Origin of the sequence: Bifidobacterium catenulatum DSM 16992 = JCM 1194 = LMG 11043 (genome assembly GCF_001025195.1) — a bacterium.
Lineage (GTDB): Bacteria > Actinomycetota > Actinomycetes > Actinomycetales > Bifidobacteriaceae > Bifidobacterium > Bifidobacterium catenulatum.
In genome coordinates, this window is sequence record NZ_AP012325.1 from 288,358 (window position 1) to 346,028 (window position 57,671).

Consider the following 57,671-nt stretch of genomic DNA (forward strand, 5'->3'; position numbering starts at 1 on the left):
GCCGCCGCCGTGGCGGCGCGAAGGCCGAGGAGCAGGAAGAGATGCTCGTACGCCGTTCCCGCAAGCAGCAGTACATTGACGAGATCACCGATGTCGAGGGTTCGACTCGACTTGAGGCCAAGAAGCAGCGCCGCCGTGACAATCGCCGCGAACGCAGCCGTCAAAGCCAGCTCATGGAACAGGATTTCCTGGCTCGCCGCGAGCATGTGGATCGCCTGATGGTTGTGCGCGAGCGCGAACGCCACACGCAGATTTCCGTGATCGAAGACAATGTGCTTGTCGAGCATTACGTGTCCGACATTCAGGAAGTCGCCACCGTGGGCAACATCTATCTTGGTCGCGTGCAGAACGTGCTGCCGAGCATGGAGGCCGCGTTCGTAGACATCGGTCAGGCGCGCAACGGCGTGCTGTATGCGGGTGAGGTGAACTGGGATTCCGCACGTTTGGAAGGCCAGCCTCGCCGCATCGAACTCGCGTTCAAGTCGGGAGACCCGGTGCTCGTGCAGGTCACTAAGGATCCGATCGGGCACAAGGGCGCACGACTGACCTCGCAGGTCACTCTTGCGGGCCGTTTCCTGGTGCTCGTGCCATCCGGTGGCATGACGGGCGTGAGTCGTAAGCTCAGCGAGCGCGAACGTTCCCGCCTCAAGAACATCGTGTCGAAGGTTGCTCCGAAAGACATGGGCGTGATCATTCGTACCGCTGCGGAAGGCGCTTCCGAAGAGGCGATTACCAAGGACCTTGAAAGCTTGGTGCGCCAGTGGGAACGTATCACCGCCAAGCGTGACGAATTCCTGCACGGCAAGCGTCCGAAGCTGCTGCAAGGCGAGCCGGACGTGGCGATCCGCGTGGTGCGAGACATTTTCAACGACGACTTCTCCAAGATGATCGTTGAAGGTGACCGCGTGTACGGCCGTATCGAGGAATACCTCGACACTATGGCTCCCGACTTGAAAGACAAGCTTGAAAAGTGGGATCCGGCCGAACATGAAGGCAAAGACGTGTTCGACAAGTGGCAGATCGACTCCCAGCTGCGCAAGGGCATGGAGCGTCAGGTCTACCTGCCGTCGGGCGGCTCGATCGTGATCGACCGCACCGAAGCCATGACCACCATCGACGTGAACACCGGCCGTTTCATCGGCCGCGGCAAGAGCCTTGAGGAGACGGTGACCCGCTGCAACCTCGAAGCTTCCGAAGAGATTGCACGTCAGCTGCGCCTGCGTGACATCGGCGGCATGGTGATGATTGACTTTGTCGACATGGTCATGCCAGCCAACCGTGATCTGGTGCTGCGCAGACTGGTGGAATGCCTGGCCCGCGATCGTACCAAGCATCAGGTGGCTGAAGTCACCTCGCTTGGCCTGGTGCAGATGACGCGAAAGCGCATCGGACAGGGCTTGGTGGAGGCCTTCTCCGAGGAATGCCCGACCTGTAAGGGCCGTGGATTCATTCTTCACGACGAGCCGACCGTGTCCGCGGATTATGACGATCCGTACGCCTTGAAGGGCGGCGACCCGTTCGTCAAAACCAACAAGCATGGTCACGGCACGGACGTGCAGGTGCCGAAAGGCTCCTCGCCGGACGTGAAGGCCAAACTCGCGCAGATCGCGGCGGCTGCCGTGGCCGCCAATAATGCGGAACTGGGTGAGGAAGCATAGAAGAATAAATGATTATTCCGGTCTGTCAACCTGACACGCCGGAAACAGACTTGCGGTTGTACGCGGGTATGTGTAGATTAGATTGCTGGTGTCTGGCCGCGAGGCTCGAACGTGCCGGGCAGTAAGCTTTCCAAATTAATAAAGGAACGGATATGTACGCGATTGTGAAGGCCGGCGGCCATCAGGAAAAGGTTGAGGTCGGTGACGTCATCTACGTCAACCGTCTCGAGGCTAAGAAGGGCGAAACCGTGGAATTCCCGGTTGCTCTCGTTGTGGACGGCTCCAAGGTTGTCCTCGGTGCCAAGGATCTCGCCAACGTCAGCGTCAAGGCTGAGGTTGTCAACGATGAGGCCAAGGGTCCGAAGATCAGCATCATGAAGTATAAGAACAAGACCGGCGTTGCTCGTCGCAAGGGCCATCGCCAGCAGCTGACCGCTGTCAAGATCACGGCTATCGCCTGATTGACGCAGGGTTAGAGTCAAGGACCGAAAGGAACAGACATGGCACATAAGAAGGGCGCGTCCAGCTCGCGCAACGGTCGCGATTCAAACGCGCAATACCTCGGTGTGAAGAAGTTTGGCGGCGAAGCCGTCGTGGCCGGCAACATCATCGTTCGTCAGCGTGGCACCAAGTTCCACCCGGGTGAGAATGTCGGCATGGGCAAGGACCACACCCTGTTCGCCCTCAAGGACGGCAGCGTGAAGTTCGGCGTTCGTCGTGACCGCAAGGTCGTCGACGTGATCGCCGCCTGAAATACGCGCAATCAACGCTTATAAGATAAAGCCGCGCCCGTTGTGGACGCGGCTTTTCTTTATTTTGATGATCGCTGAGGATTGTTTTCCTCCAGTCCGTCCCAAACGTCACGTAACGTTGCATGCAGAACATGCATGCAGACTTGCGAACGGACAATAAATCGGACCGTTTCGAACAAACGATTAAGGTAGATACATGAGTGATTTCGTCGATCGCGTGACCGTCCATGTGAAGGGCGGAGACGGCGGCAACGGTTCCGCCGGCATCCGTAGGGAAAAATACAAGCCGTTGGCAGGCCCGAATGGCGGAAACGGCGGTGACGGTGGTTCCGTGATCTTCTTGGCCGACCAGAACGCCAATAGCCTGCTCGACTACCGTTTCATGCCCCACCGCGAGGCGGGAAGCGGCACCATGGGCTTGGGCGACACTAAAGACGGTTCCAAAGGTGCCGATCTGATCCTGCCTGTTCCCGTGGGTACCGTGATTTTCGAAGCCAAAGGACCGCAAGGCAAGCCCAAGCATCCGGGCGAACAGCTCGCCGATCTTCGTCATGCCGGAGACAAGTTCGTTGTGGCCGCAGGCGGCAATGGTGGTCTTGGCAACGCCGCACTAGCCAACCGCACCCGTCGAGCCCCGGGCTTCGCGCTCTTGGGTGAACCGGGTGAGGAGCGCGACGTCATCCTCGAACTCAAATCCATCGCCGACGTGGCATTGGTGGGCTTCCCGTCCGCAGGCAAATCCAGTCTGATCGCAGCCATGAGCTCCGCCAAGCCGAAAATCGCCGACTACCCGTTTACCACGCTCGTGCCGAATCTCGGTGTGGTCATGGCAGGAGACATGCGTTACACCATCGCCGACGTGCCAGGCTTGATTCCGGGAGCCTCGCAAGGCAAAGGCCTCGGCCTTGAATTCCTGCGCCATATCGAACGCACCGAAATCATCGCCCACGTAATTGACTGTGCCACGCTGGAACCCGACCGTGATCCGATGAGCGACTACAAGGCGCTCGAACACGAGCTGGCCGAATATGCAGATAAGCTGGAACTGCCATTGGGTGCGATTCCAATCCCCGAACGCCCCCGCATCATCATCCTCAACAAGGTCGATATGCCGGAAGCCAAGGAATTGGCCGAATTCGTCAAACCGGAATTTGAAAAACTCGGTCTCAACGTGTATGTCATCTCCACCGCATCCCATGAAGGTTTGAAAGAACTCAACTGGGCGTTGGCAGCCATGGTCGCCGACATGCGCAAGGAAGTCGCCAAACGCGAACAGGCCGAAGAAGAAGCGCGTGTGGTCATCAAGCCGCTTGAAGAGCCTCGCAATCGCCGCCGTCGTAACGACGAAGGCGGCACCGCGCTTGACTTCACCGTGGAACGCAAGGAAGCCGGCAACGGCGACGTCTGGTATGAAGTGCTTGGCACCAAGCCGGAACGTTGGGTCATGCAAACCAACTTCGACAACGACGAAGCGGTCGGCTACCTGGCAGACCGCCTCGCTAAGCTTGGCGTTGAAGACGAACTGCGCAACAAGGGCGCCAAGCCGGGTGATGAAGTGCGCATCGGCAAGGGTGCGCGAGCCGTGGAATTCGATTGGGATCCAACCATTGCGGCAGGTGCGGAAATGCTCGACGGCACCCAGCTTGGCGCACGAGGCGTCGACCTGCGACTGCAGGAACAGGACGGTCGTTCGCAGCGCCGCACCAACGCGGAACGCCGTCGCCAATACCACGAAATGATGGACGCACGCCAAGCCGTGCGCGAAGCCATGATGGCCGAGCGTAAGGCCGGACACTGGGCTGATCCTTCTGTGGACGACGACCGGCATGACGAAACCAGCCTTTTCGGACGCGGTGAAACCACCGAATCCGAAAACGTGGAACAATAGAAGCAGCAATACGCCCGCTGATGTGCCGATTGGCATGTCGGCGGGTTTTCTTTTCGGCCATTCGAACGCCTGGAGGAACCATGAACACGCCATCGCAAACCCAAGTGCGCCGAGCCATCGCCGAAGCGCAAACCATCGTGGTGAAAGTGGGATCCAGCTCGCTGACCAAGCCAAGCGGCCACCTCGATCCGGAACGGCTCAACGCGCTCGTGGCGGCCATCGCACGCGTACGACTCATGGGCGGGCGTGTGGTGCTCGTCTCCTCCGGTGCCATCGCAGCCGGATTCGGTTCCCTTGGCTTCGACGCGCGACCAACCGACGTGGCTGACCAGCAGGCATGCGCGGCCGTAGGCCAAGGCCTGCTCATGGCACAATACGAAAACGCTTTTGCACACTACGGACTGCGCGTCGGGCAGATCCTCATCACCGTATCCGACACCATCGCACCACAGCAATACCGCAACGTGAGACGCACTCTCGAAAGACTGCTCGACCTGGGCGCGGTGCCAATCATCAACGAAAACGACTCGCTCGCATCCAACGAAATCCGATTCGGAGACAACGACCGCCTCTCCGCATTGATTGCCAACATCGTTGTCGCCGACGCCCTCGTACTCCTCACCGACGTGGATGCGCTCTACACGGCACCCCCAAGCGAACCCGGGTCGAAACGTATCAGCTACGTGCCGAACGTGGAAGACGCGCTCGCCAACGTGCAGGTCGGCGGCACAGGATCAAATGTGGGTACCGGTGGTATGGTCACCAAAATGGAAGCAGCCCGCGTGGCGGCAGTTTCCGGCATTCCCGCAGTGCTCACCTGCGCGTCGAACGCAGGCCCGGCCATGATGGGAGACCCGGTCGGCACCGCATTCGCACCAATCAACGACCGTGGCTCTTCGCGCCGCCTATGGATTGGCTTCGCGGCCCACCCGCAAGGTACTCTGGTGGCCGACGCGGGCGCGTCCAACGCGGTACGTGGGGGAGCGGCCAGTCTGCTCGCAGCCGGCGTGCTCGAGGTGAAGGGCGATTTCGCCGCCGGAGACGCGGTGTGGATCGACAACGAAGCGGGAGAGCATCTCGCAAAAGGCCTTGTAGGATTCGACTCCGAAGAGATCCCGCAAATGCTCGGCCGTAATACCGCCCAGCTCAAGCGTTTCCTCGGCGAAGAATACGCACACCCCCTAGTCCATCGCGACAACCTCGTTTTGGTGTAGAAATATTTATCTTCCAGTCCCTGCCGGACACCAGCCAAAGGAAAGAAAAAGGAAACGGCAAAAGCGACCAAAATATGCCAGAAGGTTGTTGTTTTTCGGGCGGGAGGGTTAGCATGGCAAGCATGACTATGGCTGATTGGCAGACTCTTTCCGAACGTATTAACCGCGTGGCTCCGAGCGCTACTCTGGCCGTTGATTCCAAAGCGAAAGCGATGAAAGCTGAAGGAATCGACGTCATTGGATTTGGCGCGGGCGAGCCGAACTTCCCGACTCCGGCTCCGATCGTCGCAGCTGCGGCCGAAGCGGTGCAGGATCCGAAGAACTATCGTTACACTCCAACGGCAGGTTTGCCGGAACTGCGCAAGGCAATCGCAGAAAAAACGTTGCGCGATTCCGGTTACGAAGTCGATCCGAACCAGGTTATCGTAACCAACGGCGGCAAGCAGGCCGTGTACTCGGCATTCCAAATCCTGCTTGATGAAGGCGACGAAGTCATCATTCCGACGCCGTATTGGACGAGCTATCCGGAAGCGGTGAAACTGGCCGGAGGCGTGCCTGTCGAAGTGTTCGCCGGTGCCGACCGCAATTTCGAACCAAGTCTTGAAGATCTCGAAAAAGCGCGTACCGAACGTACGAAAGCCATCATCGTGAACACGCCGAACAATCCGACGGGTGCCGTGTGGAAGCCGGAAACCGTCAAGGCGATTGGTGAATGGGCTGTGGAACATCATGTGTGGGTGATTTCCGACGAAATCTACGAGCATCTCAACTACGATGGCGCAAAAACCACGTATGTCGGCGCTGCAGTGCCCGAAGTGCGTGGCCAGCTGCTGGTACTCAACGGCGTGGCCAAAACGTATGCCATGCCCGGCTGGCGTGTCGGTTGGATGATCGCTCCTATCGACGTGGCCAAGGCCGCGTCCAAGCTGCAGGGGCATATGACGTCCAACGTGAACAATATCTCCCAACGTGCCGCAATCGCGGCCGTGTCCGGCTCGCTCGATGCCGTGTACGAGATGCGCGAGGCTTTCGACAGGCGCCGTCAGACCATCGTTGCCGCGTTGAACGATATTGAGGGTGTGAACTGCCCGACGCCGACCGGTGCATTCTATGCGTTCGCCGATGTGAGCGCCCTGCTGAACAAGCCGCTCGGCGCAAGCAAGGCTTCCTATGCGAGCACGTCCGAGCTGGCTGCGGCATTGCTTGACGAAGGCCATGTGGCGGCCGTTCCAGGTGAAGCGTTCGGTGCTCCTGGCTATCTGCGATTCTCGTATGCACTTGCCGACGACGATTTGGTCGAGGGCATGAAACGCATGAAGCAGTGGGTCGAAGCCTGATACTGGCCTGACTGAAACTTTTCGTACGATTCGCACCACGGTGACATGCCGGGTGCGAATCTTTTTTTCGTTGGAAAATAGCGGTTTTGAGAGGTTTTTTAAAAAACTGGTTGGACTAAGTCGCAAATACCCGCTATTATTTCGACTTGGCGGTTTTGCCGCTTACTTCTTGCGTGGTTTTTCGCATAAAATCCTCGCCAGCAAGTAGAAACGGCAGAGTACACCTAGGGAAGTGGCGCAATTGGTAGCGCAACGGTCTCCAAAACCGTAGGTTGTGGGTTCGAGTCCCGCCTTCCCTGCCAAGCTTCTTGCAACAAGCTCAGCGGAGGATTATTATGGCGAAGGCAAAAAATAGCGAAAAGGCCGTTAAGCCGAACATCTTCATGCGAATTGGCTTGTTCATCAAACAGATTATCGACGAACTCCGCAAGGTCGTGACCCCGACCAGCAAAGAGCTGTTCTTCTGGGCGCTCGCCGTGTTCATTTTCGTGCTGTTCCTGATGGCACTGGTCACCGGCATGGACTACGGTCTGGGCAAGCTGACCCTGTGGATCTTCGGCTGATCAACAACTTGAAGGTGAAACTGCATGACTGACGAAGTGTTTTCTGACAACCTCGACGAGGCTCCTGAAGCTGATCTCGAGGCCGCGGCCGCCGTTGAGGCGCTGCCGGCCGAAGGCGAAAGCGTTCAGGAAACCGCCGATGAGACTGTTGAGGCAGAGCCGACTGCCGAAGTCGTTTCCGACGAGTCCGAAGAGGGCAAGGAAGATGACGAGCAGGATGCCGGCGCCAAGGCCGTCGAAGACTTCTCCAACAGCCTGCGCACCCTCGAGGGTAAATGGTATGTGCTGCACACCTACTCCGGCTATGAGAAGCGTGTGAAGACCAACGTTGAATCCCGTGTGGCGAGCTTCGGCATGGAAGACAAGATCTTCCAGATTGAAGTGCCGATGGAAGAGGTCGAAAAGCACACTGAAAAGGGCAAGAAGGTCATCACCCGCGTGCGTGTACCCGGCTACGTGCTGATTCGCATGCTTCCGGATGAGAACGCCCGTCGTATCGTTCGTGAAACCGAAGGCGTCACCGGCTTTGTTGGTCCGACCAAGGATCCGGCACCGCTGAGCCGCAAGGAAGTCGTTTCCATGATGGCTCCGATGATTGCCTCCGAAGCGCTCAAGAAGGCTGGCGACAAGCCGGCCGCCAACAAGAAGCGCGTCCTCGAAGTCTCCTACGCCGTTGGCGATCAGGTCACCGTCACCGACGGTCCGTTCACCACCATGGCAGCTGTCGTCTCCGACGTTGAGCCCACCACACAGAAACTCACCGTGCTCGTGTCCATCTTCGGTCGCGACACACCAGTGGAGTTGGGCTTCAATCAGGTAGAAAAGCTAGCCTGAAATTTAAAATAGTAAGGATTTTGAAAGACCCCGCGCATTGCGGGGTCTTTTTTTGTCTGGGGGAGTGGGCACAATGAGAAAGCTTGTGTCTGGAGGGTTTGGCGTGCCTGAACGAGGGTGCGGAATCCGCTAGCACAGCACAGCAATATACGTTGCGGAAGGAACCGGACGCGGGAGACCTACTCCGGTGCCGCTACCACCGCTTCTACAGAAAGAAGAACCATACAATGGCTCCTAAGAAGAAAGTCTCGGCGCTTCTCAAGCTCCAGATTCAGGCTGGCAAGGCCAACCCGGCCCCGCCGCTGGGCCCGGCACTGGGTTCCCATGGCGTGAACATCATGGACTTCTGCAAGCAGTACAACGCTGCCACGCAGGACAAGATGGGCCAGGTCATCCCTGTTGAGATCACCGTTTTCGAAGATCGTTCCTTCACCTTCATTCTGAAGACCCCGCCGGCGGCAGCTCTGCTGAAGAAGGCCGCGGGCATCCAGAAGGGTACCGAAAACCCGCTGACCCACAAGGTCGGCTCCGTCACCAAGGCTCAGGTCCGTGAGATCGCCGAAATCAAGATGGCTGATCTGTCCGCACGCGACGTCGAAGCCGGCATGAAGATCATCGAGGGCACCGCCCGCTCGATGGGTATCACGGTTACCGACTGAGAGGAGAGGGACAAATGGTAAAGCGTTCCAAGAAGTACCGCGAAGCTTCTGAGAAGATCGATCGTAACAATCTTTACACCGCTAACGAAGCCATCGCTCTCGTCAAGAGCATGCCGGAGTACAAGTTCGATCAGACCGTTGAGGCCGTGCTGCGCCTGAACGTGGATCCGCGCAAGGCCGACCAGCTGGTCCGCGGTTCCGTCAACCTGCCGAACGGCACCGGTAAGACCGCCAAGGTTCTCGTGTTCGCTCGTGGCCCGAAGGCCACCGAGGCTCTCGAGGCTGGCGCCGACATCGTCGGTGACGACGATCTCGTGCAGAAGGTCGCCGACGGCTTCCTTGACTTCGATTCCGTGGTGGCTACCCCGGACATGATGGGCAAGGTCGGCCGCCTCGGCCGTGTGCTCGGTCCGCGTGGCCTCATGCCGAACCCGAAGACCGGCACCGTGACCATGGACGTCGCCAAGGCCATCAAGGACATCAAGGGTGGCAAGGTCGACTTCCGCGTTGACAAGAACGGCAACCTGAGCTTCCTCATCGGCAAGCTCTCCTTCACCGAGCAGGCTCTCGACGAGAACTTCAAGGCTGTTGCCGACGAAATCAAGCGTCTGAAGCCGTCCACCGTGAAGGGCCGCTACGTCACCAAGGCGACCATCACCTCCACGATGAACCCGGGCGTCCCGGTTGATCCGGCGGTCATCGCCTGAGCAGTATAGCTTGCAAATAGCTTCTATATGGCTTGCAAAAGACCCGCATCCCGCCCCAACGCGAGATGCGGGTCTTTTCGTATATATCTTGCGATTATCTATCTCATTTAATAAATAATGATCCTGCAATTGTCTGAATATCAAAGAATCTCAATGAAACCAGATATCAGATAGATATTAAAAACAGAAAAGTGGTTTCAACGATCGCGCATACGGCCAATTGCAAGCGCGGTCGTCAACACGTATGCGTCGCGCGGATCGGTCGCATCCCAACCGGTCGTTTCCGCGGCACGCTTCAAACGATAACGCACCGTATTCGGATGCACGTTCAAATCCTTCGCGGTGTTCTCCAACGAACTGCCGTTCCTCAAAAACGTGGAAACCGTCACAAATGTCGGATCGTCGGGATTATCGCCATGAAGCACCCGATACACGTTCTGATACAGCTCCTCACGAGCGTAGTCATCGCCCAAAAGCGCCCTCTCAGGCAGTAATTCGTCGGCACGCAACGGGCGGGACGGCGAGGCCAAAGCGGGAGCGGCCTGCAGTGAGAACAAGGTTTCACGCAACACATGCGAGGCGCCGACGACACCGGAACGTACCGGGCTCAAATACACCGGCTCATCCTCGCTGAACGCGGGCATGACAGATGTGCACGTCACCTCGGCTGTGGCGGCTCCCATCTGGCAGACCAACACCAGCAGAAAACTGCCGTATGTGCCGACGATCGCGTGCTCTCCACCCAAATCATGCACCGCATTGCGCGCGACAAGCGAAGCCGAGGCAGGACTCACCTTCGGTGTGCCGCCAATCGCGAAGCAATCGAAATTTCCGCGCCATCCGAGCACGTTCATCAACGAGGCGACGCGATCATCCGTAAGATTTGTCATCAGGCATTCGAAAGCGAGCCGTTCGATGGTCGAATCGTCGGTGTGCCCTGCCAGAAGGTCGAGAATGTCTGTCTGATCGGAGTTCATAAGCGTCAAGTGTAGCCGTCTATCCAACGAATCGCTGAACGGGCGGCGGCAACAAGGGGAGGCTCATTCGGGGAGTGCCGCTATTATGCCGCTTATGAGCGAAGTCAAGAAAACCGGAAAGCGTGGCGGAAAGGTCGGCACGTTCCTCAGCTGGACGCTGGCCGTGCTGGCATGCCTGTGGGTGGCATGGTGTTGTGCCATCGGACCGTTGTATTGGTTCGGTGGCGGACTTTCCGACTTCGGCTGGCTGAACGTGCTGTATTTGGCGGTCGCTTTCGCAATATGTTTTTCGATTGTCGTCGCGCTGGTCAGATTCGGACATGGCCGTCGCGTGCTTCCGCGATATTTCGTACGTCGGTATGAAAGACTATGCGACGAGATCGCGGGAACGCCAACCACTGTGCTCGGCATTATGTTGCGACACCTGCATGACGCTGCGCACAGTCGTCCGGGGCGTGCCCTTCATGCGATGATCGTATGGCTTGGGCGCAAACTGACTCGTTGCACCGATTGCTGGTGGAAACTCATGCTGGTGTTCGTGATCGGCTGGCTGTGGGTGCCGACCACGCTATTGGCTGCATTCGGCGCCGACATACGTTCGCAAATCCGCGAATTCAGCTGGGCGTTGAACCAGTGGATGGGCCTGAAGCAACCGTATATCGGTTTCTTCTCGTTCGTGCCCATGGATATCTACCCGACCGCGCATTACATGTGGCCGGATAATCCCACGTACCTGACCGACCAGCATAACGTTGTGCTTACCGTGTTCTACGGCGCGGTGGCGGCGGTTTCCCGCTATTTCACCGACTCCAACGATGCGGGCATTGTGGTGCTTGCCGCATTGCAATGGCTGTTCGCCGCATTCTGCTGTTCGGCGACCGCCAACCGATTCTTCAACCTGCCGTGGCGCAGGCTCGGCGTCGGCACATTCGACTTCTCGCATCCGGAACGCCACGATTGCTGGAATATGCGCGATTACACGCATCCCGAAGCGGGCGTCGTGGCACGTCCTTCCAGACTGCGGGCTGGTGCGAAAACCCGATTCGTGATACTTCTGTTCTTCATGGTGTGCCCCCTTGCAGTGTTCGCCACGATTTCCCTGACGAAATCGCCGCTGTTCGCTTTCGCATTCGTATGGTGGTTCGGCGTGTGGTACGAACTGCATATGACGCACATCAAAGCGTTGCCCACCATCAACAGCAAGCCGACTCGTTTGCGCAAACGCTCGATCATGGCGCTCATCATCTCAAGCTGCGTGATGCTCATCAGCGCGAAATACGCATGGTACATCATTCTCTTCACCCTGATCCTGGCGCTCATCAACGATCGAAAACGTTGGAAAACCTATCTTGTGGCACTGCTGCTGCCGACCATCCTCATTCATGGCGGCATCGTATTCCTCACCAACACGGGTGCCATCATCGGTGGCGACCCAATCGAAAGCCGGGGCATCCAACTGCAACAGATCGCGCGCGTCGCCAAATACAATCCAAAAGGCATTCCGGCAGACGCGGCGGAAAAGCTCGAACCCATCTTCAACCTCGACCAAATGGCCGAAGCATACTCCTGGCAGGACGCCGACCCGGTGAAATCCTCCGGCATCCAATCAAAAAAAGTCAGCTACAAGTGGCGTACCGTCACCGAAGACGACATGAAGAACTTCAACGAGGCATGGCTTGAAATCGTCGTCGCGAATCCCGTGATCGCACTCGACGCGTTTTTCGCGGAGTGTTTCGGCTATTTCAACGTGACTGACCTGCCGTACGTGTCGATGGACTACTACGTGAACAACGATTACGTGCAGAGCGGCAATGTGTGGATACACCTGTACAACCACGATTGGCGCGATGCGGTGGCTGGTTTCGCCAAAGGATGGGGCAATATTCCCGTGGTCGGCTGGGTGACGCACGGCAATCTGTACGTAACGCTGATGCTGCTGGTCGGCGCTGCCGAAGTGGTGCTGCGACGGTGGCGTTCGCTGTCGTGGCATTTGCCCTTGTTGCTGCTCATGGGCGTGATGATCACCGCTCCGGCCAACAATTTCGAACGGCATATGCTGCCGGTCGCGTTCGTGTTCGGTTTCGTATGCCTGCAATTCTGGCGCGAGTCGCGTAATGCGCGGCTGGCGGCCAATGCGAACGTGGTCAGCGAGCATGAGGCCAGCCAAGTGCGGCAGGACGAATAGCGGCTGCGTGGTTGTTGTGCTGGCCGTTACGTTGCATCGAACATACCGTAGTAGATAGGTAATGATGGCGATTTTGGATTCGGCAATGATTATGCCGCGTACTTGTGTTGCGGCGGATCAGGTGCTGCTGCTCGACACCGTGGGATCCACGAATACGTATGCCGCGAATTTGGTGCGCGAGGGAGTGCTGTTCGGTGCGAATGGTGCGGATGGCGTGAACAGCGCGGATGGCGTGAATGCAGGGAAGTCTGCGTGGAGCGGGCATGAAATCGTGGTCATTGCGGCGAATGAGCAGACAGCAGGCCGCGGGCGTCTCGACCATACGTGGACGAGCGTTCCGGGGGAGTCGTTCATCGTGTCGCTGGTGGTAAGCGTGCCCGTTTCGATTATGCGCGATTTATCCGTCAGCGGTTGGCTGCAAATGATCGCCGGTTACGAGATGCGTGAGGCGATTGTTGGCGCGGTACGCGATTGCGGCGGCGATTTTGACGGGAAGATTGGAACCATTGCGCTGAAATGGCCGAACGATATTTTCGTGGAGGGACGGAAACTCGGCGGCATTCTCGCCGAAATGGTGCCGATTACGGGTTGTGGGGATCGCGTCGCCATTGTGATCGGCGTCGGTTTGAATCTTGCCGTCGCGCAGGAACGATTGCCGATAGACATGGCCACGTCATTGCAGTTGATTGCGCATGATCTGCCGGATGCTGCCGTTATGCGCGATGCAATCGCCGCACGTTGGGTGCAAGGATTGCGCTCGCGGTTGGCTGATTTCGAGGAAGATCCCCATCGTGAGGCCGTGCGTGCCAGAGAGGTCATGATTCCGATCTGTTGGACGCTTGGCAAATCTTGCGAAGCGCATTTCGTGGATGGAACCATCCTGCGGGGCAAGGCTAACGCTTTAAACGACGACGCCTCCCTGACTATTGAGGATCAGGAAGGCGTGTTGCATCGGGTGAGCACGGCCGATGTGGGCGTGCTCGGCAAGTGAGGAAAACGTTCGTAACGCGTTCCACTCACTTCAGCTTGGCAAGACCTGCGACCACAGCGGAAGCGACAACGGCCTTGACCGCGTCGCCGGCAATGAATCCCATGGAAGCCACCGCGACGATCGGCAGCGCAACGCCGGTAATGGCGGACTGCACGATGAAGCCAAGCAGATAGTCAAGCACAATGCAGCCGGCGACGCAGGCGAACAGATAACGTGCGGCGGTCAGCGCACCGTGCTTCAGCGAATCGGTGCGGGCTTCGCCCTTGAGCAGCGAGGTGACGACGGCTGCCGGCAGGAAGCCGATCAGGAAGCCGGCGCTCGGGCCGACCAATGCCATGGTGGAAGCGCCGCCTGCGAACACCGGCAGACCGACCGCGCCTGCCGCCAGATACATGAGCATTGCGGCGCCGGCCTGCTTCCACGGCAGCATCAGCGCGGCCAGCATCACCACAAACGTCTGCAAGGTGATCGGCACGGGCGTGCCTGGAATCGGCACGGCGCCGGCCGCGGAAGCTGCCCACATGAGTACGGCGAACAGCGTGGGCTTGAGTACGGAGCCGAGAGTGCCGCTGGTAGCGGTTTTCAGTGTGGTTTTGAGCGTCAGCATTGCGTTACGCACGATAATTCTCCTTGAATCTGCTTGCATTACTGTTGATGAATCGACGATTGTTGACGGCCGAAATGACGGCAATCGCAAAAGTGACGAAAATGCATGGTTTGTCAACTTATGCCCCCAATCGTAGGTTGGCTAAGTTTCGGTAACGTTTGTGGAGCCTTACAAAAAGATCGCGTGTCTTTTGTGGGAAACGAGTTCCCGATTTTTCGTTCGTTCGGCCAAACTTGACGTTATGCCTAAAAATGTCAACAAACTTCTGGTGGCGAATCGCGGCGAAATCGCTCTTCGCGTAGTGCGCACCGCGCGTGAGATGGGGATTCCCACGGTTGCGGTGTATGCGGAACAGGATCGTCATGCGCAATATGTGCAGATGGCTGACGACGCATATCTGCTTTCCGGAGATACATACAAAGACACATATCTCAACGAGGATCTGCTGATCGACATTCTGCAGCGCAGCGGTGCCGACGCAGTGCATCCGGGCTATGGATTCCTTTCCGAAGTCGCTTCATTCGCACAGAAAGTGATCGACGCGGGCGCGGCCTGGGTTGGTCCCAATCCGGAAGCCCTCGTGGATTTAGGGGATAAGATCACCGCACGTCGTGTGGCGACGTTTGCGAAAGTTCCGCCGGTTCCCGGTATTTCCCAGTCGATTTCCGACATGCGATTGCTGCTTGATTTCGCACACACGCACGGTTATCCGCTGATGCTCAAGCGTACCGATGGCGGCGGCGGCCGCGGCATCACGCTGGTGCATAATGATGATGAGCTGCGCGGCTTCTACATGAATCATGACGCGCTGCAGGGCGGCGATCTGAACGAATATTTCGTTGAACGATTCATCGACAAAGGGCGTCACGTCGAAACGCAGTGCGGCCGCGATTCGCACGGTAACTTCACCGTGTATTCCACGCGCGACTGCTCCGTGCAGCGCCGCAATCAGAAGCTTGTTGAAGAGGCTCCCGCACCGTTCCTTCCCTCTGATGTGACCGACCAGCTGGAAACCTACTCCCGCCGACTGTTCGAAGCGGTCGATTACGAAGGCCTTGGCACCTGCGAATTCATGGTGACCGAGCAAGGCAAAGTGTACTTCCTGGAAGTCAATCCGCGCCTGCAGGTGGAGCATACCGTCAGCGAGGAGGTTTGCGGACTCGACCTGGTGCGCGAGCAGCTGACCATCGCCAACGGTGAGGAATTGACCGTGAACCATCCGCTTCGTGGGCACAGTTTCGAACTGCGTCTGACCTGCGAGGATCCGGCAAAGAACCTTGCGCCAAGCTCCGGCACGCTGACTTCGCTGCGTTGGCCGTCCGGACCGGGTATCCGCGTGGATTCCGGCGTCGTCGAAGGCGACACCATCTCGCCGAAATTCGATTCGATGATGGGCAAACTCGTGGTCACCGCATCCGACCGCGCCGCGGCCGTGGCACGTGTGCGCCGAGCATTGAGCGAACTGAAAGTGGAAGGCGTGCCAACTCCGGCAAGCCTGTTCGAACAGATCTTCAATGACGACGAATTCACCGCCGAACACGGTGCCGCATACGATGTCAGCACCAAATGGCTGGAACGCAAGTATCTCAACAAAGAAGCCGTATCGTCCCAAGGAGGGCAGCCGGCATCCGTGTCTGGCACGACGGGCTCTCTTGACGTCGACAAGAAGGAATCCAGCGAAACCTTCGTCATCGAAGTCAACAATCGCAGAGTGTCGTTGACCGTGCCGAACGACATCGTCGCCAACCTGACGGGCGGTGCCAAAGCACGTGACGCGAAACGCGCCATCCAGCCTCTGCGCGGGCAGGGACTGCATCATGCGCAGAAAAAACAGCAAAGCAACGACGGCCAATCCGGCGTGATCGCAAGTCCGATGCAGGCCGTCGTGACACGCATTAACGTGGCCGAAGGCCAGCAGGTGGCCAAGGGCGACCTGCTCGTCGTACTCGAATCCATGAAGATGGAAAACTATGTGTATGCGCCGGTCAAGGGCGCCGTCACCAAGATTTTCGTGGGGCCCGCGGCGGGCGTGGAAGCCGGCGAAACATTGATGACCATCGATGTGACCGGAGCGAGCGGTAACGGAAAGCAAGCTGACGGAACCGCTGTTGGCGACACTACGGAAGGGGGTAAGTGATGACCGATATCATCGCAAGCCCGGCCGTTAAAGAAGCCGTGAAAATCGTGATGGAACAGCAGGAACGACTCGGCAAAAACGCAGCCGAAGCCGTCTCTGCGGCCGCAACCGCCTCCGCAACCGACGTGCCGGGCGCGTCCCAGCCAATCCGCGCATCCGTACTGCGAGCGGCACAACTCGCGCACGAAGCGGAAGATCATGCACGCAATCGCCAGCACGTTAAAGGCAAGCTGACGGCACGCGAACGTCTCGACCTGCTGCTCGATACCGGTTCTTTTGAGGAAATCGGACGATTCTGCGGCGGCGACATCAACGGTGGTCGTGCGGGAGCGGCGGTCATCACAGGTTTCGGCGAAGTGTTCGGGCGCAAAGTCGCCGTCTATGCGCAGGATTTCTCCGTGCGTGGCGGCACTTTGGGAGTCGCGGAAGGCCGCAAGATCTGCCGGTTGATGGACAAGGCGCTCGATCTGAAAGTGCCGATCATCGCGCTCATCGATTCGGGTGGCGCCCGCATTCAGGAAGGCGTGGCCGCGCTGACGCAATACGGGCATCTGTTCCGCAAAACCTGCGATGCCAGCGGTTTCGTGCCGCAGCTTTCGCTGATTCTCGGCCCTTGCGCGGGCGGAGCCGTGTACTGCCCGGCACTGACCGACCTGATCATCATGACCCGCGAGAACTCCAACATGTTCGTCACCGGCCCTGACGTGGTCAAAGCGGCCACCGGCGAAGTGATTAGCATGGACGATCTCGGTGGCGGCTATGTGCACAACGCCACCTCCGGCGTAGCGCACTATTTGGGCGAAGACGAAGCTGACGCGATCGACTACGCGCGAACCGTGCTCGCCTACCTGCCGTCCAACTCCGACCTGCAGCCTCCCACCTACGCGTACGCCGCAACCCGCTCCGATCGTGACGTAGCCAAACGACTCGCCACCATCGTGCCCGACAACGACCGCCAGCCATACGACGTGCTCGACGTGATCCGCTGCATCGTGGACTACGGCGAATTCGTACAAGTGCACGAGCTGTTTGCAAGCTCCGCAGTGGTGGGATTCGCCTGCGTGAACGGGCATCCGGTCGGCATTGTGGCAAACCAGCCGAACGTCAACGCGGGCATCCTCGACGTGGATTCCTCCGAAAAAGTGGCACGATTCGTGCGTCTGTGCGACGCGTTCAACCTGCCGGTCGTCACCTTGGTGGACACCCCCGGGTACAAGCCTGGCGCCGAACAGGAACATGCGGGCATCATCCGCCGCGGTGCGAAAGTGATCTACGCCTACGCCAACGCGCAAGTGCCGCTGGTCACCGTAATCCTGCGAAAAGCCTTCGGCGGTGCCTACATCGTGATGGGATCCAAAGCCATTGGGGCCGACCTCAACTACGCTTGGCCATCCAGCCAAATCGCAGTGCTCGGCGCAGCCGGAGCGGTGAACATCATCCACCGCAAAGACCTGCAGAAAGCCAAAGACGCAGGCAAAGACGTCGAAGCGCTCCGGGCTAAATACGTGGCCGACTACGAACGCACCACCGTCAACGCGAATCTTTCGCTGGAAATGGGTGAAATCGACGCCATGATCGACCCCGAGCAAACGCGCGAAACCATCATCGAATCGCTCAAACTGCTCTCCAGCAAGAAGCGTGTGCGCAAAACCACCAAACACCATGGCAACCAGCCGTTGTGACGGGTGCAAAGTGCGCGGATGAATCGTAAGCAAACGTAAACGCAAGAATCAATCGCAAGAACACATCGCAAGATTTTTGAAACAAGTAAGGAACATCATGAACACCTTTTTTCTTGATCGACTGAACGGTGAGCCGCACGCGCTCGCCTTCGCCGGACAATCCACCCCATGGCCGGTGGCGCTCACCGACCAAAACGCCAATCCGGTGCTCAACGAAGCGCTGCACGCCCATGCCGACGCAGCTCAGGCACTGCTGTACCCGGTGTCAGCCGACCTGCTCGCCACCACCGGCCGCCCGGTCGACCTGTTTGGATTCGAGCCGAATCCGGCACGACTCGGCGCTGCCGCAGCGGCTTCCGCAAGCGTTCCGGGCATTGCTCTCGCCCAGTTGGGTGCGCTGCTCGACGCTGCTTCTCTCGGCTACAATCCCGCCGTTGCCAAGCCGGTTGCCGTGCTCGGTCACTCCCAAGGCGTGCTCGCCGTGCACATGGTGCAGTCGATTGTCGAAGCGGGTTCCATTGAGGCGGCTTCCGCGCAAATTGATGAAATTCTTGCGATTGCCACGCTGATCGGTGTTGCCGGCACCCGTCAGGCGCGTCAGCTTGGTCTTGCCGCACGTCACGGCGAAGCCACGCCGATGCTGTCGGTCAAAGACATCACCCGTGCCCAGGTGGATGCGCTGATCAAGCGTGTTTCCGGTGCCCGCGGCCCGATTGCCGTGGCCGTCACCAATTCCGCCACGCATTATGTGCTCTCCGGCTACCCGGAGGATCTGGCCGCGTTCGGCGTGGAAGTGGCCAAGGAGCACAAGCACCAGGCCAAGCTGCGCGAAGAGAAGGTGCGTGGCGGTCGTGTGTTCGAACCGGTGCTCGAATACCTTGACGTGACCCTGCCGTTCCACAGCCCGCTCATGGCCGATGCTGTTTCACAGGCTGTTTCATGGGCGGAATCCTGCGGAATCGACGCCGACCACGCTCGCGAGCTTGCAGCCGAAGTGCTGCTCAACCATGTGGATTGGGCCGCCCGCGTGCGTGCGCTCATGAAATCCACCGATCCGAGTGCCCTGTGGGTGTTGGACTTTGGTCCGGGAACCACCGTTGGCAAACTGTTCTCCACTGTTGCCCAAGGCACTGGTGTCGGTGTGGTGGAAGCCTCTACCGTGGCTGATCGTGGCGAGCTCTCCACGCTGGAAACCTTGCCGGAGCGCACCCAGAACTGGACCCGCTTCGCACCAAGCATCATCCACACCTCCGCTGGAGACAAGGTGCGCACCGCATTCACCGAACTGACCGGCAAGGCTCCGGTACTGCTCGCCGGCATGACCCCGACCACCGTGGAGCCGGAAATCGTGGCCGCGGCCGCCAACGCCGGCTACTGGGCGGAACTTGCAGGCGGTGGCCAGGTGACCGCCAGCGTGTTCGACCGTCATGTTGCCAAGCTAGAAGAAGAGCTTGAAGAAGGCCGTACCGTTGAATTCAACGCGATGTTCATGGACCGCTACCTGTGGAACCTGCAGTTCGGATCCCAGCGTATCGTGCCGAAGAAGCGTGCCAGCGGCACTCCGATCGACGGCGTGGTCGTGTCCGCGGGCATTCCGGAACTTGACGAGGCCGTGGAACTCATCCACAATCTCAACGCCGACGGATTCCCATATGTGAGCTTTAAGCCGGGTACCGTCGACCAGATTCGTCAGGTGGTGCGTATCGCCAAGGCCGTCGCTCCGGTCAAGGTGCTGATCGAAGTTGAAGGCGGTTCCGCAGGCGGTCACCATTCGTGGGAATCGTTGGATGATCTGCTGCTCAGCACCTATGCCGAAGTGCGCGAACAGTCGAACCTTGTGCTCGTGGTCGGCGGCGGCATCGGTACGCCGGAACGTGGCGCCGACTACATCACCGGCGAATGGTCCGCCGAATACGGTCGCCCGCTCATGCCGGTGGATGGCGTGCTCGTCGGCACCGCCGTGATGACCGCCAAGGAAGCGCACACCAGCCCTGAAGTCAAGCAGATGCTCGTCAACACCCCAGGCATTCCCGCCAAGGGAGCAGACGCCGATCCGTTCGCTCCGCTGGGCGAGCAGTGGGTGCCGAGCGGCCAGGCCAAGGGTGGAGTCACTTCCGGCCTGAGCCACCTGCATGCTGACATTTACGAGCTGGAAAACTCTTCCGCACGTTGTGGACGCCTGCTGGTGCGCGTGATGAAGCATCCGGAAGAGCTGGAAAGCCGTCGTGAGGAAATCATCGAAGCGTTGAACGCCACCGCGAAGCCGTATTTCGGTGACCTGAAGGCCATGACCTATCTCGCATGGGCGCAGCGTTTCGCCGATCTCGCTTTCCCGTGGGTCGACGAAACCTATGCCGATCGCTTCCTGCACTTGCTGCAGCGTATTGAAGCTCGCGTCACCACGCAGGAAAGCGGCGAATTCGCATCGCTGTTCGCATCCCGTGCCGATGTGGAATCCGATCCGCACGCGGCCATCGCCAAGCTTGCCGAAGTCTATCCGCAAGCCGACGAACTGACCGTCACCCCGATGGATGAAGCTTGGTTCCCGGTGCTCGTGCGTGAATATCCGAAGCCAATGCCGTTCGTGCCCGTCATCGATAACGACCTGCTGCGTTGGTGGGGTCAGGACCAGCTGTGGCAGTCCGAAGACTCCCGTTACTCCGCCGATTCCGTGCGTATTATTCCTGGTCCGATCTCCGTCGCGGGCATCACCACCGTTGACGAACCGGTCGCCGACATTCTTGGCCGTTTCGAAGCGACCATGGTCAAGCGCGTTTCCGCAGAATCGCCGATCGCAGCTAAAACCGCGTTCGCCCAGCTCGGCGCGGCATCTTCCGCAGAAGAATTCATTCGCAAATCCCCGAACATTTCGTGGGTGGGCCATCTCATGGCAAACCCGGCATACGGCACTAGCAACGGTGACGCCAACTATGAGATTCGCAAGATTTCCAGCGAAGGAAGCGTCGAAAAGTACGATCTCGACATCCATCTCGATACCTACTGGGACAACGATCCGGACGGTGGCAAGTCCAAGCATGCCGTACGAGACATCGTCATCCCGCTGAACGTAGACGGCAACGAATCCGGGCTCTTCCCGGTGGTCGACCGTGACCGCCTACCGGAACACGTGTACCGTATGCTTGCAGACACTGCCGGCATTGGTAACACCGCCATTACTGGAGACAAGCTCACCGCCATGCCTGTTATTGAACAGGTGGCTGACAAAGCTTCCTATCCGTTCGGCCAGGCGCATGCCAGCTACACGCTGTCCGCCAACCTCGGCTTCGACCATGAAGCGGCCACCGGCGGCGCGCTGCCAAGCAACCTGGTGCCGTCCCGCATCGCACCGGACGCGCTCGTCGGACCGGCATGGCCCGCCATCTACGCGGCCCTCGGATCCGTGTACGTCAACGGCTTCCCGGTGATCGAAGGCCTGCTCAACGCAGTGCATCTCGACCATCTCATCGAACTGGAAGTCAGCGAAGACGAACTGCTCAAGCATATCGGCGAACAAATCGCGCTGACCAGCTGGGCCGAAGACTACTTCGAATCGGCATCCGGCCGTGTGGTGACCATCCACGTCACCCACAGCACGCAAGACGGCACCGTGCTTGCCAACGAAACCGAACGTTTCGCCATCCGTGGTCGTGCATACTCCGACGCACTGCCGACGGAAGCACCAGACTATGGTGGAATCGACGCGGAAATCGAAAGCACTCCGCGCCGACTGCTGCGCCGCGTCAAGGTGACCGCTCCGCACGAGATGACCGCCTTCGCACGTACTTCCGGCGATTTCAACCCGATTCACACCTCGCATCGTGGCGCTGCTGTTTCCGGTCTTGCGGCACCGCTCGTGCACGGCATGTGGCTCTCCGCAACCGCACAATACGCGGTGCAGGCGCTTGACGGCAAGGGTGCGCACTATGAAATCGCAGGCTGGACCTACAACATGTACGGCATGGTGCAGCTCGACGACGAAGTGGAAATCTCCATCGAACGCGTCGGACGCGTGGCTCACTCCGGCATGGTGCTCGAAGTGACCAGCCGTATCAAAGGCAACATCGTGTCTCGTGGTACCGCCATCGTGCGCGCGCCGAAGTCCGCGTTCGTATACCCGGGCCAGGGCATACAGCAGCAGGGCATGGTGCTCGACGAGCGTGCCAAGTCCCCGGCCGCACGAGACGTATGGAAGCGTGCCGACAAGGTGACCCGCGAGAAGCTTGGATTCTCGATCCTTGCCGTCGTGCGTGACAATCCGAAGGAACTGACCGCCAACGGCGTGACCTACCGCCATCCGGAAGGCCTGCTCAACCTGACCCAGTTCACGCAGGTGGCGCTCGCCACCGTGGCATTCGCCCAGACCGCACGTCTGCGCGAAGCCGGCGCCGACATTTGGCCTGCCTATTTCGCAGGCCACTCGCTGGGCGAATACAACGCGTTGAGCTCCTTCGCCGGCGTGATTCCGCTGGAAACCGTGATCGAACTCGTGTTCCACCGCGGCTCCACCATGCATCACCTCATTCCGCGCGATGCGAAGGGCCGTTCCAACTACCGTATGGGTGCGTTGCGTCCGAACCAGTTCGGTGTGGGCGATGACGGTGTGCGCGAGTACGTTGAATCCGTGTCGAAGGCTTCCGGCGAGTTCCTGCAGATCGTGAACTACAACCTGGCTGGCCAGCAGTATGCCGTGGCAGGCACCATTGCCGGTTTGAAGGCGCTGAAGGCCGATTCCAGCCGCCGCGTGGCCGAATATGGCGGCAAGCCAGCGTTCATGCTGGTGCCGGGCATCGATGTGCCGTTCCATTCCACGCTGCTGCGCAAGGGTGTGCCGGAATTCCGTGACAAGCTTGACGCGCTCCTGCCGCAGACCATCGATTACCGTGGCCGCCTGGTCGGACGCTACATTCCGAACCTGGTTGCGGCTCCGTTCGAAATGACGAAGGAATTCGCGGCCAAGATTCTCGAAGTCGTGCCGTCCGAGCGCATTCAGGCCGCTTTGGATGATCCGCAGATTTGGGATTCCTATGCTGCTGATGATCAGAAGCTCGGCCGATTGCTGCTTACGGAACTGCTGTCTTGGCAGTTCGCCTCTCCGGTGCGTTGGATTGAGACGCAGGCTCTGCTGTTCGGTTCCTCCGAGCAGGGCGGTCTTGGTGTGGAAGAGTATGTTGAGGTTGGTCTCGGCAATGCTCCGACGCTCGCCAATCTGGGTTCCAAGACGTTGCGTCTGCCGCAGTTTGCCGGTCGCGATGTGACGGTGTACAACGTTGGTCGCGATGAAGGCCGCGTGTACATGACTGATTCCGATTCGTTGGTTCCGGAAGAAGATGCTGACGATTCTGCGGTTGCGACTTCTGCTTCTTCTGCGGCTGCTGCTCCGGCTGTTGCCTCAGCTCCTGCGGCTGCTCCTGCTGCTGTTGCGGAAGTTCCGGTTGTTGCAGCTCCCGCCGGCGCTCCGTCTGACGTTGCCGTTGCGGATATTGCATTCAAGGCATCCGATGCGATTGCCACATTGCTGGCTTACTCGGCTAAGGTTCGCCCCGATCAGATCGGCGAAAGCGATACCACCGATACGCTGACCAATGGTGTGTCTTCTCGCCGTAATCAGCTGCTTATGGACATCAGTTCCGAACTGGGTGTGGCATCCGTGGATGGTGCTGCCGAAGCGACGGTCAAGGCGCTGAGCGCTTTGGTCAATAAGGTCGCTCCGAACTACAAGGCGTTCGGTCCGGTGCTGTCCGACATTGTGCGCGACCGTGTGCGTGGCATGTTCGGTGCCGCCGGTGTGAAGCTCGGCCAGATCACTAAGCGTGTGACCGATACATGGCAGCTTGGCGAAGGGTGGGCTTCCCATGTGGTGGCTGCGCTCGTGCTCGAAACCCGTGAGGGGGCCAGCTCTCGTGGCGGTGATCTTGCCTCGTTGAGCACGGATGCCGCTTCCAATGCGGCCGCTGCCAACGCGCTGATCGATGCGGCCGTGCAGAAGGTTGCTGCCGATAAGGGCATCGCCGTTGCCATGCCGAGCGCCGGTGGCGCAGCCGGCGGGGCAGTGGTTGATTCCGCCGCTTTGGACGCGTTCGCAGCCAAGGTGACCGGTGCTGACGGCGTGCTCGCCTCCACGGCGAAATTCGTGCTGAACCAGCTGGGCGTAGTCGCTCCGGTTGCCGAGGAAACCGCTGATGAGAACGCGGCTGTTGTGGCTGCGGTCGAAGCTGAACTCGGCGCTGACTGGCCGAAGCAGGTCGAACCTCGTTTCGACGAGCGCAAGGCCATTCTGTTTGACGATCGTTGGGCATCCGCACGTGAAGACTTGGCACGCGCCTACTACAACAACGATGAATCCGCATTGAACGGCAGCTTCATCGGTCTCGGCAAGACCATTGCCGACGAAGCCGCTTGGTATGCAGGCAAGAGCGACAACGCGGATCTGAAGATCGCATTCAATCGTGTCGCTGCCGAAGCAGGAGAAAACGCTTCCGAATCGGCAGAAAACAGCCGTTTTGCTGGAGATATCGCAGTGGTGACCGGCGTGGCTCCGAACTCCATCGCAGCCCAGGTGGTCAACGGCCTGCTTGCAGGCGGCGCTACCGTGGTGGCCACCTCGCACAGCTTCAAGCCAAGCGTGAAGGCATGGGCCAAGCAGACCTACCGTGAGCATGCGGCGGGCGATGCCAAGCTGTGGCTGGTTCCCGCGAACCTGTCAAGCTACCGTGATGTGGACGCGTTGGTCGCTTGGGTCGGCAATGTGCAGAAGAAGACTTCCGGTGCGACCACCACGATTCTCAAGCCTGCTTACGAGCCGAGCCTGTTCTTCCCGTTCGCGGCTCCGCCGGTACATGGCAACCTTGCCGATTCCGGTGAACTGTTCGAATCCCAGACTCGCCTCATGCTGTGGGGTGTTGAGCGTGCGATTGCCGGACTTGCGAAGATCGGTGCCGACACCGATGTGCAGCATAAGTTGCATGTGGTGTTGCCGGGATCGCCGAACCGCGGTATTTTCGGCGGCGACGGTGCCTATGGCGAAGTGAAGAGCGCATTTGATGCGATCGTGAACCGTGCTCGCGCCGAAAAGGTGTGGTCGAGCCGTGTGACCTTCGCCCATCCGAAGATCGGTTGGGTGCGCGGCACGGGCTTGATGGGTGGCAATGATCCGCTGGTCGAAGTGGTGGAGCGTCACGGTCTGAAGACCTATTCCACCGCCGAAATTGCAGTTGAACTGCTGAACCTTTCCACCCGCGAATCCCGTATCGAAGCAGCCAAGGCCCCGCTTGACGTGGATCTGACCGGCGGACTCGGCAACGAGCCGATCGACATCAAGGCATTGCGTGCGGAAGCCATGGAAGACGCGGTCCAAGCGGAAGCAGCGAATGCCAAGAACGCAATCGCAGGCGACGAATCCGATACCGCGGCCAAGACGCTTATTAAGGCGCTGCCAAGCCCGCGTGCTCCGCGTCAGGCCAAAGTCGATCTTGTCGATTGGCAGAACGTCACCGCTCGTCCGGAAGACGAAATCGTCATCGTGTCTGTGGGCGAGCTTGGACCGTGGGGTTCCGGCCGTACCCGCTTCGAAGCCGAACTCGGCATTCATTCCGATGGTCAGGTGGATCTGTCTGCCGGCGCGGTGCTCGAACTGGCATGGAACATGGGTCTGCTGACGTGGAACGACAGCCCCAAGCCGGGCTGGTACGACGTGGACGGCAACCTCGTGCCTGAGGAGGATATCGCGGAACGCTACCATGACGAGGTCGTGGCACGCTCCGGCGTGCGTCCGTTCGACGAAGGCATGGGCAACGACTACAAGGACGGCACCGACGAGGAAGAGGCCGAGGTGTTCCTTGACCACGATGTGACCTTCTCGGTTCCGACTCGTGAGATTGCCGAAGAGTACGTCAAGCTTGACGAAACGCACACCAGCTTCGCGGCCGATGTCGAATCCGGCGAATGGAACGTCACCCGCCATGCCGGCTCCATGATTCGCGTGCCTCGGCGCGCGGCCATGACCCGTACGGTTGGAGGCCAGTTCCCGAAGGGCTTCGACCCGGTCAAGTGGGGCATTCCGGCCTCCATGGTCGGCGACGTCGACAAGATCGCCTTGTGGAACATCGTCACCACGGTCGACGCCTACCTGTCCGCAGGCTTCACGCCGACCGAAATCCTCGAAGCGGTGCATCCGTCGATGGTCGCCTCCACGCAGGGCACCGGTTTCGGCGGCATGGCCTCCATGCGCAAGCTGTACTTGGATCGCTTCCTCAACCATGAGATTCCGACCGACATTCTGCAGGAAGCTCTGCCGAACGTTGTCGCGGCCCATGTGATGCAGTCCTATATCGGCGGCTACGGCAACATGGTCCAGCCGGTTTCCGCCTGTGCCACGGCAGCCGTCTCTCTTGAAGAGGGTGCCGACAAGATCGCGCTCGGCAAGGCCGACTTCGTGGTCACCGGCGCAATCGACGACATCGGCGTGGAATCCGTGATCGGATTCGGCAACATGAACGCCACCGCCAATTCGGAGGAAATGTACGCCAAGGGCATCGATGCGCGCTTCTTCTCCCGCGCCAACGACCGTCGTCGTGGCGGATTCGTGGAATCCCAGGGTGGCGGCACCATTCTGCTGACCCGTGGCGATATCGCGTTGAAGCTCGGCCTGCCGGTTGCCGGCGTGATCGGATTCGTACACTCCTACGCAGATGGCGCGCACACTTCCATCCCGGCTCCGGGCTTGGGTGCGCTTGCAGCGGGCATGGGCGGCAAGGATTCCAAGCTGGTGCGCGATCTGGCCCGTCTTGGCATCACTCCGGACGACATCGCCGTGGTTTCCAAGCACGATACGTCCACCAACGCCAACGATCCGAACGAATCCGAACTGCACAACACGTTGGCCCACGCCATTGGCCGCACCGACGGCAACCCGCTGTTCGTGATCTCGCAGAAGACGCTCACCGGCCATGCCAAGGGCGGTGCCTGCATCTTCCAGGTCAACGGTCTGACCCAGCTGTTCAAGTCCGGTGTGATTCCGGCCAATGCTGCCCTTGACTGCGTTGATCCGAAGCTCATGCGCGACGACCACATGGTTTGGCTGCGCGAGCCGCTGAAGGTCGGCTCCGTCAAGGCGGGCCTGGCCACGTCGCTCGGTTTCGGCCACGTGTCCGGCTTCGCTGCGATTGTCAATCCGGGCGCATTCGAAGCGGCGGTGGCCAACACCGCGGGCGTCGAGGTGCTGAACGCATGGCGTGATCGCGCCAACGAGCGTCTGGCCGCTGGCCAGCGTCGCCTTGAGGAAGGTATGATGGGCCGCGCCGCTCTCTACGAGCCGATCGACAACCGTCGTTTCCATGAGGATGGCCGCGGCTACAACGCGCACGAAGTGGAGAAGGCCATGCTGCTCGATCCGAATGCGCGCCTGAGCGCATCCGGTTACTTCGAAGCCTGATCCCCGCGTCTGAGCGCCTGAAATTTCTGGCGTTCAGACGAACGGTCATCAAATCCCGTATCTGTCGCAATCTCAGTTTTTCGCGACGGATCCGGGATTTTCATATTCTTGAATCACCCTACTTTCCGTCTGCACGACTCCCGTTTGGTGCCGTATTTTCGCTTGTGCAGACTCAAAACGAGGGACTCGCAATGTGGGTGACAAAGGATGAAGCGCTTAAGCAAGGATGGTACCCTTGCATGAAAACGAAGTGTCGCCCGCCTGTTTTGCGGAAGTCGACATGGTTCGTTTCTTTCTGAAAACTTTCGAAAGGCTGGAAAATGCTGGGTTTGGGGCATGACGTCGTGGATGTGCCTGCGTTCGCCGAGCAACTGGACGAACCTGGGTCGCGCATGCGAAACCTGTTCTCCATGCGCGAGCGATGGCAGACCGCTCAACGGATGCAGGTCAAGCGAGATGGCGAGGCGGTGCATCTTGCGGCCCGCTGGGCGGGCAAGGAGGCCTTCCTCAAGGCGTGGTGCGAGGCGATTTCGCATAGGACGAAAGGCGATGGCGACGTTGCCTATCCGTACACGCTTGACGATTTTCCTTGGGAACGTATCGAGATACTTGACGATTCCCACGGCGTGCCCCACGTCATGCTCTCGCCCGGGGTGCGATGCAAGCTGCAGCAATCGTTGGGGTTGCCGGTTAACGGGGATGGCCAATCGTGCGAAATACACATTTCCATGAGCCATGACGGATCTGTTGCATCCGCGGTGGTGACAATAGAAGCGTGAATGGCAATTGCACAATCTCGGCCAATCGCACAATAACCAATAATTTCGTCAATCGATTGACGTTGGTCATCAAAACGCCTCGAACCGGTTTGATAAAACCGTTGATTCACGTTACACTTGTGCCAGCATCGCAGCAATGAAAGCAGCGAAACCCAATACTCATAACAACGAGGTTCCCTGAGAAGAGGAGTAGAGGCATGGCACGTTCCAAGTCCGACCAAGCGTTTGACGAGCGCATCGCGAAGAACAGCGAAGAACTGCATGAACTGCTGACGGAACTGTACGGAGAACAGGCCGACGAAGCCTTCCGAAACCTCACCGAGCTGATGAAGTCGTCGTATGCGGCGCGCCCCGCCGATCTGAAACGCCTCGACACCAAGCGTCTCGCCGATCCGGAATGGTACAAGCGTGGCAACATGTTCGGCATGACCATGTACACCGATCTATTCGCTGGGGATCTAAAGAAACTCGCAGACAAGGTGCCATATCTGAAAGAGCAGAAGCTCACGTATCTGCACCTGATGCCGTTGCTGAAAATGCCGCATCCGCAGAACGACGGCGGTTATGCGGTGGAAGATTTCGACACCGTCGATCCGTCGCTTGGCACTAATGAAGACCTCGCGGCACTCACCAAAAAACTGCGTGCGGCCGGCATTAGCCTGTGCCTCGACTTCGTGATGAACCACACCGCATCCAGCCATCGTTGGGCCAAGGCGGCTCAAGCGGGCGATCCGAAATATCAGGATTACTACTACTGCTACGACGACCGCACTGTTCCCGACCAGTACGACGCCGTGGTACCGGAAGTCTTCCCGGCCACCGCCCCCGGCAACTTCACCTGGAGCGAACAGATGCACAAGTGGGTGCTCACCTCGTTTTACCCGTTCCAGTGGGATCTGAACTACCGCAACCCGAACGTGCTCGTGTCGGTGCTCTCCAGCGTGCTCGGCCTCGCCAACCTTGGCGTCGAAGTATTCCGCATCGACGCCGTGCCTTACATTTGGAAGGAACTCGGCACCAACTGCCGCAACCTGCCGCAAGTGCACACCATCGTGCGCATGTTGCGCATCGTGCTCGAATGCGTCTGCCCGTCCGTAGTGCTGAAGGGCGAAGTGGTGATGGCCCCCAAGGAGCTCGCCGCCTACTTCGGCACGCCGGAAAAGCCGGAATGCCACATGCTCTACAACGTGTCGATCATGGTGAATCTGTGGAGTGCGCTTGCCAGTGGGGACGTGCGCCTGCTCAAAGACCAGCTCGACAAGCTTAACGCGCTGCCGGAGAACTGTTGGTTCGTCAACTACCTGCGCTGCCATGACGACATCGGCTGGGGCTTGGACGAGCCGGTGGAGGAGAGTCTTGGCATCGACCCGCTCAAGCACAAGGAATTCCTGTACCACTTCTACGAGGGCTCGGTGCCCGGCAGTTGGGCCATGGGCGAGCTGTACAACTACGACGAGGCGTCGAAGGATGCGCGCAGCTGCGGCACCACGGCCAGCCTGTGCGGTGTGGAACGCGCGCTGATCACGCATGACAAGCCGTTGCTCGACATTTCGATGAAACGCGATCTGATGATGCATTCCGCCCTGTCGTTCCTGCGTGGCTTCCCCATGTTGAGCTGCGGCGACGAAATCGTGCAGCTCAACGGCTGGGAATACAAGGAAGATCCTGACCGCGTCGAGGATTCGCGTAATCTGCATCGTAGCCCCTTCAATTGGGAGAATGCGGCTAAGCGCAAGCGGGCTGGCACCCTGCAGAAGCAGATGTGGGATGGATTGAAGAGCATTCGTGAGATGCGCGACGATTCCGCTTTTACGCCCGAAGCGTGGGTCACCACCTGGGACACGCATAATGATGCGGTTCTTGCGGTGGTGCGCCACGTTGAAGGACGCACTGTTCTCGGATTGTTCAATTTCTCATCTGCACGCCAGAGCGCGCATCTTGATTCGGATGGCGATATCACGCTTCCCGCTGAGGTCGCGTTGGAACCGTACCAGGTTTGCGTGGTCAAAAAATAATTATTGCGATTTCGACTTGCGATTGTTGAGAGAGTGTGTATAATGGCTCGAGTCGTTTCGTGTCGACTTCGGTCGGCATAGACGGTGCGCGGATGTAGCTCAATGGTAGAGCCTCAGTCTTCCAAACTGATTACGCGGGTTCGATTCCCGTCATCCGCTCCACATAATCGTTAGAGAAGAAGAAAGGCGTGCTTAATGGCACGCCTTTTGCATACCTGCCGTGCGATTGCTTCGATGACTGGGTATGCTGGACGTGTCGCGACAGCGACGTGACGGTCGCAACAGGCGGTAATCGCAATACAACGGAGCGGGTATGGCACAAACGCAAGGTAACAAGGTGACGGAAGTCGTCGACGGCGTGGTCGAACAGGTCGACGTTTCCAAGCATCCAACGGCATCCATCGAAGCGTCTGATCTTTCCTTGGCCGACATCGAGCGTCGCAAATCGCATCCGGGACACTGGGCGCTGTTCATCGCGCTGATGCTGGTGGCTCTGATCGTGCCCTACTGGTGGGGACGTTTTCTTGCGGTCAAGGATGCGGCTTGGATTGTCGCCAACCTCGGTTTCCTTGATCCCAAGGGCGTTGCGTTGATTTCGTGGACCGTCACCATCATGGCGATGACCGGCTTGGGATTGATGGTCGCCGATGTGAAGAAGTGGCTGTGGGGCACGGTTTTCGTGGTGGGGCTCGCCGCCGAGCAGTTCGTTGCCGGCATGTGCCTGCTGAGCTTCAACTTCTGGAACGCCACTTATGTGATGTACGGCGATTCTTCGGGGCTTGCCAACGCCGCGAATCTTGGCATCATCGCGGCTGGATGCGGTGTCGCCGTCTACGCGGTGCTGTGGGTTGGGCTGCTGGTCTGCATCAAAAAAGAATCGAAATTTAATGTGCTTACGCGCAGTTGGGCGTCGTTTCTGCTGTTTTTTGTGATTGAGGGCATTTCGCTCGCGGTGGTGCTGTTCGGCGGGCTGCTGAACGTGGTCTGAAGCGTCGCTTGCGGCATGGTTTGATTTGGTCTGCCCCTCGTGTATGATTTCCCTTTGGCGTGTTTCGCCCGCGGATAGAGAGCGCGTCGGTATTGGACTGGCAGCACCGCGCAGCAACATAAGGAGGATGCCGTGGCACTTACGGCTGAGGAAAAGCAGGAAATCATCAAGACTTACGCTACCCACGAGGGCGACACCGGCTCCCCGGAGGTCCAGGTTGCTCTGCTGACCAAGCGTATCGCTGATCTGACCGAGCACCTCAAGGAGCACAAGCATGATCACCACTCCCGTCGTGGTCTGCTGCTGATGGTCGGCGATCGTCGTCGTATGCTTGATTACCTCAAGCGTGTTGACATCAACCGTTACCGCTCCCTGATTGAGCGTCTGGGTCTGCGCCGATAGTAAAATTCTTCCGCCCGAATGCCTTCCCTGGTGTTCGGGCGTTTTTTGCATGACAGCCGCGTTGAGGAAAAGACAGTTTGAAAGCCCCAGGTTTAGGGCGCATGAGGTCTAGAATCTAAAGATGAGGAAGCGACGAAGGTAACGTCGCGTCACGCATGCAGAAATCGGTTGGAGTCCGCTGAAGAGGACTGCCGATAGTTGGTAAAAGAAAAAGAAAAAAGGAGGAACCCTATGGAGGGTCCCGAAATCAAGGCTGTTGAAGCCGTAATTGATAATGGTTCGTTTGGTAAGCGCACGTTGCGCTTCGAGACCGGTCGTCTCGCCCAGCAGGCGGATGGTGCCGTCGCCGCCTATCTTGACGATGATTCGATGATTCTGTCGACCACCACCGCCGGTTCCAGCCCGAAGGAGAACTACGACTTCTTCCCGCTGACCGTGGACGTGGAAGAGAAGATGTACGCCGCCGGCAAGATCCCGGGATCGTTCTTCCGCCGTGAAGGCCGCCCGAGCTCCGAAGCTATTCTCGCTTGCCGCATTATTGACCGCCCACTGCGCCCGTTGTTCCCGCACACGCTGCGCAACGAAGTGCAGGTTGTGGAAACCGTGCTCGCCGTCAACCCGGACGATGCTTACGATGTGATCGCACTGAACGCTGCTTCCGCTTCCACTCTGATTTCCGGTCTGCCGTTCGAAGGCCCGGTTTCCGGCGTTCGCCTGGCTCTGATCGACGGCCAGTGGGTTGCTTTCCCGCGTTGGAGCGAGCGTGAGCGCGCCGTGTTCGAAATCGTGGTTGCCGGCCGCGTGGTGGAGAACGGCGATGTCGCCATCGCTATGATCGAAGCTGGCGCAGGCAAGAACGCCTGGCACCTCATCTACGACGAAGGCCAGACCAAGCCGGACGAGGAAGTCGTTGCCGGTGGTCTTGAAGCAGCCAAGCCGTTCATCAAGGTGATCTGCGAGGCTCAGACCGAACTTAAGAACATCGCTGCGAAGGAAACTAAGGAATTCCAGCTCTTCCCGGAGTACACCGAAGATCTGTACAACCGTATCGATGAGATCGCCCACGCTGATCTCGACGAGGCTCTCTCCATTGCCGAGAAGCTGCCGCGCCAGGATCGCATTCATGAGATCAAGGAAGGTGTCAAGGCCACTCTCGCCGGCGAATTCACCGACATGGACGATGCCGAAAAGGAAAAGGAGATCGGCAATGCGTTCAAGGAGCTGCAGCGCCAGATTGTGCGTCGCCGCATCCTGACCCAGGATTACCGCATTGATGGCCGTGGCCTGCGCGACATCCGTACCCTGTCCGCTGAAGTGGACATCGTTCCGCGCGTGCACGGTTCCGCACTGTTCCAGCGTGGCGAAACCCAGATTCTGGGCGTCACCACCCTGAACATGCTCAAGATGGAACAGCAGATCGACGCACTGTCCGGCCCGCAGTCCAAGCGTTACATGCACAACTATGAGATGCCGCCGTACTCCACCGGTGAAACCGGTCGCGTCGGCTCCCCGAAGCGTCGCGAAATCGGTCACGGTGCTCTGGCGGAGAAGGCTCTCGTGCCGGTGCTGCCGAACCGCGAGGAGTTCCCGTATGCCATCCGTCAGGTCTCCGAAGCCATTGGCTCCAACGGTTCCACCTCCATGGGCTCCGTGTGCGCATCCACCCTGTCGCTGCTCGCCGCAGGCGTGCCGCTGAAGGCTCCGGTTGCCGGCATCGCCATGGGCCTCGTGTCCGGTGATGTTGACGGCCAGCACATCTTCAAGACCCTGACCGATATTCTCGGTGCTGAAGACGCATTCGGCGATATGGACTTCAAGGTCGCCGGTACCTCCGAATTCATCACCGCCCTGCAGCTCGACACCAAGCTCGACGGCATTCCGGCAGACATTCTTGCCTCTGCTCTGCAGCAGGCCAAGGAAGCTCGCACCACCATTCTCGAAGTCATCAACGAGTGCATCGACGGCCCGGCCGAGATGAGCCCGTATGCTCCGCGCATCATCACCACCACCGTTCCGGTCGACAAGATCGGCGAGGTCATCGGCCCGAAGGGCAAGATGATCAACCAGATCCAGGAAGAGACCGGTGCGGAGATCGCCATCGAAGATGACGGTACCGTGTTCATCTCCTCCGAGGGTGGCGACGGCGCTGAAAAGGCTAAGCAGATCATCGAACAGATCGCCAACCCGCACGTTCCTGAAGCCGGCGAAACCTACAACGGCAAGGTTGTGAAGACCACCTCCTTCGGTGCCTTCGTGAACCTGACCCCGGGCACCGACGGACTGCTGCACATCTCCCAGATTCGTAATCTGGCCAACGGCGAGCGTATCGACGCCGTCGAAGATGTGCTCAAGGAAGGCGACACCGTTGAGGTAGTCGTGCAGGGCGTTGATGATCGCGGCAAGATCTCCTTGGCCATTCCGGGCTTCGAAGATCAGGAATCCTCCGCTCCGCGTCGTGAGCGTTCCGATCGCGATGACCGTCGCGGCAGCCGTGGCCGTCGTGATGACCGTCGTGATGACCGTCGTTCCGACCGTGACGATCGTGATTATGATGATCGTCCGCGTCGTCGTCGTTCCGATCGCGATGATGACCGTGATTATGATGATCGTCCGCGTCGTCGTCGTTCCGATCGCGACGATCGTGATCGTGATTACGATCGTGATGACCGTCGTTCCGACCGTGACGATCGTGATTATGATGATCGTCCGCGTCGTCGTCGTTCCGATCGCGATGACCGTGATTACGATCGTGATGATCGCCGTTCCGACCGTCGCCGCAGCAGCCGCCGCGACGACCGCAACCCGCGTTACGCAGCCGACGAGAACTACGACGAGTACCGTGCCGATCGCGAAGAGCGTTCCGAGCGTCCTCGCCGCCGCGTCCGCCGCGACTTTGATCCTTTTGAGGACTGATGTCCTCAAGGATCCCTCGCAGCATAGCTGACTGACTGAAGTGCCCTGTACCGAAAGGTACGGGGCACTTTTCGTTTCATGCAGAATGCATGAAAATGAGACACGGGGTATGAGTTTTGCCATAACGTACCTAGATGTATGCAAGAATGGTTTGAAGAGCCATTAACGAAGGAGCTGTCATGGTCGTTGGCATTATCATTGCTGTCATCGTTGTACTTATTGTGCTTTGGGCCGTCAGCGCCTACAACGGGCTGGTCACGTTACGCAATCGTGTGAAGAACGGCTGGGCGCAGATCGATGTGCAGCTCAAGCAGCGTACCGATCTTATTCCGAACTTGGTGGAAACGGTCAAAGGTTATGCGGCCCACGAATCCCAAGTGTTCACGCAGGTCACGAAGGCCCGTGCCGGCGTGGTGCAGGCCGCGCAAAGCGGTGACGTGGCGCAGCGCATCGCCGCGGAGAACCAGCTGAGCCGCGCGCTTATGAATCTGCAGGTTGTGTCTGAAAATTATCCGCAACTGCAGGCCAATACGAATTTCATGGATCTGCAGAGTCAGCTGAAATCATTGGAAGAGAAGATCGCTTACGCACGCCAGTTCTACAACGATGTCGTGCAGAAGTACAATACCCAGACCGAGGTTGTGCCGACCAATATTATCGCCGGCTTGTTCCATTTCGAACAGGCTCCCTACTTCCAGGTGGATGAAGCGGATCGTCAGGTTCCGCAAGTTAAATTCTGATATGCATGTAAAAGCCCCGTCTGATAACGATGGGGCTTTACTGTTCAATTCGGCCTGTACGGCCATCTGAGGGAAGAAGAAGCGAGAAAGAGGGATTATGACGGCCAAACAGCATGCGTCACGAGCGGTGCGCAGCTTCGGTATTGCAATCGTTGTTACCGTTGGTATCGTAGCGGCCTTGCTGCTGTTCATGGTATTGGATGACGGTGGGGCCGATCTGAGCTACAAAACGCTCGACTACGATGTGCAGGTGCAAAGCAATGGCGATTTGAAGGTCACCCAGCATATCGACATGAAACTCGCCGACCGCAGCGATGACGACGGAGATCATCCATGGAAGCAGTTGTACCAACAGTACATGCTGAAGGGAAGCGATCTGACCAATATCACCGATATCAGCGTGCGCAATGTAACAACGGGGGAAACCTACCAGCAGGGCGATATCGCAATCCCAAGCAGCTACAGCACCGACGAATGGAATCGAGAACATGCGAAGCAGTGGTATATCGCCGATGTCTCGCAAGGTGACAGCAATCCGCAGCCGTTCGATCCCGCAAAAGACGGTCTTGTTTCCGGCAATACCGACGATCGTTCCAAGAAGATCGAAATCGGGTGGAACATTCCCTCCATCACATCGGCAAGCAGCTTGAAATTCGACGTGACCATGACTATGCAGGGCGTGACCACCGCCTATCAAGACATGGCCACGTTCCAGTGGGAGCCGCTCGGCGTGAGCAATCAGATTCCCATCGGCAAAGTCACCGGCACCGTCACCTTCCCCAAAGGCATTGACGCCGATAATTCGTGGGCTTGGCTGCATACGGAATGCACGTCGGAAACGGAGCGAGACAAGAACGGCTCGCTGAAATTCACCGTATATGACGTGCGTGCCGGCGACTATGTCGACGTGGTCGCCATGTTCGACGTTGGCGCGACCGGCGGCGTGGAACGCACCAGAGATACCACCATCAAAAACGGCATTATGAAAAGCGAAGCCAAGCAGGAACAGCAGTGGCGCGACCAACAGCGCAAACAAGCGCGCATCCGCCTGATCACGTGGATCGCCATTGCAGTGGTCGGGCTGGTCTTGTGTGTGATCGCCATCATCTTCGCGTTGCGCAGCTTCAACCGTTCGCAATATCATGGCGGCGTTGAGTATTGGCGTGACGAGCCGGAAATGAGTCCTGCTAGCGCTGCAGAGCTGCTGCATATGGTCGACAACAAGCATTCGAGCACGCTGACGAGCCGTAAAATGTCGGCTTCCGTGCTTTCGCTTGCCTCGCGTGGCGCGATCGCCATCTACCCGGGAGTGGCTGCCATGTATCGGGGCATTGATATGAGCCAGGCGAATAATGCTGACATCGCACGGATGATCGCCAACGATCCCGCTCGAATCCGCGATGTGGGCAAAACCAGTACGGTGGTGATACTTCCCGTGGTGTTTAACAACGTGCAATCGTTGCAGTTGCGCCCGAGCGAGCAGGCCGCGCTCGACTTGCTGGTGACGGCGTCCGAACGCATCGGCTCTCCGGTGTTCGATCTGGATCAGATGAACGAGAATTTCTCTGGTTGGAAGAACGGCTACAAGCTTCAGGAGAAGTTCACGAATACGTGCGACAACGAATTCGCCATGCTGGGCGCCACGTCGATATACGGTGGGGGAGCGTTTGCCGCGAGTATTTGCGCTGTGATGCTGGCATTCCTGTCCATGCTGTATTTCGGAGCCATCGGCAATCTTGCGTTGCTCGCGGTGATTTCCGCGCCGATGATGTTCGCTTCTGTGTTCGCGTTGAGCTACCTCAAACTGAAGGGGCTTACCGACAATGGGCAGTATCTTGCTGGCCAGGTGCTCGGATTGAAGCATTATATGGAGGATTTCAGCGAATTCAAGGATCGCGGTGTGACGGATATGACGTTGTGGGGCCGGTATATGGTGTATGCCACCGCGTTCGGCATTTCCGAAAAGGCGATGAAGCAGCTGTTGAAAGCGTATCCGCAATTGGCTGATCCGCATTGGCTTGATAATAATGCTTCCGATTCGCTGCTGTACTGGAGTTATCGTTCATGGTATTTCGACCATCGTTACACCGGTCCTGCTTCGTTTGATACGAATTCGATGGATTTCTCGCAATTCAGCGCCAATTTTGGTGATATTGGCGCGCAGTTGGAATCAGGTTTCGCTGATATTCAATCGACGATTTCAGCGGCGTCGACGTCCGGAAGTTTTAGTGGTTCCGGCGGCAGTTTCTCCGGTGGTGGTTTCGGCGGTTCGTCCGGCGGTTCCGGCGGCGGCAGCTTCGGCGGTCGCTGACATGCGCATTACGCGCATGTTTGGTGGGTTTGCTGTCTGCTGAGGCGGGTTGGCTGGTAAGGTTGCACTCGGAAAGACACTCTGTACGTTGTTGAAGGAGATCGGGATGGCTTTGTTCCGTAATCTTGGACCGTTCCACACCACGGCTATAGGTCATGGCGAAATGCCGTTGACCATTGAAAACAATCGTGGTCACGATGTCGGTATCGAAACATTGCACGCCTCGTTGGATGCCGGATGCCGTCACATCGACACCGCTTGGGCGTACTACACGCCGGGCGAAGAGGAACAGACCGGCGAAAAGCTGGTGCGTGAGGCGCTTGACTCGTGGAAGGGTCCGCGTGAGGAAGTCACCGTGGCCACCAAGGTGGGTTTGCGTCGCGCTTGGGAGGGTGACAAGCCGGTTTGGCCGCGTGACGGCAAGCCGGAGCATCTGATCGAATACGGCAAGCAGTCCGCGATGGCGCTTGGCGTTGACAGCATCGATCTGCTTTACCTGCACCGTCATGATCCGGAAGTACCGTACAACGAGTCCTGCGAAGGCATCAAGGCGTTGCTCGATCAGGGCGTGGCCCAGTGGGCGGGTGTTTCCAATGTGAGCATCGAACAGTTGAAGATCGCACAGGAGATTCTCGGCGACAAGCTTGTGGCCGTGCAGAACCAGTATTCTCCGATTCATCTGGACACTCAAGACACGCTTGACTATTGCGCCGAGCAGGGTCTGGCATTCGTGTGCTGGAGTCCGTTGGGCGGTTACCGTCACCCGTATGACGAGCACCTGTTCGATCCGTTCCGTGAGGTGGCCGAAACCCGTGGCGTGAGCTATCAGCGTGTGGTGCTCGCATGGGAGCTGGCCAAGGGCGACCACATGTTCGTGATTCCTGGCGCTCACCGGCCGGAAACCATTCTCGATTCCCTCAAGGCCGACGAGCTCGAACTCACCGAAGAGGAGCTCGCCAAGCTCGGCTGAGTGTCATATTCGCAACGATTTGCATCAAGGCGTCCGTCTCCACGATGGACGCCTTTGGTTTTTCCGCATGTGTTTTTCCGTGTATGTATTTCCCGGATACGGCAGAAGTGTCCCGTGAATAGTTGAGAATATAGAGCGGAAAAATCGAGTAAGAGGAACAAGCGTGCAAAGAAGAAATAAGCCTGAAGTATTGGCTCCCGCGGGCAATCTGCGAGGACTAAAAACCGCCGTCGATTACGGTGCGGACGCCGTCTACTGCGGAGGCAAGGCGTTCGGCATGCGTTCGGCGCCGAAAAACCTGAGCTTGGAGGATTTCGAAGAAGGCTCCCGTTATGCGCATGAGCGTGGCGCCCGCGTGTATGTGACCTGCAATGTGTTGCCGCGCAACAACGAAGTCGAAGCGATGCGCGAATACATCGGCCAGCTCAAAGACACCGGCGTGGACGCACTGATCGTTTCCGACATTGGCGTGATGCTCATGGCCCGCGAAGTGGCGCCGAATCTGGAACTGCATGTGAGCACGCAGGCGGGAGTTACCAACTATCAGGCAGCGAACGCCTTCTACCAGTTGGGTGCACGCCGTGTGGTGCTCGCCCGCGAAATGGATCTGCAGGCCGTGCGAGACATTCGCGCACGCATCCCCGACGATCTTGACATCGAATGCTTCGTGCATGGCGCGATGTGCATGGCGTTCTCCGGTCGTTGTCTGTTTTCCAATTATCTGACCGGACGTGACGGCAATCATGGCGAATGCGCTCAACCGTGCCGCTGGAAGTATTCCATAGTCGAAGAAAAGCGCCCCGGCCAGTATTTTCCGATAGAACAGACTAAGGAAGGCGCATATCTGTTCAATTCGCAGGATATGAACATGCTTGCGCATATCGACGATCTGCTTGATTCGGGCGCTACCAGTCTGAAAATCGAAGGTCGTTCCAAGAGCGCCTACTATATTGCGGCGATGACGAACGCTTACAAGACCGCTGTTGACGCATACATGGTGCAACGCGGTTTTGAAGACGAGGATGGCACTGTGCTGAAGCCGTTCCACGATCGTGTGATTCGTCCGTCCGATCCGGATTACGGCAAGCCGGAAACCACCGATGCGATTATGGAGCATGCGGATGGAGCGTTCGCAGGAAAGCCGGATATTGCAGCCGTTCCCGTCGCTTCTGCCGGCGAACCGGATGATCTGAGCTACCATGCCCGCAGTACAAGGCGTAAGTCGAACACGGCTGCCGAAATCCTGCCGGAAGGCTGGTATCACGCCGGAGTGCGCCCCGCGGAGCATGTGTCTCTGCCTGACTGGCTGCTGGATGAGCCAGACAAAGTGGCGCACCGCGACTATTCCACCGGCTTCTACTATCCGGAGCACAAAGTGCAGCAAAGCACCGATCGTTCCGCGTATTTCCGCGCATGGCTGGTGGTCGGCGAAGTGCTTTCGTGGAGTCCTGAAGACGGTGGTCGCGTGACCATTATGAGCCGCAACAAGATTGAAGCCGGTCAAGAGGTTGAATTCGTGCTTCCGGGCGCGGCTCCGCTCGCCTATACCGTTCCGGCTGGCGGATTCCGTGACGCCGATGGGCATTGGGTCGAAGCCATCAACAATCCGGCGCATGTGTTCTCCATGCCATGCCCGCAGGAAGTGCCGGTGAACGCGGCCATCCGATCGCGCACCAAGAAACCGACGCTCAAAGCGGAATAATTGCGAAAAACATCGTATAGGCGCAGAAAATCAGCAGAAATTAGTTGAAATAATCGTAGAACAATCAAGGAAAACAGAAAAATATGACTGACAAGCAGTATGACGACGCTATTCTTGACAGCAATGCGATCGACCCGACCGATGTGGACGGCAATCCGATTCCGGTGACCATTCCGATCATGCTTGCGCCGGGCGTCAAAGTCGTATACACCACGCGACTTGGCGGCACCAGCGAAGGAGACTATGCGCACTGCAATCTCGGGGGTAAAACCGGCGATGATCCGAACCATGTGCTCGCCAATCGTGTGGCGCTCTCCAACGCCATCGATGCGAAACTGAGCTTGGTCAGCCAGGTGCATTCCGGCGTTGCCGTCGATATGGACGAATCGTTCGTAATGAACCGTCCGTTCGGTTTCGACGCGTCCGGCAGCAAAGGCGAAACCGCTCAGCAGGTGGCCGAAACCGCGGATAATCCGGCAGTGGTCGAAGCCGACGGCCAGGTGACCGCGCAGAAGAACGTGGCGCTCGGCATGTTCGCGGCCGACTGCCTGCCGGTGCTCATGGCCGATGCGGAAGCCGGTGTGATCGGTGCCGCGCATTGCGGTCGCCGTGGCCTGCAGAACGGTGTGATCGGTGCCACCGTTGAAAAGATGGTGGCCAAGGGAGCCAAGCCGGAACGTATTGTCGCCACGCTCGGCCCGTGCATCTGCGGCGACTGCTACGAGGTTGGCGGAGACATCGCCGACGAATTCGACGCGCAGTTCCCTGGAACCTTCACACTGAGCCGTTTCGGCCAGCCGGGCATCGATATCGCGGCCGCTGCGCTACAGGAGCTTGCTAAAGCCGGTGTTCCGGCTGATAACGTCGTTTCCTCTCGCGCCCGCGTCAACGCAGCCACCCAGTATCTTTCCGAAGACGAGGAATTGGCGGAAATCTGCCAGTCCGATGGCGAAGGAGAACCGCAGCTCGCGGAACGTTTCAAGAAAATCCGCCGTAGCCTGTGCACGCTGGAAAATCCGCTCTGGTTCTCGCATCGCCGTGCCACCATCGCAGGCAAAGCGCACGAAGGCCGTATGCTTGCGCTGATCGTACGCGAATAGTGGGAGAGCGGTGCGCTGTTGCGGATTGCGTGCAGAACGTAAGACAAAGCGCGTTGCAAACCGATTCGGGGGTTTACGGTGGGACGTATGAGTGAGAGAGAGCAGATGCAGGAACAGAAGATGCCGGTTGTGGCCGTGGTGTTGGCGGCCGGTTTCGGCACGCGATTCGATGAGAACAATCCCAAGCAGTTGGTTTCGGTGGGGGATAAGCCAATCGTCTGCTGGAGCATCGAGGCGTTCGAGCGCAACGATCGCGTGAGCGACATCATCGTCGTGGTCAACGAGCGTGTCAGCAATATGGTGAACATGCTGATCGACGAAGCCGGTTATACCAAGGTGCGTGCCGTGATTCCGGGTGGCTCCGAGCGTGTGGACAGCACCCGCGCCGCTCTCGACCTGCTCAAGCAGGCGGGCATTCCCGATGGCGCGAAAATCCTCATCCACGATTCCGTGCGACCGTTCGTTGAACAGCAATCCATCGACGGCTGCATCGACGGTCTCGACCAGTTCAACGCGGCGACCGTGGCATACGCGTCCACCGACACGATTCTGCTGACCGAAGATCTTGGAGAGCGCAAGGTGGTGCGCTCCGTGCCCGATCGTACGGACGCATTCCGCGCGCAAACCCCGCAGGCCTTCCGTTTCGGCACTATCACCAAAGCCTACGAGCTCGCCACTGCCGACCCTGACTTCCACCCGACCGACGACACCCGCGTGGTGGTGGACTATCTGCCGAACGAGCCGGTCGCCATTGTCGCCGGATCCGAAACGAATCTCAAAATCACCACACAGGCCGACATGCCGATCGCCGAGAACATCGCGCACAGCCTCGACCCGGAACATGCCAAACAAGAAGCGAAAGCGCGCATGCACGCGGTGTTCGCTGAAGCGTTCTCGCAAATGCATAAGCATTGATCGTAAACGAACCCACCTTTCGACCACGTACACTGGAACACATGCAGCAGATCAACATCGTCATCTCAGGTTTCACCCCGTACGACGGCATCGACGTGAATCCGGCCGTACTTGTTCCCGTGGCGCTCGCCGAATATTGGAATGATCCATCTCAATCCGTGGTGCTGTCCGACGATCTTCTGCAGGATATTTCCATTAGCGTGACGACGGTGACGCTTCCGGTCAGTTTCGCCAATGCCTGGCCCATGTTGCTGAACGCCATCGAACAGGCGAATCCCGATATTGTCATCGCCACCGGTTTGAAGCGGTCCGCCCGCGGCGTGCTGCTGGAGCGATGCGCCACGAATCTGATGGATGCGGCCAAGCCTGACGCCGACAATGTGATTCCGCCGCGCCGTCCGATCAATCCAGAAGGTCCGGCAGCATATTGGACACGCTTGCCGTTGCGTTCGATTCTGCGCGATTTCGCCAAACATGAGATTCCCGCCGCGTTGAGTTCGGATGCGGGCACGTTCGTCTGCAATTCGCTGTTCTACCATCTGCTCGACTGGTCTGCCGCGCAGGAAAAGCGCATTCTGTCGGGTTTCGTAAGCCTGCCGATCGTCAACGAGCAGCCACATCCGCAACATGGACTGTCGATCGCGCAGCAAATCGCCGCAGGTAACGATGTGATTCGCGAATCGGTGCGTTATTATCTGCAGCCATCCTCAAGTGAGATTCTGCTCGGCTGAACGGCGTCGGCGTTTCCTCGAACGATTTCTGTGCTCTCTGTGAGAATTATGCGACTGCCGTGTGCCGAACGTTTTTCCTGCGCTAAAGTTCAAGACGGATAGGCGCGGGCAAGATGCGCGATGGAAGGGAATTCGTGAAAGGAATACCATGGTTGAGCAGTTCCCAATCGTGTTGAGGGGGTACGACAAGGAAAGGGTCGATGAAGCGTTCGCTTCGGCTCAGGAGACGGTGGACCGTCTGCGTGAGCAGGTCAAGGCCGACGATCAGACCATCCTTGAACTGCAGGCACAGCTGCAGGAAGAGAAAAACAAGAAGGCCAACCCGAATTCGTTCGCATCTCTGGGCGCCAACGCGCAGCAGATGCTCGCCAGTGCGGAACAGACCAGCGCCGAGCTGCTTGACCGTGCCAAGAAAGACGCTTCCGCGGCACGCGCCACGGTGCAGCTTCAGGCCGAAACCCTGCTGAACAACGCCAAGCTCGACGCCAAGCGTATTCTCGACGAGGCTAACGCCAAGGCTGAAGCGGTGCTGTCGAAGGCCAATAATGATGCCGGCACGCTGAAGTCCAACGCCCAGCGCGAAGCTGACCAGCTGCGTGGCGAAGCGCAGAAGGCCGTGGTGGCGCAGCGCCAGACCGTTGATCTGGAATTGACCAACTCCCGTGAGGAGCACGACAAGCGTCTCGCATCGGAGCGCGCCACGCAGGAGCGTGAGCTCTCCGATATGCGTGCCGCAGCCACCGAACAGATCGCGGCGCAGCGCAAGAACGCCAATGACGAGATTAACCGCATGAAAAGCGAGACCAACGACCAGATCGAATCCGCGTTGGCCGAAGCCAACAAGAAGCTGGCCGACGTGCGTGAGCAGGTGTCCAAGATGATGACGGATGCGCAGCGCCGTGCCTCGGAAATCACGGATACCGCCAAAGCCAAGGCACAGGAGATCACCGACGAGGCCGAAGTGCATCGCACCAAGACCATCAGCCAGGTCAATGCCGAGGTGGAGCAGATCCGCGCCGACATTTCCGCCCAACAGGATGAGGCTACGAAGAAGGTCAACGAGCTGCTCGCCGACCTGAACGAACGCCGTGAAACCGCCAAGAAGCAGTCCGAAGAGCTGATTTCCGAAGCGCAGCATACGCGCGATGAGGCCGAGGCATACGCTTCCGACAAGCGTGAGGCAGCCGACAAGCAGGCTGCCAGCATTCTCAAGCAGGCCACCGAAGAGGCCGACGAGCAGATCAACGAGCGTCGTGAGGCAGCCAAGAACGAGCTTGAAGGTGTGCAGCAGCGCATCGCCGACCTGCAGACCCGTGAGGCGCAGATCACGCAGCGTGTCAGTGAACTGCGTGCCATGTTTGCCAACGCGTTCTCCGGTTTCGGCGCGAACGGCCTGTCCGTGGTCAATTCCATCGACGGCGAACAGCATGAGTCTGCAGCTGAAGCTGAAACTCCGGCGGAATCGCACGACGAGAGTGGCGAAACTGTTGCTGGTGAACCGGAAGTGACCTTCGATGAGGATGTTGTCTCCGACGAACAGCAGAATAATGACGACTTTGAAGAACCGTCCGAAGATGAGCAGTCTGACCAGGGCGAGGAAGCACAGGAGGAACAGAACAATGACTGATATCACGCCGTTGAGCGCTGATGCATTGGCAACGCTGGTTGAGGATTTTGAAGCCAGCGACCACAACCGTATGGCCATGAACGCGGTCACCGCGGCGGGCGTTAACAAGGTGGCGCGCAACTATGACCGTGCCCGCTTGATGCAGCGCAGGTTTTCCACCATTGTCGACAATGGCACCGCCACCCATCAGGATCGTTCCGGCCGTTGCTGGCTGTTCAGCTCACTGAACGTGGCCCGTTTCGTGGCCAAGAAGAACATGGGGCTGAAGGAATTCGAGTTCTCCCAGAACTATGCCATGTACTACGACAAGCTCGAGCGCGTCAACTACTTCCTGCAGGACGTGGCCGAACTGGTGAAGGCCGGCGAGCCGTCCGACTCCCGCCTGATCCAGCATCTGCTCGCCGACGTGATGGGCGACGGCGGTCAGTGGACCATGGCCATGAACGTGTACAAGAAGTACGGTGCCGTTCCGAAGGATCTGTTCCCGGAAACTGAATCCTCCAAGAACACCGGCGAAATGAACGTGCAATTGCGTCGCCTGCTGCATACAGCCGTCGCGCACATGTATGCTGATCCGGCTTCGATCGAATCGGTGATCGCCGAAGCAACCGCCGCCGGCCACCGTATTCTGACGATTCACTTGGGCGAGCCGCCGAAGAGCTTCGACTGGGAGTGGACCGACAAAGACGGCGAGTTCCACCGCGATGGTGAGATCACGCCTGTGGAATTCTGGCAGAAGTACGTCGGTTCCGCCGATTTGGAAAGCTACGTGTGCCTGGTCGACGATCCTCGTCAGGAGCATGCGAAGGGCAAGAAGATCGGTATCGAGCACTTGGGTAATGTGGCCGGGGGAGACCCGACCGAATATCTGAACGTGCCGAACCAGTTCATGAAGGATTGCGTGCGTCAGATTCTCGAAGAGCAGGGCATTCCAGTATGGTTCGGTGCCGACTGCCACCCGATGATGGACCGTGAAAACGGCGCTTGGGCCACTGATCTGTTCGAATACGGCAAGGTGTATGGCGTCGACTTCGATCTGAACAAGGAAGATCGCGTGCGTTTCGCCGATTCCGCGATGAACCACGCTATGGCGTTCGTTGGCGTGGACGTTGCCGAAGACGGCACGACCACCCGTCGTTGGCGTGTGGAGAACTCTTGGGGCGACAAGATCGCTGACAAGGGCTACTTCACCATGAGCGATGATTGGTTCACCGAATACGTGTACGAGGTCGCCGTTCCGAAGGCGTTGCTCCCTGCCGAATATCAGGCCGCTCTTGACGAACCTGCCACCATGCTCCCCGCATGGGATCCGATGGGCGCTCTGGCTGACTGATACGTAAACCGACAAGCTGATTGACGAATGCCGACTGCATGGGACTTCGCAAAAAGTCCAGCATGCAGTCGGCATTCGTGTTATTCCACTTTTATCCGTTAAGGTAACTTCGGTGATTATCATCCATGCAAAGTATGCATGAAGCAGGTATGCAGGTATAAGGAGGAGCAGAAGAGATGTCAGGTCTTCGCGGTCCAGATAGTTCGAGGGATGCACAATTGTTGGATAACGCTGTGTTTCCGGAGACCGTGGATGTCAATATTCGACAGTTGGACCCGATTCCCGCTCCTCGATATTTTCTGAAGGAAATCCCTCTTACCGACGAGATGAGCAATCTGGTGTTGAAGTCCCGTCAGGAAATCCGCGATGTGCTGAATGGCAAAGACGATCGTCTGCTTGCCATCGTCGGTCCCTGCTCGATTCATGATCCGAAAGCCGCGCACGAATACGCCGAAAAGCTCGCGGCCGTCAAAAAAGAGCTGGAAGACCGGCTGGTCATCGTGATGCGCGTGTATTTCGAAAAGCCGCGCACCACCATCGGTTGGAAGGGTCTGATCAACGATCCTGATCTCGACGGCCAGTTCAACATTCGCAAGGGCATGTGGCTCGCACGCAAGGTGCTGGCCGATGTGCTGGGCCTTGGACTCCCGGCAGCTACGGAATGGCTTGACCCGATCACCCCGCAGTACATCTGCGACCTGATCAGCTGGGGTGCGATCGGCGCTCGCAATACCGAAAGCCAGGTGCATCGCGAGCTCGCTTCGGGCATGTCGATGCCGATCGGCTTCAAGAATGCCACCGACGGTTCGGTCAAGCCGGCAGCGGACTCCTGCTTCGCGGCCGCCTTCGAGCATCATTTCCTGTCCATCAATCTTGACGGACGTGTGATTTCCGCCGAAACCAAGGGCAATCCCGATTGCCACCTGGTGTTGCGCGGTTCTTCGCACGGTCCGAACTACGACACCGAATCCGTGGCGAAGGCGTTGGCCGATCTGAAAGTTTCCAAGGCTTCCGGACCGAGCGAACACGGCATCGTCATCGACGCGGCGCACGGCAACTGCGGCAAGAACGAAGTGCGCGAAGCTGAAGTGGTCGAAAACATCGCATCCCGCATCGCAGCAGGCGAACAGGGAATCAGCGGCATTATGATGGAAAGCTTCCTGAAAGCCGGCAATCAGAAGCCCGCTCCGCTCGACCAGCTGGAATACGGCAAGTCCATCACCGACGCCTGCGTGCCGTGGGAACGTACCGAACAGCTGCTACACACGCTTGCCGAAGCGGTCGAAAGCCGCCGCAGGCTTGCCGAATAATCGCAAATAAGCGTAAATAACCGTAAATAGAAAAACCGTGCGAAAACCGCGTAATCTGCGTAATCGCACGGTTTTTGCATTGTGATTGCTATTCTTGGGAAAGATAGTGATTTGGAAAGATAGTGATTTCCAAGGAGAGCAGTGAGATGCAGCAACAGCTGAACACGCCTGAAGAGCTTCGTGCCATCCGTCAGGCCATGGATGAAGGTAAGAATCCGCTGGTGGTTACGGATGTGCCGCGATGGGAAGATCAGGTTGGCATCAGCCGCATCGTGAACCGCCGAGTGCTTGAATTTGAGGTGCTTCCCACACCGGCGCAGGTGTTAGGCGATCTGCCGCTCAGCGATCAGGCGCAGGAAATCGTCGCCTATTCTCGAGATGAGATTCGCGCCTGCCTATATGGTCAGGATGATCGATTGCTGGTGATTGTAGGCCCATGTTCCGTGCATGATCCTGCTGCAGCGCTCGATTACGCCCGTCGTTTGTCCGCGTTGAAAGACGAGTTGTGCGGCGAATTGCTGATTGTGATGCGCGTGTATTTCGAAAAGCCGCGTACCACAGTCGGTTGGAAGGGTCTAATTAACGATCCCGACATCGATGGCAGCTGCAATATCAAGAAGGGTTTGCTGTTGGCCCGCCGTACACTGCTTGGCGTATTGGACGCCGGTTTGGCTGCGGCCACGGAATTCCTGGAACCAACCAGCCCACAGTACATTTCCGACGCGGTCAGCTGGGGTGCGGTCGGCGCTCGCAACACTGAAAGCCAGGTGCACCGTCAGCTCGCTTCGGGCATGTCGATGCCGATCGGCTTCAAAAACGCCACTGATGGTTCCATCAAAGCGCCGACCGATTCATGTTTTGCTTCGGCGCAACAGCACACGTTCTTCGGCGTCGATCACATGGGCCGTGCGGCCGTGGTCAAAACGCTCGGCAACCCCGACTGCCATGTGGTGTTGCGCGGTTCGAGCAGCGGTCCTAACTATGACTCCGAATCCGTGGCGAACGCCATGAAGCTGATCCGTGAGAAAATGCCGGCTGAATCCGCGGCCGCGCACGGCCTGATCGTTGACTGTTCGCATGGCAATTCCGGCAAAGACGAGCATCGTCAGGCCGAAGTGGTGCGCAATATCGCAAGTCGCATCGCCGACGGTGAAGAAGGCATCACCGGCATCATGATGGAAAGCTTCATCGAGGGTGGCAGCCAAAAACCGGCACCGCTTGCCGAGTTGACGTACGGTCAATCCATCACCGACAAATGCTTGAGCTGGCAGACCACGGAACAGCTACTGCGCGAACTTGCGCAGGCCGTGAGCAAGCGCCGCTGGAAGTGAGCGAAGCGAAAATAAGCGAAACCGAGCGAAAAGCGTGAAGCAATTGAAAGGAACGAACGCATGAGCACAATCGCCATCATTGGTGCCATGGACGAGGAAGTCGCCAATATCGCATCCGCATTAAGCGACATCACCGTAACGGAGGAAGCCGGCGTCAGCGTGACGCGCGGCACCATCGAAACCAACAAGGGCACGCGCGTCAACGTTGCGGCAACGGTTGGCGGCATGGGCACCGTCAATATCGCCGCCACCACGCAGCATCTCATCGACGCGGACCAGCCTGACGCCGTGATCTTCTCCGGCATCGCAGGCAATCTCAATACGCATCTGCACATCAACGACGTGGTGCTTGGTGGCACGCTGCGCTACCTCGACACCGACATGCGTCTCGTCGGCCAGTGGAAGCCAGGAACTGCGGACCAGCCGGTGGAGGAATTCCACTCCGACGACCGCCTGATCGAAGTCGCCGATAAGGTGCTGACCGATTTGAACGTGCATCATATTACCGGCATCATCGCCACCGGCAACTATTTCGTGGACGATCCGAAGAAAGTGGAGCAGGTAATTCGTGAAACCGGCGCGGACGCGGTCGAAATGGAAGGCGCCGCGGTGGCGCATATCGCGGCACGCAACGACCTGCCCGTGCTGGTCATTCGCGCGTTGAGCGACAATGCTGACACGGATTACGTGGAATTCAAGGAATTCGACATTTCAGAATACGCTGACACTGCGGCGAAAATCGCAGTGAACATCGTCAAGCGCATGTAAGCGCAGCACGGCCCGTCCAGCGCATCGATTGCTGGACGGGCCGTCTCATATTTCGGTATTGCGAATTTCATGAAAGTGAACTGCAGGGAAACTTCCGATGGCGTGAGGGAATCGCGCACGGGAATCGCTTTCGGGAACCGCTACTGTTGAAGAAGAATGACGGATTATCGGAAGGTTAACGTATGACGCTGGAGCACGTGGCGATGGCGATTGTGGTTGTCGCCGTCGCTGTGGTCGCCTTTCTGCTGGGGCGTGCCCGGGGCGTGCAGCTCGGGGAGGATGAGATCGACCCGAACGATCCAAGCCTGTTCGGCGCGCAGAAGAACATGTCGCTATTCGGTCCGCGCGTGCCTGTGCAGCCTACGGAACGCCAGCTTATTGCCGTCATGCCGGAGGCGTTGATCGTCGTCGATTCGCTGGCGTCGGTCAAATATGTGTCTCCGGGCGCGCAACGTTTCGGCATTGTTGAAGACCATGCGATGACGCTCGCCGAAATCCGCGATATTCTGCGCTTGGTATCGACCGACAGCGTGGTACGTGAGCGTGAACTGTCGATTCCGTTGGATCGCGCCGCTCGCGCCGCCGCAAAGAACACGAACGGCAAGGGCATTGAGGCGGGCAAGTTCCGCCCTTCCGACACGCTGTATCTGCATGTGCGCGTCGGCCAGATTTCCGACGATCTGTTTGCGATTTTCATTTCCGACATGAGCGAGCAGCGTCGTTTCGAAATCATGCGTCGTGATTTCGTGACGAATGTTTCGCACGAATTGAAAACGCCGGCAGGTGCGATTTCTCTGCTTGCCGAAACGATTGGCGATGCTGCAGACGATCCCGATATGGTGAAGTATTTCGCAGGTCGCGTGTCCAAGGAATCCGAACGATTGACGGAATTGGTGCATCGTCTGATCGACTTGCAGAAGGCGCAAAGCGCGGCTGCGGTGCTGAATGCGGAACGGCTTTCCGTGCTTGCTTTGGTACGCGAGGCGATTGTTGAAAACCAAGTGAATGCTGAATCGAAGCATATCAGCATGGTGCTTTCGCTGAATGGCAAGCAGAAGCTGGTGCACGTCGAGGGTGCCGAAAACGCTGTTGACCGGGATGACGTGTTCATCAACGCCGACCATGAAACCATCAAAACCGCGGTGAAGAACTTGGTGGAGAACGCCATCAACTATTCTCCGGAACACACCACAGTCGCGGTAGGTGTCGGCAGTGGCGATGGCAAGGTCTCGATTCGTGTCGTCGATCAGGGCATCGGTATTCCGGAATCCTCGTTGGATCGTATTTTCGAGCGATTCTACCGTGTCGATCCCGCGCGCTCCCGCGAAACAGGGGGTACAGGATTGGGCTTGGCCATCACCAAGCATTGCGTGCAGGATTGCGGAGGCACTATCGCCGTGTGGTCGCGTGAGGGGGAGGGATCGACCTTCACCATCACCTTGCCCCAGGCGAAATCGGAGCAAGACGAGGAATCTGCGAAATCTGAAACCGCGGAAATTAGTGAATCAGAGCAGCTTCCAATCGAATAATTCAAGCAAAACGAATAATTCAAGCAAATAACCAAATCAATCAACGTTCCAATCAACAAGAGCACACAGAGGAGAAGCACCAATGACGCGCATTCTGATCGTCGAGGACGAGGAATCGTATCGAGAGCCGCTGGTCTACCAGCTCACCCGCGAAGGCTACGACGTGTCCGCCGCTGCCACCGGTGAGGAAGGATTGGAACTGTTCACCAAAGGAGGCATCGATCTGGTGCTGCTCGATCTGATGCTGCCCGGGCTTGACGGCACTGCACTATGCCGCAGAATTCGTGAGCAAAGCCGTGTGCCGATCATCATGCTCACTGCGAAAAGCGCGGAAATCGACAAGGTGGTCGGTTTGGAAATCGGCGCGGACGACTACATCACCAAGCCGTACTCGTTCCGCGAGCTGCTGGCGCGGGTGCGTGCGGTGCTGCGACGCAACCAGATGGTGGCCGACGCGGCGGAATCCTCCGATGACGATATTCCGCTGATCTGCGGCGACATTTCCATGAAGATCGGCCAGCATGAGGTGATGGTGCGCGGAGAGAACGTGTTCTTCCCGCTGAAGGAATTCGAGCTTCTCGAATATCTCATGCAGAACAAGGGCCGTGTGATGACTCGCCACCAGCTGATCGACCGTATCTGGGGGTCCGATTACGTTGGCGACACCAAAACGTTGGATGTGCACGTCAAGCGTGTCCGCTCCAAAATCGAGGAGGATCCGGCGCATCCGAAATATCTGACCACCGTGCGCGGTTTGGGATACAAAATCGACGTTCCTGCGGAATAAAGCGGAAATATCGCGATAGCTGGAAATATATAAGATAAAATATTGCGATTCCAGTAATCATCGTAATTTACCGAATAATTGATTATCGATTGATAACTGAATATAAGACCGTGGTATCACGGTAGTCGCCGAAGATCGGTGAATGGAAATGACGAAAACGTCCGAAGTGTCGTAGAGTGTTCATCTTCCGTTCACCGATTTTGGTTTTGCAGGACCAAAACCACCAATAGGCTTGACATTGTCATGAAGAACGATGGCGACAACAGAATATGAAATGTCAGAAACATACGCCATCAGAATGTTGACAGAGGGAAAAGAATAATGCGTAATTCCATTCTCGTACGCTCCATTGCAGCTGTGTCCGGCATTGTGATGCTGGCTTCCGTCGCGGCTTGCGGCGACAACACTGCTTCCAACACTGATTCTTCGGCTAGCACCGACACCAAGACCACCGAAACCGTGTCCGGCAACTTCTCCGGCGCTGGCGCTTCCTCCCAGCAGGCTGCTGTGGAAGCTTGGATCGCCGGCTTCCAGGGCACCAACCCGGATGCCAAGGTCGCTTACAACCCATCTGGTTCCGGCGCTGGCGTTTCCACCTTCCTGACCGGTGCCACCGCATGGGCCGGCTCCGATGCCGCCCTGTCCAATGACGAGGTCGAGCAGTCCAAGAGCGTGTGCGCTTCCGGCAACGCCTTCGACATCCCGGTCTACGTCTCCCCGATCGCAGTGGTCTTCAACCTCAACGGTATCTCCGGCAAGGGTAAGACCCTGAACATGGACGCCGACACCATCGCCAAGATCTTCGACGGCAAGATCACCAAGTGGAACGATGACGCCATCAAGCAGCAGAACCCGAAGGTTGACCTGCCTGATCTCGACATCACCGTGGTGCACCGCTCCGACAAGTCCGGCACCACCAAGAACTTCCTGAGCTACGTCAAGGATGCCGCTGGCGACGCTTGGGGCTATGAGCTCGGCGAGAACTGGCCGAACGAGGTTGGCCAAGGCGCCAAGGGCACCTCCGGCGTGATCTCCACCGTGCAGCAGGGTGACGGCACCATCGGCTACGCCGACGCCTCCCAGGCTGGCGAGCTCGGCACCGTTGCAGTGAAGGTCGGCGACAATTACGTGCCGTTCTCCGCTGAGGCTGCCGCCAAGGTTGTGGATGCCTCCCCGCTCGACGAATCCGCCACCGGCGACAACCGTGTGGTCGTCAAGCTCGATCACAACACCACCGAGGCCGGCGCCTACCCGATTGTGCTTGTCTCCTATGACATCGCCTGCCCGGCATACAAGGATGCCAACACCGCCAAGTTCGTCAAGTCCTGGCTCACCTACGTGGTCAGCGACGAAGGCCAGCAGACCGCTGCCTCCGCAGCAGGCTCCGCTCCGCTGTCCGACACCATGCGCCAGAAGGTCCTCAAGTCCATCGACGCCATCGAAACCAAGTGAGCTTTGGTACAGTAAACGATAAGCTCTCGGTGAACGGCAACTGACCGTCTGTTTCAGGCCGCAGCCGCAACATGAAAGCGGGTGCGGCCTGAAACGGTACTTGTAGGTGAAACGGAAAACGTAACCATCGAACGTCATCATGACGCAAGTCATCGCAAGTCATCGAACGTCATCGTAGACCTGTTCAAGTAATCGCAAGTTAAGGAGAACCCGTGAGTTCGCAAAGCAAAACGGCACAGCAGCCGGTGAGCGGCAAAAACGCGGACAAGGTGTTCAAGGGCGTGGCCTACGCCTGCGGCATCCTGATCCTCGTGGTGCTCGCCGCCGTCGCGCTGTTCCTGCTGTTCCGCGCATGGCCGTTGATCGGCGGCGATCAGCAGGCCAATAGCGAAACCATCAGCAACTTCACCGGCGGCAAGGCCTCCAGCTTCTGGGGTTACGTCGGACCGCTGCTGTTCGGCACCGTGCTGATCTCCGCGCTGGCACTGTTGATTTCCTTCTTCGTGTCGGTCGGCATCGCACTGTTCATCTCGCACTATGCGCCGAAGAAGCTCGCTACCGCCTTGAGCTATGTGGTCGATCTGCTTGCCGCAATCCCGTCCGTTATCTACGGTCTGTGGGGCGGCCTGGTGCTGGTGCCCGCCATCTACCCGTTCTGGAATTGGGTGGCCAAGTATCTTGGCTGGATTCCGCTGTTCGCAGGTCCTGCCGCTAATCCTTCCCGTACCGTCGCCACCGTGGCTGTGGTACTTGCAGTCATGATTCTGCCGATCATCACCTCCATGTCCCGTGATATCTTCCTGCAGACCCCGCGCCTTCAGGAAGAGGCAGCGCTCGCCTTGGGTGCCACTCGTTGGGAAATGGTCAAGCTTGCGGTGCTGCCGTTCGGCAAGTCCGGTGTGGTGTCTGCTTCGATGTTGGGCTTGGGTCGTGCCCTTGGCGAAACCATGGCCGTGCTCATGATCCTGTCTCCGGGCCTCAACTACTCCATCAAGCTGCTGCAGGCCTCGCAGAATCAGACGATTGCAGCCAACATCGCCGCGCAGTATCCGGAAGCCAACAATCTCGGCGTGTCCGTGCTGATCGGCACCGGTCTGGTGCTGTTCCTCATTACTTTCGTGGTGAATTTCATCGCCCGTAAGCTTACCGAGAAAGCGAGTGCGTGATGACCGCAGTGAATAACAACGCTTCTCCGATGGACGGTGCCCCCGTCATCGATTTCGACAAGTTCAAGCCGACGCGTTCCTTTACCGCTGCACGTAAGCGCAAGGACCTCGCGATGCGCGTGCTGATTGCGCTTGCATTCATTGTGGCGCTGATTCCGCTGTTCTCGGTGCTGCTCACCACCATCGTCAACGGTGTCAAGAGGCTGAACCTCAACTTCCTGAGCTATAACATGACCGGCGTGGTCGGTGGCAATCCGACGCCGTCCGGTGGTTACGGCGGTATTCAGCACGCCATCATCGGTACTCTGGAAATCACGTTCGGCGCTATGGTCATTTCCATTCCGATCGGTCTGATGTGCGCCGTGTACTTGGTGGAATATTCCAATCGCGGCAAGCTGGCTCGCGTCATCACCCTGCTGGTCGACGTGATGAGCGGTATCCCATCCATCGTTGCCGGTTTGTTCGCATTCTCGATGTTCACGATTCTGATTGGACCTGGCGCCATCAACGGTTTCGAAGGTTCCGTGGCACTGTCGCTGCTGATGCTGCCGACCGTGGTCAAGTCTTCTGAAGAAATGTTGAAGATCGTGCCTCATGATTTGCGTGAAGCGTCGTATGCTTTGGGTGTTACCAAGCAGCGCACGATTACGAAGATCGTGTTGCGTACTGCTTTGCCGGGCATTGTTTCGGGTGCGATTCTCGCCGTTGCCCGTGTGATTGGTGAGACAGCTCCGTTGCTGATGACCGCAGGCTACATCGCCTCCACGAACGTCAACCTCTTCTCCGGCCAGATGACCACCCTTCCGGTGTACGTCTATCAGGAGTACTCCAAGCTCAACGCGAACTGCCCGGCTTCCGCCGACGCTTCCTGCGTGACCACCATCCCGATGGAACGCGCATGGGCCGCAGCTCTCGTGCTGATCCTCATCGTGCTGATTCTCAACCTTATCGGTCGACTCGTGGTGAAGATCTTCGCCGTCAAGTCGGAACGATGAGCGGTAGTCTTACATACAGAAACAACATATAAGGAACCAAAATGGGACAACGTATTGATGTCAATCATCTGAACATCTACTACGGCGACTTCCTGGCCGTTGAAGATGTGAACATCAACATCGAAGCCAACAAGGTCACCGCTTTCATCGGACCTTCCGGCTGTGGCAAGTCCACGGTGCTGCGCACGCTCGACCGCATGCACGAGATCATTCCGGGCGCTCACTGCGAAGGCGAGGTGCTGCTGGAAGGTAAGAACCTGTACGACAAAGACATCGACCCGGTTGCCGTGCGTCGCGATGTCGGCATGGTGTTCCAGCGCGCGAACCCGTTTCCGACCATGTCTATCCGCGAGAACGTGCTCGCCGGTGTGAAGCTCAACAACCGCAAGATTTCGAAGTCCGATGCGGACGATCTGGTTGAGTGGGCTTTGCGTGGCGCCAACCTGTGGAACGAGGTCAAGGATCGTCTTGACAATCCAGGCATCGGCCTTTCCGGCGGTCAGCAGCAGCGTCTGTGCATCGCCCGCGCCGTGGCCGTACACCCGCAGGTGCTGCTGATGGACGAGCCGTGCTCCGCTCTTGACCCGATTTCGACGCTGGCTGTCGAGGATCTGATCAACGAGCTGAAGAACGATTACACCATCGTGATCGTGACGCATAACATGCAGCAGGCCGCCCGTATCGCCGACTACACCGCCTTCTTCAACCTGAAGGCCGTCGGTCAGCCGGGTCACCTCGAGTACTTCACTGACACGACCACCATGTTCAACAACCCCCAGAACGAAGAAGCCGAGCGCTACGTATCGGGACGCTTTGGCTGATCGGCAAAGCCGATTCGCCAAAGCGTAGCGTCGGTCCAGGGCGACGCCGTTAAGCAAACAGTCCAGTGGACTGTTTGTAGGCGGCGCCGAGATGCGACAGTATCGAGGCAGGAAATAGTGCCTTGCCTTGGCAAGGCTCCTTTTCCTGCGAGCTTGCACGCGGCTGATCGGCAAATCATCTCTTACTCCCGCTTACGGGGGATTGTCGCACGAATGTGTGGTCGAAAGTGGTTGTTTCGCTAACCATTTCGATCTCATTCGTGGCGGCCGTTCCCCTGGGCGGGAGTTTTTTGTATGTGGTGTCTGATTGCGACACGCTCTATTGATAATGATTCTCAATTAGGTTATGATGGTGTTATATCACGTTAGAGAGGATTTATCATGCACCGTATTGCGAGAATTGCGATTGCTGCACTTGCTTCTGTAGGAATGCTTGCGTCGGTTGCTGCGTGTGGAAGCGGCCAATCAACATCCGAAAAAAACGGAACCATCGAAGTGGCCGCTTCCGTGAATCAGTGGGGTACCGTGGCGAAAGCCCTGGGCGGCGACAACGTCAACGTAACCAGCATCATCAATTCCACCAATGTGGATGCGCATGATTACGAGCCGACAACGTCGGATATCGCTAAACTGCAGAAAGCGCAGGTCATCATCGTCAATGGAGCCGGCTACGACGCATGGGCGGTCAAAGCGGCGCAAACCGCCAACGCAATTATCGTCAACGCCGCTGAAATCGGCGGGGTGAACGACGGTGAGAATCCGCATGTCTGGTTCTCCGCCGATGTGCGCAAGGCGGTGGCACAGGCGATCACCGAAGCGTACGAACAGGCCGACGCCGCGAAAAAGAACGATTTCGACAAGATGAACGACCGATGGACGGCTGAAGAAAACAACGTCGAAAGCGAAATCGCCGAAGTGAAACAGAAAACGGATGGATTGGCATACGCCGCAACGGAATCCGTGGCAAGCTATCTGGCGGAAGACATGGGTCTGGCTGACGCAACGCCAAGCGGGTACGCGCGAGCCACCGCGAACGAAAGCGAGCCGACGCCAACGGATATCAAGCAGTTCACCGATGCGCTGAAGGCGGGCGAAATCAAACTGTTGGTGGTCAACACGCAAGAGGAAAGCGAGCTGACAGGCAAAATCACGGACGCTGCGAAATCCGTGGAAGTGCCCATGGTCGAACTGACCGAGCAAATGCCGGAACAATACGATTCCCTGACGGCGTGGATGGAAGGTCTTGTTGACGCCTTTTCGCAAGCCATTGCGTAAGTCAGTTACATAACAAGTAATACGAGCAAGCAAAACGGGATAACAAGAGGGGCGACTCCGCAGTGAAAGCGGAATCGCCCCTATCGTATT

At 58.2% G+C, this 57,671-nt stretch carries 40 protein-coding genes, 2 tRNA genes and 2 pseudogenes (1 of these 44 running past the window's edge); 42 read left to right on the forward strand and 2 right to left on the reverse strand.

Features of this window, described 5'->3' with window-relative positions:
- From BBCT_RS01125 to rplA, 11 genes are all read left to right on the forward strand, one after another.
- Positions 1 to 1,658, forward strand: partial view of an Rne/Rng family ribonuclease gene (locus tag BBCT_RS01125; RefSeq protein ID WP_231858098.1) — the 3' portion only. It extends 1,111 nt beyond the left edge of the window; 1,658 of the gene's 2,769 nt are visible here — the last part of the coding sequence; its start codon lies beyond the left edge, outside the window; the stop codon is at positions 1,656 to 1,658.
- A gap of 152 nt (positions 1,659 to 1,810) precedes the next feature.
- Positions 1,811 to 2,119: a 50S ribosomal protein L21 gene (rplU, locus tag BBCT_RS01130; protein ID WP_003836136.1), complete on the forward strand. Its 309-nt coding sequence runs from the start codon at positions 1,811 to 1,813 to the stop codon at positions 2,117 to 2,119.
- Between the two features lie 39 nt (positions 2,120 to 2,158).
- Complete coding sequence (gene rpmA, locus BBCT_RS01135; RefSeq protein WP_003807757.1) at positions 2,159 to 2,410, forward strand: 50S ribosomal protein L27; 252 nt, start codon at positions 2,159 to 2,161, stop codon at positions 2,408 to 2,410.
- A 196-nt stretch (positions 2,411 to 2,606) separates the two neighbouring features.
- A complete protein-coding gene (obgE, locus tag BBCT_RS01140) occupies positions 2,607 to 4,298 on the forward strand; it encodes a GTPase ObgE (RefSeq protein ID WP_003836134.1) in 1,692 nt (563 codons plus the stop codon).
- A gap of 80 nt (positions 4,299 to 4,378) precedes the next feature.
- Entirely contained in the window at positions 4,379 to 5,512 is a 1,134-nt protein-coding gene (gene proB / locus BBCT_RS01145) for a glutamate 5-kinase (RefSeq protein ID WP_003836132.1), read from the forward strand.
- A gap of 113 nt (positions 5,513 to 5,625) precedes the next feature.
- Positions 5,626 to 6,849, forward strand: a complete 1,224-nt coding sequence (locus BBCT_RS01150) for a pyridoxal phosphate-dependent aminotransferase (protein WP_003836130.1) — start codon at positions 5,626 to 5,628, stop codon at positions 6,847 to 6,849.
- Positions 6,850 to 7,075: 226 nt separating this feature from the next.
- Positions 7,076 to 7,151, forward strand: a tRNA-Trp gene (locus tag BBCT_RS01155).
- A 33-nt stretch (positions 7,152 to 7,184) separates the two neighbouring features.
- Positions 7,185 to 7,412 (forward strand): preprotein translocase subunit SecE, encoded by a 228-nt coding sequence (gene secE, locus BBCT_RS01160; RefSeq protein WP_003836126.1) that lies wholly within the window; start codon positions 7,185 to 7,187, stop codon positions 7,410 to 7,412.
- A gap of 24 nt (positions 7,413 to 7,436) precedes the next feature.
- Positions 7,437 to 8,246 carry a transcription termination/antitermination protein NusG gene (gene nusG, locus BBCT_RS01165; RefSeq protein ID WP_003836125.1) on the forward strand — a complete coding sequence of 270 codons (810 nt, stop codon included), beginning with the start codon at positions 7,437 to 7,439 and terminating at the stop codon, positions 8,244 to 8,246.
- Between the two features lie 227 nt (positions 8,247 to 8,473).
- A complete protein-coding gene (rplK, locus tag BBCT_RS01170) occupies positions 8,474 to 8,905 on the forward strand; it encodes a 50S ribosomal protein L11 (protein WP_022245020.1) in 432 nt (143 codons plus the stop codon).
- Between the two features lie 14 nt (positions 8,906 to 8,919).
- The gene (gene rplA / locus BBCT_RS01175; protein WP_003836121.1) at positions 8,920 to 9,612 is read left to right on the forward strand and encodes a 50S ribosomal protein L1; all 693 of its coding nucleotides are present in this window, start codon (positions 8,920 to 8,922) and stop codon (positions 9,610 to 9,612) included.
- Between the two features lie 197 nt (positions 9,613 to 9,809).
- Here rplA and BBCT_RS01180 read toward each other — a convergent pair whose 3' ends face one another.
- Positions 9,810 to 10,589 carry a PucR family transcriptional regulator gene (locus BBCT_RS01180; protein WP_003836120.1) on the reverse strand — a complete coding sequence of 260 codons (780 nt, stop codon included), beginning with the start codon at positions 10,587 to 10,589 and terminating at the stop codon, positions 9,810 to 9,812.
- Between the two features lie 85 nt (positions 10,590 to 10,674).
- Between BBCT_RS01180 and BBCT_RS01185 the strand changes: the two genes are divergently transcribed.
- Positions 10,675 to 12,774: a DUF6020 family protein gene (locus BBCT_RS01185; RefSeq protein WP_003836118.1), complete on the forward strand. Its 2,100-nt coding sequence runs from the start codon at positions 10,675 to 10,677 to the stop codon at positions 12,772 to 12,774.
- A gap of 61 nt (positions 12,775 to 12,835) precedes the next feature.
- Positions 12,836 to 13,765, forward strand: a complete 930-nt coding sequence (locus BBCT_RS01190; protein ID WP_003836117.1) for a biotin--[acetyl-CoA-carboxylase] ligase — start codon at positions 12,836 to 12,838, stop codon at positions 13,763 to 13,765.
- A 25-nt stretch (positions 13,766 to 13,790) separates the two neighbouring features.
- Here the strand turns inward: BBCT_RS01190 and BBCT_RS01195 are convergent, their stop codons facing one another.
- Positions 13,791 to 14,372, reverse strand: a complete 582-nt coding sequence (locus tag BBCT_RS01195; protein ID WP_033512602.1) for a biotin transporter BioY — start codon at positions 14,370 to 14,372, stop codon at positions 13,791 to 13,793.
- 241 nt (positions 14,373 to 14,613) lie between these two features.
- Between BBCT_RS01195 and BBCT_RS01200 the strand changes: the two genes are divergently transcribed.
- The 29 genes and pseudogenes from BBCT_RS01200 to BBCT_RS01335 all read left to right on the forward strand — a co-directional run bounded on the left by BBCT_RS01200 (position 14,614) and on the right by BBCT_RS01335 (position 57,581).
- Positions 14,614 to 16,509 (forward strand): ATP-binding protein, encoded by a 1,896-nt coding sequence (locus BBCT_RS01200; RefSeq protein WP_003836110.1) that lies wholly within the window; start codon positions 14,614 to 14,616, stop codon positions 16,507 to 16,509.
- Positions 16,509 to 18,191 (forward strand): acyl-CoA carboxylase subunit beta, encoded by a 1,683-nt coding sequence (locus tag BBCT_RS01205; protein WP_003836109.1) that lies wholly within the window; start codon positions 16,509 to 16,511, stop codon positions 18,189 to 18,191. Before BBCT_RS01200 ends, BBCT_RS01205 begins: the two co-directional genes overlap by 1 nt.
- 97 nt (positions 18,192 to 18,288) lie before the next feature.
- Positions 18,289 to 25,540, forward strand: a pseudogene (locus tag BBCT_RS01210) (fatty acid synthase subunit beta domain-containing protein); the annotation flags it as partial.
- A gap of 68 nt (positions 25,541 to 25,608) precedes the next feature.
- Positions 25,609 to 27,621 (forward strand): annotated as a pseudogene (locus BBCT_RS09730) (beta-ketoacyl synthase N-terminal-like domain-containing protein); the annotation flags it as partial.
- 320 nt (positions 27,622 to 27,941) lie between these two features.
- Positions 27,942 to 28,400, forward strand: a complete 459-nt coding sequence (locus tag BBCT_RS01215; RefSeq protein WP_003836106.1) for a holo-ACP synthase — start codon at positions 27,942 to 27,944, stop codon at positions 28,398 to 28,400.
- A 197-nt stretch (positions 28,401 to 28,597) separates the two neighbouring features.
- On the forward strand, positions 28,598 to 30,415 hold the full coding sequence (locus BBCT_RS01220) for an alpha-amylase family protein (RefSeq protein WP_003836103.1): 1,818 nt from the start codon (positions 28,598 to 28,600) through the stop codon (positions 30,413 to 30,415).
- Between the two features lie 88 nt (positions 30,416 to 30,503).
- A tRNA-Gly gene (locus tag BBCT_RS01225) sits at positions 30,504 to 30,577 on the forward strand.
- A 151-nt stretch (positions 30,578 to 30,728) separates the two neighbouring features.
- The gene (locus BBCT_RS01230) at positions 30,729 to 31,403 is read left to right on the forward strand and encodes a hypothetical protein (RefSeq protein WP_003836102.1); all 675 of its coding nucleotides are present in this window, start codon (positions 30,729 to 30,731) and stop codon (positions 31,401 to 31,403) included.
- A 132-nt stretch (positions 31,404 to 31,535) separates the two neighbouring features.
- Positions 31,536 to 31,805, forward strand: coding sequence for a 30S ribosomal protein S15 (gene rpsO, locus BBCT_RS01235; protein ID WP_003807806.1), 270 nt, complete (start codon positions 31,536 to 31,538; stop codon positions 31,803 to 31,805).
- Positions 31,806 to 32,036: 231 nt separating this feature from the next.
- Positions 32,037 to 34,718 carry a polyribonucleotide nucleotidyltransferase gene (locus BBCT_RS01240; protein WP_003836100.1) on the forward strand — a complete coding sequence of 894 codons (2,682 nt, stop codon included), beginning with the start codon at positions 32,037 to 32,039 and terminating at the stop codon, positions 34,716 to 34,718.
- 179 nt (positions 34,719 to 34,897) lie between these two features.
- Positions 34,898 to 35,458 (forward strand): LemA family protein, encoded by a 561-nt coding sequence (locus BBCT_RS01245; protein ID WP_003836099.1) that lies wholly within the window; start codon positions 34,898 to 34,900, stop codon positions 35,456 to 35,458.
- Between the two features lie 97 nt (positions 35,459 to 35,555).
- Positions 35,556 to 37,769 (forward strand): DUF2207 domain-containing protein, encoded by a 2,214-nt coding sequence (locus tag BBCT_RS01250; protein WP_003836096.1) that lies wholly within the window; start codon positions 35,556 to 35,558, stop codon positions 37,767 to 37,769.
- A gap of 106 nt (positions 37,770 to 37,875) precedes the next feature.
- Positions 37,876 to 38,739, forward strand: coding sequence for an aldo/keto reductase (locus BBCT_RS01255; protein WP_033512604.1), 864 nt, complete (start codon positions 37,876 to 37,878; stop codon positions 38,737 to 38,739).
- 163 nt (positions 38,740 to 38,902) lie between these two features.
- Positions 38,903 to 40,441: a peptidase U32 family protein gene (locus BBCT_RS01260; protein WP_033512606.1), complete on the forward strand. Its 1,539-nt coding sequence runs from the start codon at positions 38,903 to 38,905 to the stop codon at positions 40,439 to 40,441.
- Between the two features lie 83 nt (positions 40,442 to 40,524).
- Positions 40,525 to 41,541, forward strand: coding sequence for a polyphenol oxidase family protein (locus BBCT_RS01265; protein WP_003836090.1), 1,017 nt, complete (start codon positions 40,525 to 40,527; stop codon positions 41,539 to 41,541).
- Positions 41,542 to 41,628: 87 nt separating this feature from the next.
- Positions 41,629 to 42,456: an IspD/TarI family cytidylyltransferase gene (locus tag BBCT_RS01270; protein WP_003836089.1), complete on the forward strand. Its 828-nt coding sequence runs from the start codon at positions 41,629 to 41,631 to the stop codon at positions 42,454 to 42,456.
- 41 nt (positions 42,457 to 42,497) lie between these two features.
- The gene (locus BBCT_RS01275) at positions 42,498 to 43,187 is read left to right on the forward strand and encodes a pyroglutamyl-peptidase I (RefSeq protein ID WP_003836087.1); all 690 of its coding nucleotides are present in this window, start codon (positions 42,498 to 42,500) and stop codon (positions 43,185 to 43,187) included.
- A 148-nt stretch (positions 43,188 to 43,335) separates the two neighbouring features.
- Complete coding sequence (locus tag BBCT_RS01280; RefSeq protein WP_047750562.1) at positions 43,336 to 44,814, forward strand: coiled-coil domain-containing protein; 1,479 nt, start codon at positions 43,336 to 43,338, stop codon at positions 44,812 to 44,814.
- On the forward strand, positions 44,807 to 46,147 hold the full coding sequence (locus BBCT_RS01285; protein ID WP_003836084.1) for a C1 family peptidase: 1,341 nt from the start codon (positions 44,807 to 44,809) through the stop codon (positions 46,145 to 46,147). Before BBCT_RS01280 ends, BBCT_RS01285 begins: the two co-directional genes overlap by 8 nt.
- A gap of 176 nt (positions 46,148 to 46,323) precedes the next feature.
- Positions 46,324 to 47,457, forward strand: a complete 1,134-nt coding sequence (locus BBCT_RS01290) for a 3-deoxy-7-phosphoheptulonate synthase (RefSeq protein WP_003836082.1) — start codon at positions 46,324 to 46,326, stop codon at positions 47,455 to 47,457.
- Positions 47,458 to 47,603: 146 nt separating this feature from the next.
- Positions 47,604 to 48,788 (forward strand): 3-deoxy-7-phosphoheptulonate synthase, encoded by a 1,185-nt coding sequence (locus BBCT_RS01295; RefSeq protein WP_034248367.1) that lies wholly within the window; start codon positions 47,604 to 47,606, stop codon positions 48,786 to 48,788.
- Between the two features lie 60 nt (positions 48,789 to 48,848).
- Entirely contained in the window at positions 48,849 to 49,556 is a 708-nt protein-coding gene (gene mtnN / locus BBCT_RS01300; protein WP_003836078.1) for a 5'-methylthioadenosine/S-adenosylhomocysteine nucleosidase, read from the forward strand.
- Positions 49,557 to 49,738: 182 nt separating this feature from the next.
- The gene (locus tag BBCT_RS01305; protein WP_003836076.1) at positions 49,739 to 51,085 is read left to right on the forward strand and encodes a sensor histidine kinase; all 1,347 of its coding nucleotides are present in this window, start codon (positions 49,739 to 49,741) and stop codon (positions 51,083 to 51,085) included.
- Between the two features lie 82 nt (positions 51,086 to 51,167).
- On the forward strand, positions 51,168 to 51,872 hold the full coding sequence (locus BBCT_RS01310) for a response regulator transcription factor (protein ID WP_003836074.1): 705 nt from the start codon (positions 51,168 to 51,170) through the stop codon (positions 51,870 to 51,872).
- Between the two features lie 321 nt (positions 51,873 to 52,193).
- Positions 52,194 to 53,324, forward strand: coding sequence for a phosphate ABC transporter substrate-binding protein PstS (pstS, locus tag BBCT_RS01315; RefSeq protein WP_047750565.1), 1,131 nt, complete (start codon positions 52,194 to 52,196; stop codon positions 53,322 to 53,324).
- A 212-nt stretch (positions 53,325 to 53,536) separates the two neighbouring features.
- Positions 53,537 to 54,490, forward strand: coding sequence for a phosphate ABC transporter permease subunit PstC (pstC, locus tag BBCT_RS01320; protein WP_003836069.1), 954 nt, complete (start codon positions 53,537 to 53,539; stop codon positions 54,488 to 54,490).
- Entirely contained in the window at positions 54,490 to 55,485 is a 996-nt protein-coding gene (gene pstA, locus BBCT_RS01325; RefSeq protein WP_003836067.1) for a phosphate ABC transporter permease PstA, read from the forward strand. The genes pstC and pstA overlap by 1 nt, the downstream gene beginning before the upstream one ends.
- A 41-nt stretch (positions 55,486 to 55,526) precedes the next feature.
- The gene (gene pstB, locus BBCT_RS01330) at positions 55,527 to 56,306 is read left to right on the forward strand and encodes a phosphate ABC transporter ATP-binding protein PstB (RefSeq protein ID WP_003836065.1); all 780 of its coding nucleotides are present in this window, start codon (positions 55,527 to 55,529) and stop codon (positions 56,304 to 56,306) included.
- A 381-nt stretch (positions 56,307 to 56,687) separates the two neighbouring features.
- Positions 56,688 to 57,581 (forward strand): metal ABC transporter solute-binding protein, Zn/Mn family, encoded by an 894-nt coding sequence (locus BBCT_RS01335; RefSeq protein ID WP_003836064.1) that lies wholly within the window; start codon positions 56,688 to 56,690, stop codon positions 57,579 to 57,581.
- Positions 57,582 to 57,671: the final 90 nt, after the last annotated feature.

What these genes read in the sequence shown, in the direction of transcription:
- rplU (WP_003836136.1), top strand. Translation starts at nt 1,811, where the DNA reads ATGTACGCGATTGTGAAGGCCGGCGGCCATCAGGAAAAGGTTGAGGTC.
- rpmA (WP_003807757.1), top strand. Translation starts at nt 2,159, where the DNA reads ATGGCACATAAGAAGGGCGCGTCCAGCTCGCGCAACGGTCGCGATTCA.
- obgE (WP_003836134.1), top strand. Translation starts at nt 2,607, where the DNA reads ATGAGTGATTTCGTCGATCGCGTGACCGTCCATGTGAAGGGCGGAGAC.
- proB (WP_003836132.1), top strand. Translation starts at nt 4,379, where the DNA reads ATGAACACGCCATCGCAAACCCAAGTGCGCCGAGCCATCGCCGAAGCG.
- BBCT_RS01150 (WP_003836130.1), top strand. Translation starts at nt 5,626, where the DNA reads ATGGCAAGCATGACTATGGCTGATTGGCAGACTCTTTCCGAACGTATT.
- secE (WP_003836126.1), top strand. Translation starts at nt 7,185, where the DNA reads ATGGCGAAGGCAAAAAATAGCGAAAAGGCCGTTAAGCCGAACATCTTC.
- nusG (WP_003836125.1), top strand. Translation starts at nt 7,437, where the DNA reads ATGACTGACGAAGTGTTTTCTGACAACCTCGACGAGGCTCCTGAAGCT.
- rplK (WP_022245020.1), top strand. Translation starts at nt 8,474, where the DNA reads ATGGCTCCTAAGAAGAAAGTCTCGGCGCTTCTCAAGCTCCAGATTCAG.
- rplA (WP_003836121.1), top strand. Translation starts at nt 8,920, where the DNA reads ATGGTAAAGCGTTCCAAGAAGTACCGCGAAGCTTCTGAGAAGATCGAT.
- BBCT_RS01180 (WP_003836120.1), bottom strand. Translation starts at nt 10,589, where the DNA reads ATGAACTCCGATCAGACAGACATTCTCGACCTTCTGGCAGGGCACACC.
- BBCT_RS01185 (WP_003836118.1), top strand. Translation starts at nt 10,675, where the DNA reads ATGCCGCTTATGAGCGAAGTCAAGAAAACCGGAAAGCGTGGCGGAAAG.
- BBCT_RS01190 (WP_003836117.1), top strand. Translation starts at nt 12,836, where the DNA reads ATGATGGCGATTTTGGATTCGGCAATGATTATGCCGCGTACTTGTGTT.
- BBCT_RS01195 (WP_033512602.1), bottom strand. Translation starts at nt 14,372, where the DNA reads ATGCTGACGCTCAAAACCACACTGAAAACCGCTACCAGCGGCACTCTC.
- BBCT_RS01200 (WP_003836110.1), top strand. Translation starts at nt 14,614, where the DNA reads ATGCCTAAAAATGTCAACAAACTTCTGGTGGCGAATCGCGGCGAAATC.
- BBCT_RS01205 (WP_003836109.1), top strand. Translation starts at nt 16,509, where the DNA reads ATGACCGATATCATCGCAAGCCCGGCCGTTAAAGAAGCCGTGAAAATC.
- BBCT_RS01215 (WP_003836106.1), top strand. Translation starts at nt 27,942, where the DNA reads ATGCTGGGTTTGGGGCATGACGTCGTGGATGTGCCTGCGTTCGCCGAG.
- BBCT_RS01220 (WP_003836103.1), top strand. Translation starts at nt 28,598, where the DNA reads ATGGCACGTTCCAAGTCCGACCAAGCGTTTGACGAGCGCATCGCGAAG.
- BBCT_RS01230 (WP_003836102.1), top strand. Translation starts at nt 30,729, where the DNA reads ATGGCACAAACGCAAGGTAACAAGGTGACGGAAGTCGTCGACGGCGTG.
- BBCT_RS01240 (WP_003836100.1), top strand. Translation starts at nt 32,037, where the DNA reads ATGGAGGGTCCCGAAATCAAGGCTGTTGAAGCCGTAATTGATAATGGT.
- BBCT_RS01245 (WP_003836099.1), top strand. Translation starts at nt 34,898, where the DNA reads ATGGTCGTTGGCATTATCATTGCTGTCATCGTTGTACTTATTGTGCTT.
- BBCT_RS01250 (WP_003836096.1), top strand. Translation starts at nt 35,556, where the DNA reads ATGACGGCCAAACAGCATGCGTCACGAGCGGTGCGCAGCTTCGGTATT.
- BBCT_RS01255 (WP_033512604.1), top strand. Translation starts at nt 37,876, where the DNA reads ATGGCTTTGTTCCGTAATCTTGGACCGTTCCACACCACGGCTATAGGT.
- BBCT_RS01265 (WP_003836090.1), top strand. Translation starts at nt 40,525, where the DNA reads ATGACTGACAAGCAGTATGACGACGCTATTCTTGACAGCAATGCGATC.
- BBCT_RS01270 (WP_003836089.1), top strand. Translation starts at nt 41,629, where the DNA reads ATGAGTGAGAGAGAGCAGATGCAGGAACAGAAGATGCCGGTTGTGGCC.
- BBCT_RS01275 (WP_003836087.1), top strand. Translation starts at nt 42,498, where the DNA reads ATGCAGCAGATCAACATCGTCATCTCAGGTTTCACCCCGTACGACGGC.
- BBCT_RS01280 (WP_047750562.1), top strand. Translation starts at nt 43,336, where the DNA reads ATGGTTGAGCAGTTCCCAATCGTGTTGAGGGGGTACGACAAGGAAAGG.
- BBCT_RS01285 (WP_003836084.1), top strand. Translation starts at nt 44,807, where the DNA reads ATGACTGATATCACGCCGTTGAGCGCTGATGCATTGGCAACGCTGGTT.
- BBCT_RS01290 (WP_003836082.1), top strand. Translation starts at nt 46,324, where the DNA reads ATGTCAGGTCTTCGCGGTCCAGATAGTTCGAGGGATGCACAATTGTTG.
- BBCT_RS01295 (WP_034248367.1), top strand. Translation starts at nt 47,604, where the DNA reads ATGCAGCAACAGCTGAACACGCCTGAAGAGCTTCGTGCCATCCGTCAG.
- mtnN (WP_003836078.1), top strand. Translation starts at nt 48,849, where the DNA reads ATGAGCACAATCGCCATCATTGGTGCCATGGACGAGGAAGTCGCCAAT.
- BBCT_RS01305 (WP_003836076.1), top strand. Translation starts at nt 49,739, where the DNA reads ATGACGCTGGAGCACGTGGCGATGGCGATTGTGGTTGTCGCCGTCGCT.
- BBCT_RS01310 (WP_003836074.1), top strand. Translation starts at nt 51,168, where the DNA reads ATGACGCGCATTCTGATCGTCGAGGACGAGGAATCGTATCGAGAGCCG.
- pstS (WP_047750565.1), top strand. Translation starts at nt 52,194, where the DNA reads ATGCGTAATTCCATTCTCGTACGCTCCATTGCAGCTGTGTCCGGCATT.
- pstA (WP_003836067.1), top strand. Translation starts at nt 54,490, where the DNA reads ATGACCGCAGTGAATAACAACGCTTCTCCGATGGACGGTGCCCCCGTC.
- pstB (WP_003836065.1), top strand. Translation starts at nt 55,527, where the DNA reads ATGGGACAACGTATTGATGTCAATCATCTGAACATCTACTACGGCGAC.
- BBCT_RS01335 (WP_003836064.1), top strand. Translation starts at nt 56,688, where the DNA reads ATGCACCGTATTGCGAGAATTGCGATTGCTGCACTTGCTTCTGTAGGA.